The sequence below is a fragment of the Limosilactobacillus oris genome (assembly GCF_025311495.1).
Classification (GTDB): Bacteria; Bacillota; Bacilli; order Lactobacillales; family Lactobacillaceae; genus Limosilactobacillus; species Limosilactobacillus oris_A.
Genome location: NZ_CP104398.1, coordinates 685,979 through 743,649 on the forward strand (window position 1 = coordinate 685,979; position 57,671 = coordinate 743,649).

The following is a 57,671-nucleotide window of genomic DNA, read 5'->3' on the forward strand; positions in this document are numbered from 1 at the left end:
ACTCGTCATCGGCTGCCGTTCCATCAAATAGGTGCGGTGACATCCACTTTTCCAGGACGAGCCACCCGCCTAAGTTAACTCCTTTAATCTTTTCGTCCATTTTCTGTTCACCCCGATTACTTAGTGCAACGAATCATCTGAATAAATACACAGGCAATAATGGCAAAGGCAATCGCTACTGGGAAGACCAGTTGGTAACCGGCTGCAGCCACCAGCGCGCTGGTTACGATTGGTCCAGCTGTCTGGCCCAAAGTCGTCGCCACGTTAATAATCCCGAGGTCTTTTCCGGCTTCCTTCTTTGATGGCAGGACGTCCACGTTGAGCGCCTGGTCGACGGCACCGTAAACGGCGTAGCCTAACCCGGCAAATCCGGCGAACAGCATCATCGAACTTGGTGACTTCATGACCCATGGCAAGAAGTAACCAAGGGCCAGCAGGAAGGACGCAACGATTACCGGCACTTTCCGCCGACCAATCTTATCGGAAATGGCACCGGAAGCCAATGAACCAACCAGGCCCACAATCATTGTAATCACTGACATTACCGAAATTGTTGCCGCAGCGGCTTTCTTTCCTTGGCCAATGTACATTTCCAAAATATAGAGCTGGTAGTTCAAAATCATGTAGTAGCTAAAGATCAACAGGGTCCGGCCAACGAAAGCTAGCCAGAAGTCCCGGGCACCCTTCATCGGCGGCCGGAACGAGAGCATGAATTCCTTCAAACCGCCCTTGACCGGCGCCATGTCCTTAGATGACTGTTCACTCGGCCAAACGATTACCGTGGCAAGGCCGGCAATTCCCATCAAGACTCCCGCAGAAATAAAGCCGGGGATCTGAATAGTGATAAAGTAGGCACCGACCAGCGTACCGATGGACGTCCCCACGGTCGTTCCCGCGGAGTAAAAGGCCGACATCGTTGCCCGCAGGTCATCTGGAACCCGGTCAGACAGGGTTGCAATCACCGGTGCGATAATCGCGTTCAGGCCGAACATACAAATGCAATACATCAGCCCCATCAGCCAAACATTGTCAAATACCCCCGTCAAAAACAGGGTTACACCACCAACGATTCCCCCGCCAACAATCCAGGGTGTCCGGCGACCATACCGGGACCGGGTCCGGTCGGAAAGGTTACCAAAAAGCAGGTTTGAAACCAGCGACGCAATCGCAGTAACCGCATTGATAATTCCAAAGATCGTCGTAGCCTGAGCACCACCGACAACATCCTTCAGGTGCTGTGGCAGCAGGACTGCCGAAACAATCCCCAAACCACTCATCCACAGTAATGAACAAACAAAGAATGATAGTGAGAAGCGGACGCGATCAGCTTTAGAAATGTCCGCTTGTGCTTTTTGATGTGCGTTTTGCATAATCTTCCTCCTATTAAGCGCTTTCAATTTCATTCAAAAAAATTTATTGTTCTTCAATGATTTTGACCGCCCACGGCTGGAGCGTCATTTGTTCACCCGCTGCCACGGTCTTCCCGCCGAGCAGTTCCGTGCCCTTTACTGGTACGGTCACCTGCTCCTCAGCAGCGGAATAGTTAAAGATAAAGTCAATTTGCCGTTGTTCTTCGTTGATGCCAGATTTAACAATTACCGGGAAATGAGCATCGTAGTTCGGTACGAGTCCTACCTGTTGGCAAACGTGTTCGACCAGTTTAGCAATGACAGCCGGGTTGGCCCAGCAGCCGAGGTACCAGGTCATCCCCTGACCATACTGGTTTTCCGTAATGGCGGCATATTCCTTCCAATGGTTGTCATAGCCAGCAAGGACCTTCGCCCCATCAGAAATCAGCAGTTCAGCCCACTGGTCAATCGTCGGGTCAACGTCTTGAAAGATTCCAGAACGGTCCGCAAGCTGCTCGCCATTCGGGTCAACAAACATTTCGTAGTGGGCACCGATGGCCTCGCTGATAATCCCCGGCTGCTGGCAGGTGCGGACCTTGACGTGCTCATCCGTCACCCCGTCCTTGAAGGTGTACAGCACGTGTCCCCCCTGGCGAACGTAATCGTTCAGCCGCTCTAAGAACTGGTCATCGGTGACGTACAACATTGGCACGACGACCAGGTCGTACTTAGGCAGGTCGATAGTCGCCGGATTCAGGATATCCGTCCGAATGTTTTGCCGGTAAAAGGCGTCGTACAATCGCCGGAAGACGTCATTGTACTTATCCTTGCCAATCCCAAACTCCATCCAGTTGCCGCTCGTTGCTGTCAGACTCTCGTTGTCGACCACAAAGGCTACCCGGGAGTTGATTTTGAGGTTCACCAGCTTGGGTGACAGGCGTTGGAAGTCGCGACCGACCTTCTTGGCCTCGTTGTAGACCGGATTTGGTGCAAAGTCATGACTCAGCAAGCCCTTCCAGTAAGTTTCAAAGGAATTATGAATGGAGTGCCAGTGCCAATATTCAACCATGTTAGCTCCGCTCGCCACGTGACTAAAGGCGAGTTGGTAGAGCTGGCCCGGGTAGGGCGTCCAGGTCTTAAAAGCCTGGGCCTGGGTTTCCAGTACTAGGTAGTTTTGCATTTTAATGCTCCGGGCTTCATCCCCAGCAAACGATAATTCTGCCCCCGTCAGCTGCCGTTGGGACGGGTGGTAAACATCAATCCCAATCACGTCTAAGCAGTTTGCTGCCGCGAAGTGGTTGACGTCCGGCTGGATACCAAAGGAGTAGCCCCGCCATTCAAAGTCAAAGTTATGGGTAATGAATTGTCCCTCATGCTTATACTCATTGACGATCCGGGCCTGCCAGGCAAGGTAGTCGGTCACCAGCTGCCGTTGGTACTTAGCAAACTCACCGGCCAGACTGCCATTGATTGTCCCGTTCACCGACGGAAAGTCCTCCCAGGCGTTAATCCGGTTCGACCAGTAGTCAAGACCAAAGTCGTGGTTAAACTGCTCTAAGTCGCCATCATACTTTTTCTTGATGGCCTCCACAAAGCCCCGTTGAACATTCTTGCTAGAAGTTCCGTAATGCTTCGTTTCGTTATCGATCTGGTATCCAATCACGTTGTCATACTTGGCCGTCACCGCCAGCATGTGCCGAATCACCCGCTCAGCATAGTAGCGGTACACCGGACTGGTGATGTCCATGATCTGGCGGGCGCCGTAGGGCTTTCGCTGGCCATTATTTTCCACCAGGACCTCGGGGTACTTTTTAGCTAGCCAGGTTGGAAAGGCATAGGTGGGGGTTCCCACAATCACGTTCATCCCTGCCGCCTTCATTTTGTCCAAAACATAGGTGAGCTTAGTAAAGTCAAACAAGCCGTCCTGGGGTTCATAGGTACTCCAGGTACTTTCACCGATTCGGACGACATTGATTCCCGCATCCTGCATCATTGAAATATCCTTGTCGATCCGGTCATAGGGCAGGTACTCAAAGTAGTAAGCCACCCCATACAAAAGCTGTTTCATCTTAAGTAGTCCTTTCTGTCTGTCCGTTTTGAAATCGATTTCATTTGCGACGCTTTTATTATCATGTTAATGTAAGCATATTCACAGCGTCTTATTTAGGCAAAATTGTCCCTTTTCGAGGTAATGATTAATGGAACCGTATCATTCGCAAACACTGAAAAACGCCCTGCGCCTCCCCGCTCTCAGCTGGCGGCTAACCTTCTTTGGCGGCCACTCCCAGCAGGTAAAGGCGGGTTGGCATATCGGAACCGAGCGTCACCTGGCCTTTGAACTGATTCAGATTCTCGCCGGGTCCGAACGGGTTCACCTGGCCCAGGACGCCTTTGTCCTAACTACCGGGGATATCCTCATCATTCCCCCAAACCTTGACCATGATATCACCTGTCTCCAAGATATGTCTTACTTCAATTTTCACTTTGGCCTCGACGACCAGGAACTCAGCACCCGGTTGATTGAACGCGGGTTGATTTACTATCCCCGCTCCACCCAGCAAAATAAGGAGCTGGTGCCCAGCTTGACGGAACTCTGGCGGCTGATCCGCCCCGATATGCAGTACGACTTTGACACGAAGCTCAAGGTGCAAAAGTTCTTCACCGACTTTTTAATCACCCTCAACCAGCAAACCACGATTCGGGAACAGGCAACGAGTCTGACCAAGCTCAAATACGCCGGAATGATTGCCAGTGGTCTCCAGCAACAGCTGAAAAAGCAAATCTTTGACTTCAACCACCACGGTATTGACCCCCGGCTGACTGCCGCTTTAACCGTTAAAAAGGTTATTTCAGAAGCGCAGATCAGCCTCAGTTATGGTTCGGAGGTTTTCAAAGACGTTTACGGCGTCTCACCCCGTGCCTACCTTTCCGAACTAAAGCTCGTGGAAGCTAAGCACCTCCTACTGATTCCTGATTACAGCATTTTGGCAATCAGTACTGCGCTCGGCTACAACGAACAGTCGCACTTTGCCAGGCAGTTTAAGCGCTGGACTGGGATGACGCCCAACCAGTACCGCAATAATCGTTAATCCCGGTTGTGAACGCTGTAATAGGCGAATTTCCCGGCAGACTGGTGCTGGTAAGCGTCGACCGCGCCGATAAAGTTAAACAGCCCCGTAAAGCCGCCAATTTCTCCGGGCTCGCCATTGACCCCCTCATCGGAAAGGTAGGCCAAATCGTAGCGACCGCCTAACTGCTGCCATTCATCCTGGGAAGTAAAGCGGTAAGCGACTACCACTTGGCCCTCGTCATAACGGAGCCGCACCTCCACGCTCTCGTCAGGGACCGGAACCTCGTCAAGGTAATCGTCAATCCGCTGGCCCTGCTTAGCCTGGAGGACACGCAAGACCGTTTCCCGTTCATTATCTGCTTGCACTAGGCGGACATAGAACCAGTTATTAGCGTCATAGTACAAGCCAACGCCCGCTGTTTCTGAGTAATGATCGGGATGAAAGGTCACCTTTGTCTGCAGGTCATAGTGCAATGAGGTTGCCCGGGTTCCCATAATCGAAGGCGCCACCTGGGAAAAGAGGGAATTCCGACCGCTGATCAGCAGGTGCCCGTCTTGAACCGTCACCCAGTCACTGCTTTGCCCGTGGTAAGGGGTCATAAAGCGGTGGTCATAGTGGTCGGCAGCAAAGTGGTCCTCGACGTCAACGGCTTGCCGGTCCTGCTTGACTGTTCCCGGAACCGTCACCGTTTCTTTCGCCAGGTTGCTGCCATCGGCCAGTTCCAGCCAGCCCTCCTGGGTCCAACGCATCTCTTGCAAGGCGGTTTCCCGTCCCAGCGGGTTAAGTTTTTGGCCTGGTAACGGTCGCGAGGTTAAGTGTGCCATGTACCACCGACCATCAGGAGTTTCCACCAGCGAACCGTGACCGGATTTTTGTAGCTTAGAGTGCGGGTTATACATCTCAAAATGCCCCGCATCTGGATCCCCCAGCGAGAAAAGGTGGTGGGGTGACGAAGTGATGATCGGTTCACCGGTCGGATTGGGTTCGTATGGTCCAAAGATCTCCTTTGACCGGCCGATTTCCACACCGTGCGCATAGCCGGTCCCGCCTGACGCTAAGAGCAGGTAGTAGTAACCACCATGCTGATAAATCTGCGGGGCTTCGACACAGCCCCGGGTCGTAAAGCCCGTGGTTACCCGGTGCCATTCATGAACCCGGCCGCTTGGCAGATCAACTTCCGCGATCACGATGTGGCCTGGAGCCTGGTAGCCTTCCCGCGTTTCCCATTCCAACACGGCTGCGTAGTGCTTGCCATCTTCGTCATGGAAGAGCGAGGGGTCAAAGCCAATCGAGGTCAGGTATGCCGGCTTGGTCCAGGGTCCCGTGACCTGGTCCGCGGACATGATATAGCTCTCGGCATTAAACTCGCGGCCAGCCATGTTTTGAATGTGGCAGAAAGCCAGCCAGTATTTTCCGGTCTGCTTGTCGTATGACAGGTGCGGCGCCCAGATTCCCGCCGGGGTATTAGTCCCTTGGAGGTCGACCTCCTCATCGTCTAAGGCGTAGGTAAGCAGCTGCCAGTTGGCGAGGTCGCGCGAATGAAAAATTTGAATCGCTGGCTTCCAGTGAAAGGTCGAAGTAGCGATGTAATAATCTTCACCTACTCTTAAAATTGACGGATCCGGAGCCATCCCGGGAATAATTGGATTTTTAATTACGCTCATTATTTACTTCCTTTCTTTCAGCAAACAAACACTGCTATAATAGTCTTTGTAAGTTAGTGTGCTTAATAAATCAACTGTAATGATAGTATATTGTATCCGCTTTCAGGTCAACGTAATTAGACGCTTTGGTTCACTTGTGAATCCTCTTAGGTAAGAATTGTAAGGTTGGTGATTGATGATGGATAACCTGCACCACGAAAACGTGGTCGTTAATACCAGTATTGGAATCCGTTTTTGGCGGTCGGAAGTCAGTACCCGGGGGTACGTCCCCTTCCACTGGCACAGCAGCATTGAGCTTGTCTGCGTACTCCAAGGACGCCTTGACTTCACAATTAATGGGCAAACCTTCGCCATCCAAAAGGACCAGTTTATTGCAATTCCCTCAGGAGTAGTTCATGCCGTGACTAACCAGCCCAACACTGCCTATGTTTTGCAAATTCCGCTAAGGGTCATTGAGCCCTACATTGACCACCCCGAGCGGGTTAGCTTCATCAATAACCAGGTTGCCAGTCCGGCCTATGCAACGGCCTTAACACTCATCAAACGTCTCGGCACCCTATTGATTAAGCAGCCGCCCGCCTTTCGTTTCGACAGCCAGGTCGCCTTCGTATCGCTTTTAAAGGTGCTTTTTACCGAGCTTCGTGATCCAGAGCGGCAGGTCGCCAATAGCGACAGCGTTAAGCAACTGCTGATTTTCATCAATGATCACAGCACCGAACTGCTTTCCGTCGCCGCACTTGCCCGTGAATTCGGTTATAATCCGAACTACCTCTCCCGCCGCTTTAAGCAGCAAGTCGGCATTTCCCTGATCCACTATATTTACCTGGTCAAGCTCAACCACCTTTACAACGACCTCGTCAACACGGACACTGACATCAGACAATTATTCCAAAAGAACGGCCTGACCAATCCCCGGACCGCCCGCAAATTTTTCCGGGAAATGTTTGGCAAGCTCCCCAGTGAAGTTCGCCAGCAAAAAAGCGGCACGCGACCGACCGAAAAGCAACCCTAGTACCGACTGCCGGGGTTGACACTTCCACCGTCTTCCCCTGTAATTTACGACCTTATCCAGAATAAATAAGCGCCCTCCTAAGCTCGGTTCTACCGTACTCGGGAGGGCGCTCCTTGATTTTGATTTCAATAATAGGACTTATAGCACAACCCCTGCTATAATTAACCTTAAAGGATGTGATCTAATGGTAAAGTTGAATTATAAACACGTTTTACTCGCAGGCGTGAGCGCGGGGGTCATTTCCGGCCTAGTCAAGTTGGGCTGGGAAAATATTCTCCCGCCCCGGACACCAGAGCGCAATAAGGTTAACCCGCCGCAAAAGCTCTTGCAGCAGCTCGGCGTTCCCGCGGCGCTTACCCAGGCAACTTACCGCTATTCAGGTGAAGACCTACCATGGGTCAGCTACCTGGTGCACTTTGGCTTTTCAATCAGTTTTGCGACTGCCTACGCCGCCCTGCTGGATGAAAAGGTGCGGAGTTTAACCCTTGGGGAGGGAATTCCCTTTGGCCTCGCGGTTTGGGTCGCCTTCCACCTGGTGATTATGCCCGCCATGAAGACTGTTCCTAGTGTCCACGACCAGCCGTGGGAAGAACACCTTTCCGAAGCGCTGGGCCATGCCGTTTGGATGTGGACCAACCATGAGATTGCCGACGAAGTTCTTCGCCAGTTAAAGCAAAAGTAAGCAAAATTTCCACAAAACAGCAACAGGCCGCCAACGCCCGGTTTAACCGAGCATTGACAGCCTGTTTATTTTTATCCTAATCCCAGCTATTCCGCAGGGTCATCAACTGGTGGCTGAGGCCCTTCGTCTGGTCATATACCTGATGGTAAACCTTGTACAGGTCGTTGTACTTGGCGACCTGGTCGGCTTGTGGCTGGTAGGTCTTGCCGAAGTGAACGAACTTCTTCGCGCAATCCCGCAAGGAATCATACCAGCCAAGCCCTACGGCAGCCAGCATGGCAGCACCCAAACCAGGACCCTGTTCGTTGGTCAGGGCCACGACCTTCTTGTTGAAGATGTTCGCCTGAAGCTGGAGCCAGAAGTCACTCTTGGCGCCCCCACCGATGGCGACCACGGTATCAAAGTCCTGGCCGTGCTGGTCGTAGATGTTCAAAATATCCCGGAAACTGAAGGTAATGCCCTCAATTACGGCCCGGACAAAGTCGTACTTATTCTGCATACTGTCCACGCCGATGAAACTCCCCCGGATATCAGCATCGGCGTACGGGGTCCGCTCACCGACTACGTACGGGGTAAAGAGCAATCCGTTGGCCCCCAATGGTCGTTGGGAAGCCCGGTTGACCATTTCCGTGAAGTCCTCGTCTGCGGCAAAAGTGTGCTTAAACCAGTTCAGCGAGTGACCAGCCGCCAGGGTAACCCCCATTGAGTAGTAAGTGTCGGGAATAGCGTGACACTCGTACTGGAGGGCCCCGTGGTAGTTGACGTTAGCGTCCGGCTCGTACTTGAGGACCACCCCGGAAGTTCCGATACTGGACATCACCATGTTGGGCTGGAGGATGCCGGCACCAACCGCCCCGCAGGCGTTGTCACCGCCACCGCCAAAGACCTTGGTTGACGTTTTCAGGCCGGAGAACATGGAATAGTTGTCCGTTACTGTTCCCGCCTCGTCAATCGACCGGATCAATGGTGGGCAGATCGACATTGGAATATCAAAGGCGTCGCAAATCTCCTTGCTCCAGGTCCCCTCCTTGATGTCGTAGAGAACCGTCCCCGTGGCATCAGAGTAATCAATGGCCTGCTTGCCGGTCATCACGAAGCGAACGTAGTCTTTTGGCAAGAGGAAGCTCTTTGCCTTCGCCCAGATGTCGGGCTGGTTTTCCTTGACCCACAACAGCTTTGGTAGGGTAAAGCCTTCCAAGGCCCGGTTACCGGTAATGTCGATAAACTTGTCGCCGAGTTTTTCCCGGATCTCTTCACACTGTTTCGTCGTCCGGGTATCGTTCCAGAGCATTGCTGGCCGCAGAACCTGGCCGTTTTCGTCAAGCAGGACGAGGCCGTGCATCTGACCGGAGAAGGAAATCCCCTTAATTTCCTCCGCCTTGAGGCCGTCCCGGAGGATGAGCCGGTCAATGGCGATGGTAGTTCCGTATAGCCAGTCGCGGGGGTCCTGCTCACTGTATCCCGGGTGGGGCTGGTGGAGGTCATAGCCGTAGCTTTGCTGGGCAGCAATCTGGCCTTCCCTGTCCATAGCGGAAACCTTGACGGCACTGGTCCCGAGGTCAACGCCGATTACGTATTCATTCATCACATTCATTCCTTTCTGCAAAAAGGGCCGGGGCAAAGTTGATTGCCTCGGCCCTTATATTAGCTGACACTACTCATGCTGTTAATATTTTTAGTGAACATTTCTTGGATTGATAGTTAGTAATTGTTATTACATGTAATTTCGCGGTTTTGAGGTGAATTACTTAGCAAGAGTTTCAATCATGTAGTGGTTGATCGTGTCCTTGATTTCTTCCAGGTGGTCAGACTGAGTTGCGGCCCGCAGTTGTGCTTGTGGAGTATCAATAACCTTAGCTTCAAGGCTCTTGAAGTCTTCCTTGCCGTCTTCGATTTCCTTACCCAGACCTTCGTCCCAGCTAGCGTAACGGGTCTTGAGAACGTCGTCGATGAAGCCGTCTTCCTTCATGGCGGCGGCTACCCGCAGACCTGCGGCAAAGCTGTCCATGCCGACAATGTGACCGTAGAAGAGGTCTTCTGGCTTGAAGGAAGTCCGCCGTGGCTTAGCATCAAAGTTCAGACCACCACGAGGGCCGATGCTGCCGTTTTCGATAACTTCCCACATAGCAGCAGTAGTTTCGTACAGGTTGGATGGGTATTCATCAATGTCCCAGCCAATCAGCTTGTCACCCTGGTTAGCATCCAGAGAACCAAGCAGGCCAGCCTCACGGGCAACCCGGATTTCGTGCTGGTAAGTGTGGCCGGCCAGGTTAGCGTGGTTACCTTCAAGGTTGAGCTTAAAGTCCTTGTCCAGACCATATTCACGCATGAAGTTGATAGTTGTTGCGGCATCAAAGTCGTATTGGTGCGTGGTTGGTTCCTTTGGCTTTGGTTCCAGCAGCATTTGAGCATCGAAACCAATTTCGTTAGCGTAGTCCTTTGCCATGTGGAACATCTTGGCAATGTGTGATTGTTCACGCTTCATTTCGGTATTCCAAAGTGATTCGTAACCTTCACGGCCGCCCCAGAAGACGTAGTTCTCTGAGCCAACCCGCTTACCAATTTCCAGACTGTGTTTCAATTGGGCACAAGCGTAAGCGTAGATTTCGGATGATGGTGCAGTACCAGCACCGGACAGGAAGCGAGGGTTCGTGAACAGGTTGGAAGTGTTCCACAGAACCTTCATGCCAGTGTCCTTTTGGTATTCCACAATCTTGTCAACAACCTTGTCCAGGTTCTTGTTGGTTTCACGCAGAGTGTCACCTTCTGGAGCCAAGTCCCGGTCGTGGAAGCAAAGGAAGTCAACGCCTAACTTCTTGTAAAATTCAAATGCGTAATCCACCTTGGCAAGTGCTTGGTCCATTGGGTCACTGTACTTGTCATATGGACGAGTAGCAGTTCCGTCACCGAATGGGTCAACCAACCGTTGGTCAAAGGTGTGCCAGTAAGCAACTGAGAACCGTAACCAGTCCTTCATCTTCTTACCTAAGATTACTTCGTCTGGGTTGTAGTATTGATAGAACAAGCCGGACTTCAGGCTCTTGTGTGGGCCTTCATATTTAATGTCACCAATGTTTTCCCATAAATCAGCCATAATTAATAGCCTCCTGAAATGATTTAGTTTGTATAAACAACTAACTTACAAGTCTTAATATACTCCCCTATTTTTGTTTTGTAAACCCTTTCTTGATAAAATTTCTAAATTTGTTGTTGATTTCACAAGTGTAAAATGGGCTTCCGATTGGCTGACGTGGTCTTGGTGCACCCGCGGATTGGTTAGTGAGCAATAAAAAAACTGAGAAATTGCTTTCCCAGTTTTCTTTCTTAAGATAACGTGTTCGCTAGCACAAGGTGGCAACTCGCACTTCTTTCATTAGTACCGCCGCTGATTAATCCAGCGGAGGATTTCGTCGTAGATTTCCCACTTCCGACTCGTTTCATTGAGGATTTCGTGCATCAGGAACGGGTAGACGTGGAGTTCTTTATCCTTAGAGCTGATCTGGGCGTAGGCAGTCAGCGAGTCCTTGTAGCTGATCAGGCCGTCCTCGAGCCCCTGGAGGTAAAGTATGGGGTCGGTAATCTTTTGGATGTGGTCGCGAAGGAAGAGCGAGCCCTGCCAGAGGACATTGTTCATGATGCCAATCGTCAGTGTGTGGAGGACCTGGTCGTTATTGATGTACTTGTCGACCACCCGCTGGTCGCAGTCGAGCCCGCCGCTGATGGCGTTCGGGATTTCAGTTTCCGCCCCGCCCTCCAGTGGAAAGCTCAGGTTGGAGGTATTTTCTGATAAGGAGACCGGGTCGGTGACGATGAGGCCGTCCACCGTTTGCGGGTATTCGACACCGTAGAGGAGGACGGTCTCCCCGCCCATGCTGTGACCAATGACGAAGGTCGGTAGGTTCGGGTAGTTAGCCTTGACGCGGTCAACCACCTGTTTGAGGTTTTCGGAGAGGTCGTCAGGCGCCTTCATGAAGCCCCGCTTACCCCCACTCTTGCCGTGGCCGAGCTGGTCGTAACGGAAGACGTTGCAGTCATGCTGGACCAGGTAGCTGGCGATGGGGTCAAAGCGGCCGGCGTATTCTGCTAGCCCGTGGACGATAATTACGTTGGCCTGCGGGGTGGCTGCCAGGTTGGTAAGCGTGTGGAGTTGTGCGCCCGGGGTGTTGGAGTCAATCATCGCTTCTTGTTGTTCACTATAAAAACTCATTCCAAAGTCTCCATTTCTATGATTGAATTTCGAAAACGCTTTCATAAAAATTATAATGCTTTCGAGTTGAGTTCACAAGCTTTTATTGAAATAAAAGGCCTGTGCTCTGCTTTTCACAAAGTACAGGCCTGGAAATTTGTCTGATAAATTGGTGCTAGTAAAGCTGAATCCCATCGAATACCCAGAGGTCAGGGATTGCTGTAACCTTGCGGATAGTGTCAGAAACATCGCTCAATCGTGGGTTTGGAAATACGGAACCGGTAAATTTGGCATTCCTATCTGGATAGGAAATTGTTAATTGCCAAGTTCCGACGTCAGTAGCAAAGTCCATCTGGTCATCTGGCTGTTGAAATTTTTCGGCGACCATCCCCAACACAGTTTCCGCCGTGCTAGCATCAACCTGCTTTTCAATATGACGAACCTCTTCGGTGCTCGTTCCTGCTGAAAAATCAACCCGACCATCAGCAAAAATCGTCAGTACTTGGCCAACCTCCTCGCCCCGCTTTGGTGGCGAAAAGAAAGAAAAATTTTCTGAATCGAGTTGGATTTTGGTGATGTCTTGCATAGGGGCTACCTCCTCAAATCACTTCAGGTAATCTTTTAATTGTTGTAGGTCTTTCTCTGACACCCGTTGCAAATCGTCCTCAATAAATAGGTCAATTACCCCCTTAACACCCTGGTCAATTTTATCGCTGAGATAATCCTCAACAGCACGGTAAAAGGTGTAAAGAAGAATCTTGTAGTAAAGCAGTTGACTTTGCTTTTCCTCGTAAGGTAAATCCAACACCCTGTTTTCATCTGCCGCTGGTAAAGAAATTTTTGCCTTATATGACGCATATTCTGAAATCGCCTTGGCAACATCAATCACTTTTTTCCGGTCTGGCATGAAGCTTTCAACAGTACCTTCCAGCATTTGATAGCAATTAATCACCGCCTTAATTGGGGCATTCAGTGAGTCATTGTACTTCTCAGAAAACTCCCTGAGCGGTTCATAGTACCTCGGTGGGAGTGGTAGGTTGACATCTTCTAGAAGCTCGCAGTAGTCAAGAAACTCGGCCCGCTTGTCTGCATTGAAAAAGCCATGGCTTAGCGCAATTTGAAATTCCTTTTCTGGGAAATCCAGGTTCTTTTCGGCACCCTTAACAACCGCCGTCCAGTCATCATCAACCTGGACCATCAACTTAATTAGCTCCTCCCCAGATTTCTGATCGAGTACAGAATGACGGAGCACGTGGTAAGGATTCAAGAAAAGTACACTTTCATTATACTTATTCTTCAACTCCAACAAGTGCTGAGCGTCCTGACCACAAACACACTTTCCAGCCACTGGTACAGAACCATTAAAAGTACCATGGAGATCTTCGATAAATTCCCAGCCACTACTACTAAAAAGTCGTTCCATATCATTTTGCAAGTATTGAAAGCGGTAAACGATAAAAGAATTTAATGCATTTAACTTAGCTGAAGATATGGATTGCTTCCGTTCAATATTCACTGTTTTCTTAACACCTTTCTTTTCCACACTGAGTGCATATCTACGTAGCTGCGCTTCATCCCTTGAATATAAGGGCAAATCTACCCGACGAAATTCTTCAATCCGTCGTGCAAAGTTGCTGCTTGCAATCTGAGGATAATCCGGCGATTTTCTGGCTTGCTGGTATCGTTCCTCAGGAAAACGCTGCCCCACAGCATATAGCCGAATAATTGAATCTCGATAGATATCAACTTCATTTTTCCGGTCCATAATTTCTTTTTTGACCTTACCGGAAAGCCTAATCTCATCTTCAAAGCACTTTTTGCCTAAGCTGATGGACTTATTCTTACTCAGTGAAGACAGCACATAGCTATCCTTAATCGGGTGGTAGCCACAAATATCACACTTCAGCGAGTAGCCTTCATGTATCCGTCCTCGTTGGTAATGTGGGTCCGTTTCAATTCCCTCAAAAATCCAATCATCAGCCTGCATAAACTGTAAAGTGATATTAAATGAAACCCATAATAGCCGACCAAATTGACGCAAAACCTTTACTTGCTCCGGACTCATCGTTTGCACAATTCTGCTCCGCTCTTCGTCCGTATAGAAATTAATCCCTGTCATTACATAAACCCCTATCTCGTTTTTTGAAATCCCTTTCACAATTATATGGTTTCTATCACTACACTGGCAAGATATTTCTCACGATTCCGGCATTCCACACACGATAAAACTATAAATTTCTGCAAGCTTGCGTGAATTTGCAGATTTGTCGTGTGTCATTTGCCGAAATGGAGCAAAGCAAAAAGCAGTGCCTGGCATCTTGCCAAACACTGCTTTCGTCCTATTCAAGTTCCTGCTTATAAATATCTGTCCACTTACAAATTGCGTACCGTGCCGACGGAAGATCATCTTCTTGCTTTGCATCGTCAAAGTCTTCTGTGCTATCAAACAGATCTAACTGCTGACTAGAATGTTGGACTGTTCCCGTGGGACCACTCTGGTTAAGAATTGACTCAAAGGTATATTCCGTCCGCCGTACCTTGCTGGGCTGACCAGCCACTGTCTGCCATTCACTAAACACAATTGGCGCTCCCGTGTCAGTAATTCCCTCGAGGGTGTCACCCTGGGCCATGTTCGCCCGAATAATCACTTGCGCACTCTTCAGGACATGGTCGTTAACCCGTCCCTTAAAGTCATCGACAATGATTCGTGAATAGGTCTGACTAAACGTCATCATCATATTCATCACAAGCATTTCAACGTTATCCTCAAGATATTCAATTCCGTATAACGTTGATAATGCAACCAATACATTGGTATTAAAGGCACTAGCAGTATTGCTTTGCTTGGCGGCAATCTTGAGTTTCCGCTTCAAAAGTTCGGTTAAGAAGGCACCTTCACCAGCAGACGGTTCCAAAAAGGTAGCGTGCAGGTTATTAATCTTGGCCGTTATTTCTGGTTGGTCGAGCATGAAGTCTACCACTCGTTTAGGCGTAAAGACCTCACCATGGTTCTTGACCCGATCGGCAGATTTGATTATTTTTTCAGTCATAGTTCACCGTCAACCACTTAATCCATCGCCTGAACTTTGGTTTCAATGAAGTTGATTTCATCATCCGTCAAGCCATACTTCTTGTAGAGCTGCTGGTCAATCTCTGGGATTGGTTTTGACCAGTCAATATCGGAGTTTTGAGTAAAGTCTTGCATAGGAACAAGTTTCCAAGTCTTTGAGGTATTGTCCTGTGTAATTTTAAGAATTCCTAACATTACACGGGCAAATTTTGTTTTGACGTACTTCATTGCAGAAGTTGCTTCAAATTCCGTGTTAAATTGTCCAATACTGATAAACGTTTGCGTGTTCCCAACCAGAGGTTTCCCAACCAGAGGTTTCCCAACCAGAGGAGTACTTAAAGTTTCACCTAAAGAGCCACTACCATTGGCCTTGGGCACAAATACTTTCCAGGTCTCCAAATTCGTATTGTTAGAAATATATTCCTGTCTTATATATCTGAAAACTCTCTTTTTCTTTGATAGTCCTAGAATTTTGATATATTTATGATTATCTTTAGGGACCTCTTTATGGAATATATCTGGAAGTTTATCAAAAACATTTGATTTCAAATCAAATTTATGTCCTTTACTTAAACGAGAAGCTGCGGAAGGATTATCGATATGCATCTTATTAGTGAACTTATAAGTCTCGGGTGCAAAAACTATCTTACTTAATCCGTTTATTTTCTCTTTGTTAGTAACATGACCTAAGATACCTACTAAAACTTTAAACGGAATATAAATCCCGGCTGGCGCGTACAATTCTTTAATTGATCCAAATTGTTGATTCTCGTCTAGAAGGGTGATCACTACCCCCCCCTTAATATCTGTACGAGGGAACACGTCACTACTATTCGCATTGTATTGGATTACTTTTAAATGCGAATTATTTAGCATTTTTCTATTCCAATCTTTTGGTGTACTCCCCGCATTAAATAAAAATCTAGCGGGTGTAATCAATGTTACTAGACTACTGAGCTTCTCAGACAAATCATAGAATTCATTATAGATAGGTGCTCTATAGTTGTCATTATCTCCATGCGATTCGTCTTGATACGGTGGGTTCCCAATTACAACATCAAACTTCATACCACCAAATACCCCTTTAATTTTCTTTGCTTCTGCGCTTACATCTTCTTTAGCATCTTTAACGATGTTTGGCACATACTCAACGTTCATATCAAAGTCCTGGTAGCCAGCAAGGGTCCGTTGCGCAATTGTCTTGGCCATCGGTGTCTTAGCAATTAAAAATAAGTTTTCACGCAAAATCCGCTGCCAAATAAATAACTGGTCGTCCAAGCCAAATTTTCCAGCGGTCTTTTCATTTAGCTTCTGGAATGCTTGCCAGTACAAGGACATCCCCGCATAAAGTGGGTATAACCCCGTCTTGGAGTTAATTTCTAAGATGTGCGTGTCGTCCTTAAAGACTTGGTCCGTATATTCGGTCTGAACCCAGTGGTTAGCACTGACGCCATCTTTAGTCGAATATTGGTAGGAATCATCAAAGAAGGACAGGCCACCAATAGTTTTCCCGAGGTGCATATTGACAACCCGCCACGGTGTCAGAACCGTTTCCTTGTCTGGGTTCCTAAACGTGCCAAAAATCCCAGCAAGTTCTTCAGCCCGTTCAATCGGGTCTAGTTTATCCAATGCTTTGACCTTCCGACGAATAATGCGCCCCGCCTCAATGAAGACATCCTGGTCATAGTACTTGCTAAATTTACGGAAGAGGTCCTTAGTGACGCCCTTCGGCATGAATTCTTTCCAAGACTCATCATCGACGTTTTCAATGAACTTATTAATGTTCACGTCATCGGACAGCTCGATATCCATCCCATAAATCATCATTGGAATCCGGATCGAAATGGACCGCAGAATTGAAATCATCGTCTTCCGTTGCTTCTTCAGTTCCTTCATCTTCTCGATGGCGGCTTCTTCCTCTGGCGTCCGGTCTTTCTTCCGCTTCTTTTTCTTACCGTTCAGTGCATCATTGTATTCTTCATCAGTGAGCCCCTGGTGGTTAATATCGACTTTCACTGGCTTCTTCTCAGATGGAGTTGTCCCGACAATTGCCTTAAGATCATTAAATTCTTTCAGATCAACATCTTTCAGCATCAGCAACTCATCACTGTACAGGGAGTCATCATCAAAACCAGTCCGGACTGCTTTTTCGGCGTAAACTCGCTTAATTTGTGCCAGCATAGTGTCAACACTGTAACGTTTCATTCCGTTCCCGTTCATTCCAATGATTGGGAGGAAGTTCATCAGCTCTTTCATCTGGTCCTTCTGAGCACTACTGGTTCGCTTACCAACCCCAGTTCGCAGTTGGGTTGATTCGGCCATAACCGTCAAAGCCCGGTCAGGAGCAAAGTCGAAGATATAGCAATTGGTCTTCTTCCCGAAAGTTGGCGACGAGTACGGCGTCTGCGCACGGAAAGCCGCTTGCAGGTATTGCATGGCACTGTTGGTGTTAGACAGGAATACAACACCCGTCCACGGCTTGACCGTTACACCGGTTGTGAGCTTACGAACCGTCAAAGTAATCGTCTTGGTAGCAGCCGGGTCATCCCCGATTGCCTCATTAACCCGGTCCACATCACTTTCTGAAGTTATCCCGGTATCGTCCCCGGCAACATTCTTCACCACGTTGACAATCTGGTAGCCACTTGCCTCGCCCAGAACCGGATCCTTCTTAAGGAGCGCCTCCATCGCGCCAGCTTCCTTTACACCGGGCATAATCCAGAGTGTGTGGCGGAGATTATCCCGGAACTCTTTCTTTGAGAATGGGTAATTGGTCCGGCTATCCGGCGAAGTAATGTTTGCGAGGAATTGTTTTACCTTATCCTCATACACAAATTTCCCCTGGCTATTGACACGGAAGAATTCCTTGAAGTTAAAGGAGTGCGTACCATCCCCTATAAACTGTGGCTCATCAAAGTTCTTGTTCATTTCAAAGGTGAACATATTAACCTTAGGCAGGCTTGCATACGGGTTTGGTTCACTCGGATGGTCAATTCCCCATTGAAGTTTTGCCTGTTGCTCCTGAGTGTAATCCCAGGTGTAAACTTGGTCTTCATCGTACTGGTCAAGAATATTAAATGGCGTTCCTGAGAGTTCGAGTACTTTCGTATCATCACTAGAGACAAGCTGCGTAACGTTCTGGGCTAACTCCGTCTGGGTCCCTTCATGAGCCTCATCAATAATTACCAGGTCCCAGTGAGTATCAAATAGTTCCCGGTTCTTGTCGCCAGCCTTCCCACCGGCCTCTTCAGAGCCACGTAAGTCCTGAAGAGAAGCAAAGTAAACGAATGGCTGGTCAGAGTCTTCAAGTTCATTGAAGGTGGCACCCTGTTTTTTAGAACCGTACAGGTAACCAACTTCAGGCATCCCAATCTTCTTAAAATCTTCAAACCAACCTTCATCTACGACCGGCCGGTGAGTCATGATTAGCACATGTTCAAATTTTTCATCCTTGACCAGTTGCAAGGCTGAGAGCGTTTTACCAAAGCGCATTTTGGCATTCCACAACATCTTGTTATGCTTCTTAAATGCCTTCTTTGCTTTTTCGACAGCCTCTTTTTGCTCCGGCCGGAGAACAATTTTGACTTTCGGCTGACCCTGCCGTTTCAAATCAATGGTCGACTGTTGGTTTTTAACGGCCTTGATGGCTGCTTTTGCTGTCGGAAGGTCGGTGTGGAACCACTCCTGTCCCTGTAAAATATCACTGTGCTTAACACCAGAACGTTCAAGAACCCGGTGAACGTCAGTATCCGTGAACCACATGTCGTCTGATTTCCGGTATGCCAGCTCGACCCACTCAAGATTTAGCGGAAGCCCGGATGTGGTCATATACTGCTTAATCCGTTTTTCGGCGTCCTCACGCATCTCAGGGCTGTTATCACTATTATCACGGGCCAAGTCACCAGCCTGAGCTTTCCCAATCTTGAGGTTGCCCACGTATTCTGCAAAGTGCCCATTCGAGGTATCAGCACTTTGAACGTAGATGATATTACGGTCTGATGCCGGCGGACGCACCGTCGTTGAGTACAAGAAGTCATCCAGTTTTGGCTCCTTAAAAGCCGTCACATCTACCTTCTCATCATAAAAAGTATTGACGAACCAGACCAATAAGATATAAAGATGCTTAATTGTGTCAAGCGCCTCTTCCTGACTAATCAGGGTTGCAGTTGCCAGTTCATGAGCAGCTCTGTTTCCAGGCTTCTTGATTGCGTAAAAGAGGTCAATTGCATAGGAATCAATAATATTTTTCTGCTTCAAGTCATGCAAAACATTACTAAAGGTACTGTGCACCCCAACCTTTACAAACTTCTGGTCAGCAATATCGCGTGCCAGGTTTTCGGCGACGGTCCGCGTCAGCGTCAATACCGGATTATAAAACCCTTGCGTGTAGATAGCTTCAGCTTGCATTGCACTTTCAAAGTACTGCGCCGTTAACGGTTCATCCATTAAAAATGAGAAGTTACTTTTCATATCGTCTAATCCCCAAGTAATTTAAATAATTCTTCCGTATGTAAACGGTTAGCTACGGTATTTATTATAATCTTGCAGGCCATTAATTAACAACTGGCAAATTGGCGAGCTAATTTTGCCGTACAGGGAAGCCAGCGGTTTTATCATCTGTCATTGATGCCAAAAAAGGCATCCCCCATTTGGAAGATGCCTTCGTTTATATTAATTTTAGAGTGTGAAATCACTTACACCGTTAGTCAGCTGTTCGTCTTGAGCCCGTCCATTTTCGTGAACCGTAACGGTCAAGTCACCGCTCAGGCCGGTCGTCTTAACCGTGAACTGGTTCCCCTGCCGAGTAACGATAACTTCAGCCGCATCCTCACCGTGCTTATCAACCACTTGAACCTTGGTCGTCCCCTCGTGCATATCAAAGAGCTGGATATTAACGTCCTTGGTGTAGTCATAATCAGCGTGCTCAGGGTGGTCGCGCGTAACCAAAATTGTGTTGTCACGGACTAGCACTGGCAAGTGGAGCTCATCATAGTGCTTCGTCAGCCACTGGCCGCCCGCAGGCACTTCATAGTGTTCGCCGTCCTGGACGATACTGGTCCATTTCCCTGCTGGCAGGTAGAAATGCACGTTTCCTTCTGGGTTGAAGACTGGGGCAACCAGAATCTGGCTACCAAACATGTACTGGTTGGCAATGGTGCGGGTATTGTAGTCATCACCAAATTCGAACCACATTGGCCGCATCAGTGGGTTCCCGTAGTGGGCACTGTGGGCCGCCTGGGTATACAGGTATGGCATCAGTGAAAGCTTCAGATTAACGTACTTCCGGCTGTTTTCAACCGCTTCGTCGTCGAAGTTCCATGGAACCCGGTAGACGTCACTACCGTGGTACCGACTATGCGAGGATAGCAGACCAAACTGAGTCCAACGCTTGTAAAGATCAGCAGTTGGGGTGTCCGGCCCGTCTTCAAACCCGCCAATGTCGTGACTCCAGAAGCCAAAGCCGGAGCTCAGGAATGACAGCCCACCGTGAAGGGTGTCAGACATGGACTTGAAGGTGGACAGGCAGTCACCGCCCCAGTGAACCGGGAACTTCTGTGAGCCGACCGTTGCGGACCGGGCAAAGACAACCGCTTCGTCGCGGCCCTTAACTTCAGCAATCACATCAAACGTGGCCTTGTTGTACTGGTAAGTGTAGTAGTTGTGTTCACGCTTCGGGTCAGAGCCGTCGAAGTAAACAGCGTCGTCCATTGGGATCCGCTCACCAAAGTCGGTCTTGAAGCAGTCAACCCCCATGTCGAGCAGCTTCTTCAGCTTGCCCTGGTACCACTTAACGGCATCCGGGTTGGTAAAGTCAATGAAGCCGTTCCCTGCTTGCCAGAGGTCCCACTGCCAAACATTGCCATCGGTCCGCTTAACCAGGTAGCCGTGTTCCTTACCTTCCTTGAACATCTGGCTCTTCTGGGCAATGTATGGGTTGATCCATACACAGACCTTAATGCCCTTGTTGTGGATTTCCTTAATCAGCTTTTCAGGGTCCGGGAATTCGTCATTGTTCCAAGTCAGGTTACTCCACTCGAAGTCGCGTTGCCAGAAGCAGTCGAAGTGGAAGACGTCCAACGGAATATGACGTTCTTCCATCCCGTTGATAAACTTCATCACAGTCTGTTCACTGTAATCGGTCAAAAAGGAAGTGGTCAGCCACAAACCGAAGGACCAGGAAGGCGGCAGTTGAACTTTACCAGTTAATTCGGTGTACTTGTGTAAAATTTCCTGTGGCGTTGGCCCGTAGATGACGAAGTATTCGAGTGATTGGCCTTCAATACTGAATTGAACCCGATCAACATTTTCGGAAGCAATTTCGAAATCCACCGGTTCCGGCTGGTTGACAAAGACACCGTAGCCATCATCAGTGATATAGAACGGAACGTTCTTGTAGGCCTGGTCAGAGCCAGTTCCCCCATCCTTGTTAATCGTCCGGACTTCCTGACCGTTCTTTACAAAGTTGCCGAAGCGTTCACCCAAGCCGTAAACGTGGGTGTCGACGCCGAGGGACAATTGTTCGCGCATGTAGTGCTTGCCGTTGTCCCGGTTCGTAATTTCACCCTGGGCGCGGTGACGGGAGGCCGTAATTTCCTTCCCATCGGCGTTGAAGGTCATCGCAAATTCTTGCCGCAGTGGCACGTTAACTTGAAGGCGCCCACTCTGCAATGAGGCTGCCTGGTCGTCAACGTGGATATCAACATCCGGGTGCTGGTCGGTCAGCTCAAAGGATGGTTCCTTCTGGTTCTGGTCAAAGTGCGTTAGCTTGACCCCGATTACATCCTCGGCGGGTGAGCTGAGCTTAATCGTGGTCATCCCGATGTTTAATTCATCCCCCCGGCCGTTAATCCGCTTGTAGGGAGCAAAAACATTCAGTTCCTTGTCTTCCTGTTCTGCCGTAAAGGCTTCTTCGGGATGATTAATTTGATATTCCTTCTTGTCTAACCAATAACCATTTGTAAACTTCATGGTAAACTTCCTTTCCTAGTCTTTGGCTGCTGAGCGTTGGCTGATTTCCTTGTTCATCTGTTCAATCTTTTCATCAGTCAAGCGGTAGAATGCAAAGACAATCATGGCCAAAATCGTAACAATAATTGGAATGATTGTCGTGGTCATCCGGATTCCAAACAAGCTGTGTGCCGTTTGCTGGTGGTTAGCAACGAAGCCGTAAGCGGCTAATACATAACCCGGAATAACCCCACCGAGGGCCATCCCAAACTTGAAGAAGAAACCAACGATTGCATTGACGATCCCGTTCTCCCGCTTACCGGTCTTCCATTCACCGTAAGTAATAACTTGTGGAACCAGGGCCCACTGGAAACCAGTCGACAAGGTTACACCAGCAGCTTCAATCGCCCGACCGATAAAGGTCCAGGTAATGTTAGTAGCAGGAACCATGAACATAATCAGGAAACCAATGACAATTACTAAGAGGCTCCCCTGCATCAATACTTGGGTCCCCAGCTTCCGGTTCAGCCATGGGGTAATCGGAACAGTCAAGAAAGCTGGCAGTGTCCCGAGCAGGTTGTACCACTGCATCAAGCCAGCATTGTGGGCATTGTAAGTCATGTAGTAAGCCCCGACAGAGTTAACAACAGACATCAGACCAAATGTAATAATGAAGAAGATTGCTAATACCCGGAGTGGCTGGTTAATCTTAAGCTGGTGGAAAAGGTCCTTCACTGAGACCGACGCTTCAGTATCGGCTGGCATGTGAATCCGTTCAGTCGACTGGCTGAAACAGAAGACCAGCACTAATGCCCCGGCAATTCCGTAAACGACCATCGTCAGGAACCAGCCCATCTTGGATGCTGCACCGGAGTAGTAACCACCAGAGAAGAGCTTAACGCAAACTGGAACACCGAAACTGACGGTCAGCGATCCCATGTTGGCAAGGAACATCCGAATTGATGACATGGAAACCAATTCCTTGTTGTTCCGGGTCATCGCCGCGTTCAATGAACCATACGGAATGTTGACAGTGGTATAAATCACCGAAAGGCCGACGTAGGTAACGTAAGCATAAACCAGTTTCCCCATTTGGCTAAAGTCCGGCACATAGAAGCAGAGCATTGCCAACACCGCGAGTGGCAAGCCCATGTAGAGCAAGTAGCCACGGTACTTACCAAACCGGGTCGTATGCTTATCGATAAAGGTACCAACAATTGGATCGTTGATTGCATCGATCAAACGAACAATTAAGAACATCGTTGCTGCATCAGCTGCCGGCAAACCATACACGTTTGTATAGAAGAACAACAAATACGTTGAAATAGTAGTGTAGATAAGGTTTTGGGCGAAATCACCAGTGGCCCAGCCAAATTTTTGCCGCCAGGGCAGTTTAATATCCGTGGCGTTAAGTGCTTGGTTTTGCACAATAATCACATCCTCAAATGATATAAGTATTTCGTAAGTTAGTTTTGTTTCACAACAAACTAAAAATACCACCATTTTCGTCGTTTGTAAACGCTTTATTTTAAATAATTTACAACCAGGGTCCGGTTTCTCCCGCCTGATTGTAGTACAATCAAATTATTACCCAGCACTTCGCCGTCCTGGCGAGTTGCTATGATGGATACTGGAGGAACATACATTGTCATCTACTAACCGTGACCTCAACCGGCTCACCAACCTGAAGCTCGTCAAACAACAACTTTTTAACCATCCCGCAATTTCCCGGGCGGCCGTTGCCCGGAATACGGGATTAACTCGGTCAACAACCTCCTCGTTGTTCGCCGAACTCGATCGGCAAGGATTCGTTCGTCACCTCGGGCGCGGGCAAGCGACGGAAAACGGCGGCCGCAAACCGGAACTCTACACTATCAACACCCATTACGGCTACATTGCCTGCTTTAACCTGACTTACGATAGTCTTTACGTTATGTTTCTCTATGCTGACGGCCAGGAAATTAGTTTTCAGCAGATTGCTTTAACTAACCACGAGCTCTTGCAGGTAATGGAAATCATTAATCAGCAGTTAGCCACAACCGCAGCGCACAACGATACCGAGCACGGTTTGCTAGGCATCAGCTTCTCCATTCATGCCGTGGTCGAAGACGATCAAATTGTTCATTCTCCTTACTACCCCCTCCACGGAATCAACCTCCAGAAGTATTATCAGGATCGTTATCACGTCCCAGTTAAAATTGGCAACGAAGCAAACCTGGCCGCAATATACGAACGGGACTACGGGAAGCAGAATAGTGCTGACAACTTTCTGGTCCTCAGTATTCACCGGGGACCAGGGATCGGCGTCATTGCCAACCGTGAACTCTTCACTGGCTACCGGGGCATGGTGGGAGAGCTCGGCAGCGTTAAGATTCCAAACCGGCAGGGGCGGGTCACAGAGCTTGGTGACGTCTTCTCCAGCGACCACTTTCTCGCCCGCCTAGGCCAAGCTACTGGCACCACCATTAACAATTTCACCGCTGCTCAGCAGGCAGTTCGACAGCATGGTGACGCTACTAAAGCGGTCCTGACTGATTTTGCGACCGTTACTGGCCAGTTGATTTTCAACCTTCAAATGCTGTATGGACCAGAAAAAATCTTAATCAATTCCCCCCTCGTTGAAAATATTCCAGAGCTAGGCGCCTTAATTCAGGCGGCGACTATCCAATGTGGCTGTCAGGTGCCCGTAATTATCATCAAGGGTGCACAATATGTGTCGCTACTCGGCGCCGGTGCCCTCTTAATTCGCCAGGTTCTTGGCTTAGAAGACGTTGCCCTCCAGTTCCAATGGTTCCGTAAAATCGGCTAGGAAAAGCGCAGTTTACGCATCATTTTCCATAGCACAATCCGTAAAAATGGCCTTCAAAGATCGGTAAAACCCGAATCTCTGAAGGCCATTATGTTCTCTTTCTTATATTATTAACTAGAAAAGTTTTTGTTCCGTTTCCACCGCACTGCTGAATGGTCCTGCAGTGACCTTCACCCCGTCACGGTGGTTGCCAAAGTAGTCACTATCGAAGGTGATTGGGGTTCCATCAGGATTTTCGTACTTTTCTTCTGGTTCAAAGGCCATTGGAATCGTCGCTGTAGAAATCACGCCATCAGCCTTTTCAGGAACAAAATCGTACAGGTTGGTCTTTAGGTAGAGGCCATCCTCCCGCTTCTCAAGTGCTAGTTTGACCTGGTCAGCGGTGTCGACAAACGGATTCTCCTCCTTCGCCGTAGCTTGGGCGCCATTCAAGTAGACATTCCCCGCTGACCAAACTGGCAAATGGCTGTAATAGTGGTCGCTGTTTGGCGCGTAAATCCCACAGTAGCCGTCAAACTGCTTATCCCATTCCGCAAAGGTCGGGTAGTCACTAAATGGTTTGGTGCCGACTTCGAAGTTGTAGTCATCCCAGTCATCTGGCTCGTCCTTCTTCATCTCCGCCAGCTTCTGCATTTCTGGACGCAGTTGCTGTTGAACGAAGATGTTGTTGTAGAACTTATTATCACCATGCTGGATGGTCATGAAGCCCATGACCTTGGTACCATGAATTTCGTGGTAAGGCGTAAAACGGTTCGATGGCAGGTTAACTGAGTTATTGTCGGTCCCCCGACCAGTAGCGGTAAAGCTCCCGGCAATCAGGTTATGCACCATGGCAACCCCTTGTGCAGCAAAGCGGATTGAGCGCTCAGACAGGAAGAGGTTGTTGTCAATCAGGGTTGGCCCAAAGGAGACTTCAATCCAAATGTCTTCGCCCAAGCCGCTCAGGACGTCATCGATGTTGTCCTGGTCAACTTTAAAGTCATTTGGCAGGCTGTTGTGGTCAAAAAGGTTTTGGGTGACCCGAGTTCCCTGCGCCTGCCAGTCCAGCCACAGGCCCCGTGTACAGTGGTGAATGTGGTTGTGCCGGTAAGTAACGTCGATGGCGGCGTGCATCTTGATGCCACCAATTTCGGCCCCAGCCAGGTTTTGGCGGACATTAATATCGTGGATATCGTTATCTTCAATCAAGGAGCAGATACCACCGAGGTGCCCAACGATTCCAGTCTGCCCACAATCATGAATGTGGTTATGCCGGATAATATGGGAGCCCACATGCTCCTTATCCCAGCCCTCGTAGGAAGCCTGGCAAATAGCGTCCCGCTCAGTCTGGGTACCGTCCTTGTACTTCCACTTGAGCCACTTATTATCATTGTTCGGTTGGAGGTACTTGCCAAGGGAAATACCAGAACACTTGGAGTGCGAAACATCACAGTCTTCTACAATCCAACCCTTAGACCAGTGCGGGCCGATCATCCCCTCCTGGTAAGCTGTCGGCGGTGCCCATTGGGTTGCCGCCTTAGTAACGCCGAAGCCAGACAGCGTAATGTAGCCAATTCCCTCTTGCTGAGGGTAGAAGCAATTCTCACGAACATTGATTTCCACGTTCTCTTTATTCGGGTCCGCCCCCTGGAAGTTGGCGTAAATCACCGTTTCATTTTGTTCCTCGTCCTGTTCCGTGAACCAGGTCAACAGCGTGTCTTCAGGGTACCAGGACTTCATATTCTTGACTGGTGACTTAACCTCGTCCAAGCTATTAACTTCGTAAAGGGCCTTATCGTTCAGGTACACTTCCCCCGTGTGGGCAACGATCCGGGCATCAAACCAATCTCCTAGGACCCGGGTAGTATACGGATTATAGTTACCAAAAATGCTATTTGGAATCCGCACTTGCCAAACATCGCCAGCCAGTGCCTCCCAAGTGGCAACCCGTTCGGCACCGGTAATTACTGCGCCCAGTGGTTCAGTTGACCGGTAAATAATCCGCTGTTCCGCGGTCCCAGCGTGCTTGGGATCAACGTTTTCCCGATAGGTTCCTGGCGCAACTAGGACCTCATCCCCCGGCATGGCAAGATTGGCTGCTGACTGGATGGCCTTGAAAGGGCGCTCCTGGGAACCGTCCCCGTTGATAGGCGCATTAATATCTACATAAATTTTCATCCTAATAACCTTCTTTCATTTACTTACTAACAGCTGTATTTCGCTGGTCCTCAATTTCGTGGTTAATCTTATCTACCTCCGGATCTGACAGTGGGTATTTGCTCATGATCCACATTGCAATCAAGGCGAGAACGATTGGTACCCAGATCATCGAAATCGAAATTCCTGTTAGGGCTGAGGCAGGCTGACTAGCCTTATTACCGTCAAAGTGACAAAAGGCGTTGATGTATCCCGGAATGATTCCACCGAGCGCCAAACCAATCTTGAAGAATAGTCCCATGATGGAGTTGATGATTCCGGCGACCCGTTTCTTAGAATGCCATTCACCATAGGAGATAACTTCTGGCACCAGTGACCACATGTAACCAGTTGCCGCCGTAATTCCCCACTGCATGATAAACCGGCCAATATATCCCAAAGCAATGCTGTTCTTGAAGGCTGGGAATGACCAGACCCACAAAATCAATTGACCAATGATAAAGAGAATCAGGAAGAGGTAGAAGAAGCCCTTCTTGCCAATCTTACGCCGGACAATCGGCCAGAGAAAGACGAGGAAAATCCCCGGAATTGACCCAATCAGGTTAATTGAAGCCATCCATTCAGAATGACCAATATTATACTGAACGAAGAATGGCCAAACGGTATTTCCAAAGAACATGAAAGTAAAGCCGATGAGGAAGAACCACCCCAGAATCTGTAATGGCTTGTTTTGAATCAGTTCATTCCACAGGTCGGAAAACTTAACCGAAGCCGTTTCTTCCTGGGTCGGCAGGACCCGTTCTTTAATTCCGAAGTAGGTACAGAGGAGCATGATGAACCCGATGATCATGTAGACCGAAATCACCTTAAAGTAAGCTCCAGCTGCCTGCGGTGAAGCATAGTTACCCAAATTTAGTTTAATGCCAAAAAAGCCAATGTCTTTAAGCTGCTTGGCAGGCGATGCCAACTGCACAAACAGCGGCAAGAAGGTGTAAACCAAGAGGTTCCCGATGTTGGCTTCCGTCATCCGGACGGTCGTTAAGGTCGATACTTCGTCATTATCACGGGTCAACGAAGCATTCAGCGACCCGTATGGGATATTAACAAAGGAGTAGATTAACGCCGTTGCAAGGTAGGAGAAGAAAGCATACAGGACGTTTCCCCGTACCGCAGGAATCGGCAGGAAGAGCAGAGCACAGCAAATCGTCAGCGGGATCCCAAAGTAAATTAGGAACGGACGGTACTTGCCGCCATGCTTAAAGTGGCTCTTATCGACAACCGTTCCAACCCAGGGGTCCCAAAAAACGTTGACCCACCGAACAATCAAGAAGATTGTCGCCCCGGCTGCGGCCGAAATTCCAAAAACCGTCGTCAGGTAGAAGAGCAGCATGGAACCAATTGTTCCGAAAATTAAGTTTTGTGCTAAATCACCGGCACCATAACAAATTCGCTCACGCCACGAAAGTTTAGCAAACTCATTTACTGCTTGCTTAGAAGTATTGTCCATTGAAGATTCGTCCTTTCAAATCAAAACTAAAAAAAGCAATTAAAGTAAGTTAGCTGAATAAGAGCGGATAATTTTCAATCCACGATCATTGTATTCGCTTTCAAGGATGAAAAATAGGTCATAAACTGACAGCTATTTGTCAATTTATGACCTTTTATTAATTAACTATTCGAAATAACCTGTCCGGTTTTTAGAAGTAACAGACCGCTTCCGCCGGGTCTGCTTACGGTATTCGCTCGGTGTAGCGCCCGACCACTTCTTAAACTGTTTGCTGAAAATTGAAATATTGCCCGCCCCAACTAAGCTGGCGATTTCATCGATTGAATTGTGGGAGTTTTCCAGAAGGCGTTGCGCTTTTTGATAACGCTCCCGATTAATGTAATACAAGGGCGTAATCCCATAAACCTTCTTAAAGACCCGGTGACCGTAGCCGCTGCTAATTCCCAAGTGATAACAAATTTCCTCAAAGTTGAATGATGGATTTTCGTCGTCATTATTGACCCGGTTTTCAATACTGACAACCAGGTCCCGGGCCACTTTGGCTTCTTTGTCTGAGTATGGCAGCCGGTGGTGGTCCTTAACCCGGTCAATCTCCTGGTCAACGTCCCGAAGGAAGTTAAGGAGTGTAATTTCAATTGCAACCCGGTTGGCAAAATTATTAACCTGTTCCCGGTTACTGCTGAGCTGGGCAATTGCTGCCAAAGTATCGGTACAGATTCGTGCCAGTACTGATCCGGCGGGAATCCGCTGATTGGCAACCAGCCCAATCAACCGGGACCGCACGAGCATATCCTCAAAGTCAAAATGCAGGCAGCTATACGTCATCGGCGTTTGAGTACTCTGGTTGCTATTTGTATGGTAGGTTTCTGGTGCAATAATAATCGCGTCACCCGGACCTAGTTCGATGGTGGGGCCACCTTTAATTTCCGTCAATTGACACCCCTTGCTAATGGTCATCAGTTCAAATACCTGGTGTCGTTGCTCAAAAAAATGCCAGCCCCCAGCAACCGTATGACGGTGTCCGCCAAACATATATAAGCCCGATTCAATTGTCGGAAAAGAAATAAACTGTTGCACCCTTGTCACCCCTCAATTAACAACTAATCCTAATTAGTCTTTTTATTACCAAAATTTGTCTATTTATAACTATCTCTTGAACAAAAACATTTGTAAAAACGCTTCCAATTTCGTCTTTTTATGTTATTATAATAGACGTTAGTTGGTTAATCAAACCAACGCAATTATAAACAACTAACTCACTCTGTTAACTTACATTTATTCTTGTTTTTATATAAGGGGTTAAAATCATGAAACATAAACTATCTGCAGGGTGGATTTATTTCTTTGCCGCTTTGGGTGGCTTACTTTTCGGTTACGATACGGGATCCATTTCTGGTGCCATCCTATTTATTGAAAAGCAATTATCCTTGAATTCTTGGCAACAAGGTTCCGTCGTTTCCGCTGTATTGCTGGGTGCCATTCTGGGTGCCGTTACCATTGGACCTTTCTCAGACCACTTTGGTCGGCGGAAACTCCTGATGGTTACTTCAATTATCTTCTTCGTTGGGGCCTTAGGTTCCGGAGTTGCTCCTGAATTCTGGACCCTGATTATTTCCCGGGTAATTCTGGGGCTCGGTGTTGGTTCTGCTTCAGCACTGATTCCGACCTACCTGGCCGAATTAGCACCAGTTGCTAAACGGGGAATGATGTCCGGGCTCTTCCAGCTAATGGTTATGACCGGGTTACTGTTCGCCTACCTGTTCAACTACTGGTTGCAAGGCATTTACACCGGTTGGCGGTGGATGCTTGGCGTGGCTGCCGTACCAGCTGCCGTTCTCTTTGTCGGGGCAATTATTCTGCCTGAATCGCCACGTTACCTGGTACGGAACGACAAGGAAAATGTTGCCCGTGAAGTTCTGATGGCAATGAACCAAAACGACGCCAACGTAGTTAATGATGATATTGCCAAGATTCAAAAGCAGGCCGCCATTAAGTCTGGTGGTTGGAGCGAACTGTTTGGTTTGATGGTTCGGCCAGCCCTGCTTGCCGCTGTCGGCCTGGCAATTTTCCAACAGGTCATGGGTTGTAACACGGTGCTCTACTACGCCCCAACCATCTTTACTGATGCAGGCTTCGGTGTGCACTTCGCACTGCTCTCCCACATTTGGATTGGGATTTTCAACGTCATCATTACTGTGATTGGGATCTGGCTGATGAACCGGGTTAGCCGGCGGAAGATGTTAATCGTCGGTGGTTGGCTGATGGCTATTACCCTATTCATCATGTGCTGGGGACTGATGCACTCCAGCGATTCCAAGTTTGCCGCTGACGTTGCCGTAATTTCCATGGTAATCTACATCGCTTCGTTCTCTGGTACCTGGGGCCCAATCATGTGGACAATGATTGGTGAAATGTTCCCACTGAACATCCGTGGTTTAGGAAACTCCTTCTCCGCTGGTGTCAACTGGACTGCGAACATGATTGTTTCCCTGACCTTCCCACCTCTTCTGAGCTTCTTTGGTAAGGGTACTCTGTTCATCGGTTACGGTGTCTTCTGTCTGCTCGCCATCTGGTTTGTCCACACCAAGGTCTTCGAAACCCAAGGCAAGTCCCTGGAAAGTATCGAACAATGGCTGCGTGACCAGGCTGCCAAGAAAAAAGCTGCTAAGAACGATTAATAATTAAATTAAGCGTTGACGATAACTTTCGCCAACGCTTTTGTATACATTAAAACGTCCCGCACAATGCGAGACGTTTTGCGTTACTCTACATTTTTTACTTCGTTCGGCCAGCGCAGGCGAAGCTGATAATGGTCAAGCTGGAGTGCCCGATGAATTGCTAGTGAGCTGGCTCCCAACAGCGAAGTCATCCGGGAGCCCACAATCTTTTTAATCGGTGAGAAGGCTCCCATCTCCACTAATTTAGTCCGAATCTGTTCATACAGCTCTGGAATATCCTCAAAGAGGGTCGAGTTAAAGTAGACCTCCTGCGGGCCAAAGGAAACAATCGCATTATACGATGCTTCCGCGATTAATTCCGCCGCGTGGTCAAAGATCTGCAGGACCTGGCTATCATAGTGGTAGAGGCGGACCAGCTCAGCGCTGCTAATCTTGTCTATCCCCTTGACTGCTTTTACTTGACCAATAATTGCGTCCTCGGAACACAGTGATTCCATCTTTACCAGCTTTTTACTCCCGGTAGCAAAACGGTCAATCATCAGGGTCCGGCCGATTTCCCCAGCCATCCCGCGATTTCCCCGGTAAAGCTGGCCGTTGGCAATTACACCAACCCCGATTCCCCGGTGAATACTGATAGTAATGAGGTCGCGAATATTATCAGCTACACAAAAGTCATTCTCAAACACCGCTGATAGGTTCGCCTCGTTCTCTAGGACGACCGGTACGCCAAACTCCTTCTCGAAGTACCCCTGCAGGTCAATTCCGTCGAGGTCTAAGAACGGGGAATCCAGCACCTTGTTATGGTACACAATCCCATGAATTGAAAAGGCGATTGCTAGCAGGCCGCGGTTGGTCTGGTCAAACTCCTGCATCTGTTGAATTTCTTTTTTAATCATCTGCATAATCGTCAGAATATCGAAACGCTCGATTGGCTGTCGATTATAGCGGATAATTTCCCCATTAATGTAGTTAAACATCGAGGCCATATAGGCAGTCCCGATGTTGAAACTCGCCACGAAACCATAGTTAGGGTTCAAGCGAACCAGGTTAGGCTTCCGTCCCCCACTACTCGTTGACTCGCCCTGACGCACTTCCTGAATCAAGCCAGCATCATCTAACTCGGTATAGATTGAGGAAACGGTCGACTTGTTCAGCTTTAGTTGACGGGCGATTTCCGCCCGCGAAGTTTCTTGGTTGTTAAATAGTTGTTGTAATACTAATTTTCGATTGTTTATTCGCGATAAATTGCGATGGTCAATTGTCATGTTATCCCTACTTCATCCATTAATATCCAATGCCCTTATTATAACACGTTTGCTAGTCATGCTTACGCAACAGCCATAATTCTAAATAGCACCATAAGATAATTAATAGGACACAGTAGGCTGTAGCAAGCCACGCAATTGCTTTTACTAGGAGCCAACCAGTCAGCGCCGTAATAATTTGAAAACAGATGGTCAAAACAATCCAGGCGACTAAACGGTGCTGGACTCGCTGCTGTTGTTGATAAATTTTTTCTTTATCCATAAAAAAGAACTGGGGATTACTCTCCAGTTCCTCCTTAATCCTAGTTGTTCTTTTCCATTTCAGCGCGGAGCTGCTTGCCGACTTCTTCGTAACCCGGCTTGCCCAGCAGGCCAAACATGTTGGTCTTGTAGGCTTCCACCCCTGGTTGGTTGAATGGGTTGATCCCGTTCAGGTAACCGGAAATCCCCATGGCCACCTCAAAGAAGTAGATCAGGTAGCCCAGCGTGTATTCATTTTCTTCTGGGATGTGAACGGTCATTACTGGTACGCCACCAGCCGTGTGGGCAGCCACTACAGCTTCGTAGGCCTTGGTGTTGGCGAAGTCCATCGTCTTCCCTTCCAGGTAGCCGAGGCCGTCAAGGTTATCTTCTTCGCTTGGGATCTCCACGTCGAAGTTTGGCTTGTCGAGCTTCACAACGGTTTCCATCAGGAAGCGGCGTCCTTCTTGGATGTATTGACCAAGTGAGTGGAGGTCAGTCGTGAAGTTAGCACTGGATGGGTAAATGCCCTTCTGGTCCTTCCCTTCGGATTCACCGGCCAGCTGCTTCCACCATTCGGCGAACATCCGCATGTTGGGCTCGTAGTTTTCCAGGAGTTCAGTCTCGTAGCCCTTCCGGTAGAGGATGTTCCGGTAGGCGGCGTACTGGTAAGCCTCGTTCTTGGACAGGTCTGGGTTAACGTAGTCCTGTTCCGCCTGGGCCGCACCAGCCATCAGTTGGTCAATGTCGGCACCAGAAGCGGCGATTGGCAGGAGGCCAACCGGGCAGAGGACGGAGTAACGGCCACCGACCCCATCAGGAATGACGAAGGATTCGTAACCGTTGGCGTCGGCCTCGGTCTTCAACGCCCCCTTGGCCTTGTCGGTCGTGGCGTAAATCCGCTTGTTAGCTTCTTCCAGACCGTACTTTTCAATCAGCTTCTTCTTGAAAATCCGGAAGGCAATGGACGGTTCGGTCGTCGTCCCGGACTTGGAAACGACATTGACGGAGAAGTCCTTGTCACCAATCAGTTCCAGCAGGTCGTGAACGTAGGTCGAGCTGAGGGAGTTCCCGGCAAAGATGACCAGTGGGTACTTCCGGTCTTTGGCGTCCTGCGCCTGATAAAAAGTGTTGTGGAGGAAGTCGATTGCCATCTGAGCACCGAGGTAGGAGCCCCCGATTCCGATGACAACTAAGATGTCGGAGTCGGACTGGATCTTCTTGGCGGCTTGCTTGATCCGCTCAAATTCATCCTTATCGTACTCGCTTGGAAGGTGGAGCCAGTCGCGGTAGGCGGCCCCGGCACCGGTCCCGTTGCGGAGTTCATCATCTGCGGCCTTGACCATTGCCTGCATCTCGCCGAGTTCGTTGTCATGAACAAATTGTTTCAAAGCACTGCTATCGAATTTTACCTGTGTCATTATAAGCGCTTCTTTCTAAAATAAATTATTTTACTTAATCATAATAGCGGATAATGTAGTCGGTTTCAATCGGAAAGGACAAATCTGTTTAGTGCTCGTAGAAGCCCCTAAACACTGCCATAATAGTATTTAGAACAGTAAAGGAGTGAATTAAGATGGAAGAAAATACCAAGAGAATGCTGGCGGGCAAGCCCTATTGCCCAGCCACTGCGGAGTTAGACGCGTTCGCCCAGTTCGCTCACCGCCTGTGCCGTGACTACACATTGACTACGGATGAAGATACCGTCGAACGAACAGCCATTATCGAAAAACTATTCCCCAACCATGGTGCTAGCACCTATATTCAGGGTCCCATGTTTGTCGACTATGGTCGGTTTACAACCCTTGGTGATAATTTCTACGCCAATGCCAATTTAACGCTTCTCGACACCTGTCCCGTCACCATTGGCGATAACGTCATGTGCGGCCCGAACGTCTCCATTATTACCGCCATGCACCCGCTCCGTTACCAGCAGCGTAACCCACGCCAGCTTCCAGACGGCCGCTTTGCTGACTACGAGTACGGCAAACCCGTTACGATTGGCAGCAATTGCTGGCTAGCCGCCAACGTCACAATCTGCCCAGGGGTCACGATTGGCGACGGCTGTGTCATCGGCGCAGGCGCCGTCGTTACACAAGATATGCCGGCCAACTCGCTGGCACTCGGTGTTCCTGCCAAGGCAGTCCGTCAAATCACTGAAGACGATAACCTAGACAGTCTCCCATATTAGAGCGTCTCACCGCCACTGATGTGCACAGCTAGCGCGTTCTAGTATTATCACCTTTAAAACAGCTAAGAGGCTAAGTTAATGCTCAGCCTCGTTTTTTATTTCTATTTATTTCCCGGGAAATTATTTAGTGGGCAAATGCCGTCAAGATACTCCCAGCGACAATTAAGATAATTCCGGCAATTGTAAAGGCCATTTCACGGCTGGTCTTGTGTTCATGTAATACTAATACTCCCCCTATAGTGGCGATTACCACGTTCATTTGGGTAAAGACAAAGGCCACGTTGACCCCGAGCGCCCGGCCAGCAAAGATATAGGCTAGGGCAGCGATACCCCAGGAAAGGCCCCCGAAGATATTCAAGTACTGTTCCTTTTGCTTGAAGGCCTTCGCATTGCCAGAAACAAAGGTGTAAATCACAGCACCAATCAAAATCCCAATCATTTCTGGCAGAAAGATTCCCAACGACTTTTCGTCTTTAAGCCACGGAATCTTTGGAAAGGCGGAGTAAACCCAGTAACCAAAGGTTGTGCACAGCAGGAAGAAGAAGTTCTTAACCGTTACCCGCTTACCAGAGCTTTCGTCGGTCACGGAGGTCATCAGGGCACCAATGATTACGACAAGCAAAGCACCAAAACCAATCAGGCGGGCCATCGTAGAATGCCACTCACCAAAGATGATGACCCCAATCAGGGAATTCCCAATCAGTTGGAACACAGTCGATAGCGGGATAGTATTAGAAACGCCCATCCGTTTGAAGGACACGAACTGACCAATCTGACCAGTCGACCAGAGCGCCCCACAAATAACGGAAATCCAGAAGCCGCGGGCACTAACAACTACGGCACCAGGGTTACCCGATAGCTGTGCAGTCAGAAAAGCAATTAAACCAATGATTGTGGCCCCGGCACCAATTCCAAAGGTCTGGTTAATCGTCGAGCCACCAACTTTACCGGTAATCAGGGGCATAATCCCCCAACCGACAGCCGGCACCAATGCAAGTAGATAAGTTAACACCATAACAATTCTCTCCTATCAATCAATCTACAAGATGATAATCTATCACACTGGAAACGCTTGCACAAGTCCGGAAATTTCGGTCTACCGGTTAAAGTGCTGGTACTAATAGCAAGTAAAGCCTTTTATAAAAAATTGGTCTTATTGGAGCACACCTTTAATTTTCATCTTTCGCCTGCTGATTGCGCAGGGCGGTTTGACTATCGGGGAAGAAAACTGTAAAGGTGCTCCCCTTGCCCAATTCACTCTTTACCGTGATTTTACCGCTATGGAGCTGGACCAACTGGTGAACGATTGCCAGGCCCAGCCCGGACTCCCCGTATTTGGTATTCATCCGTGACTTGTCGGCCTTATAGTAGCGTTCCCAGATGTTGTCCTGCTGGTCAGCCGTCATCCCGATACCGTTATCCTGAACGACAAACTGCGTCCCGTGTCCTCGCTGTTGACCGCTAATCTTAATCACACCATTTTCCGTGAACTGAATTGCGTTTTGGATAATATTAAACATAATTTGCACGAAGCGGTCGTAATCGGCATACACCAAGAGACCGTCTGGCACTGACAATTCCAGTTGGTCGCCTTGCGCACGGGCCTTCTTTCCTAACTGCTCCTTGAGGTTTTGGAGAACCGCAGATGCGTCAAACAGCTTTCGTTCCATCGAAATTTGGTTTGTCCGAATCTTTTCGTAATTCAAATTGTCGTTGACCAGGCGGATCAACCGCTTGGTCTCATTCTGCATCAATTCGATGCTATGCTGCTTATCTTCTTCTGGAATCACGTCATATTGAAGCCCCTCGAGGATTCCGTTAATCGTCGTCAACGGAGTCCGCATTTCATGAGCGGCATTGGCCATAAACTGACGCCGCCGCTCCTCCTGGGAGTGGATTTCTTCGTGCGAACTCTGCAGCGAGGCCGTCATCTGGTTAAAGCTCCGCCCCAAGTCCCCAATTTCATCATTACCCAAAATCCGCAGACGGACATCGTAATTGCCTTTAGCAACCTGGTGGGTCAGCTCACGCAGCCGTTTGATCCGAACGGTAATTGACCGGGAAAAGAAGTAGCTGACCAGCAACGTCATCAAGCCGGCGAAGAGGAGCGCCACTAACAAGTTCAGCTTGATCTGGTGCATATTCCGTTCAATCGGTGACACAAAGGTCGCAATCGCTACTACGGCTACTAGCTTGTTCTTGTTACGGTAAGGGCGGATAATTTCGGTCATCCGGGGCATATTAGTCGCCGCAACCTGCTTGGAAAGCCGGGGAGTAGTCATCTTAACGTAGATAGTCTCCCCCTTTTCCAGCTTTGCCCACTTAGCAGCCGTAATGGTTGGGGTAAAGCCGTTGCTGGCAAAGAGTTGTTCCTGGTCCCGTCCATAGATGGCAAAATGAACGTCCTGATGGCTCAGCAAGCGAGCATCCGAATGCAGGGCAGGAGTTACAAAACCGGCAAAGGAGTGGTCAACCGGGTCGTAACGAATTGAATCCTCGACCAAACTATCGGCATCCTGCCGGAGCTGCCGCCAGGTATCCTGGTACATCGACTGGTTAGTCACCTTAATAAAGGAAATACTTAAAATCACCATCAAAATCACGATGATGGTGAAAAAGCTGAGCATCAGCCGGTACATTAACTTCATTTTAGTCAGCTTCGTCATCAAACTTATAGCCTACTCCCCATACCGTCTTAATTACCTGTGGTCCCAAGTCTTCCAGCTTCTGCCGGAGCTTCTTGATATGGGCATCGACAGTCCGTTCATCCCCATAGTATTCATAGTCCCAGACAAGCTGGAGGAGCTGCTCCCGGGTAAACACCTGCCGTGGCTTGGAAGCCAGCGTCTTGAGAAGGTCGAATTCCTTTGGTGTCAGGTCATCGATTTGCTGGTCGTAGAGAAAGACTTCCCGGGTCTTAGTGTTCATCCGGAAGTTCTTGGTTTTAACATCAAAATCACGGTCAGCAGCCCCCGGCTGTTCTGCCGGCTGCTTGGCAAGCTGGCTCCGGCGATAGAGTGCCTTAATGCGGGCAATCAGTGTAATCGCGCTAAAGGGCTTGGTAACGTAGTCATCAGCGCCGATTTCCAGGCCAAGCACCTGGTCACTCTCGGTATCCCGGGCGGTCAGCATGATCAGCGGTACCGTCGGCGAAACCCGCCGAATATCCGCAGCCACCTGCATCCCATCCTTCTTGGGTAAATTAAGGTCCAGCAAGATGACATCCCACTTGTCCGGGGCAGCGTTAAACTTTTCCTCCGCTTCCACCCCGTCATAGGCAAACTCATACTGCCAATTTTGCTTTTTTAAGAACATTGCCATCATTTCACAGACGGAATGGTTGTCTTCAATCATCAGGATATTCACAATGATCCTCCTTTAACTCTATTTAAGTGAAATATTCAGGCGCCGCCGCAGGGGTTTAGCAAACAGGAGCGCAATCAATGCCCCAATCAGCCCCTGGATGGTATTAGGGATAACCCCCAGTGTCCCGGTCGCCCAATTGTACAGGAACGAGTCGGCAAAGAAGTAGCAGACCACCATCACAATAATTCCAACTGCAAGGCCCAGGAAGCGGCCCCAACACCCTGGCAGCCAACGCATTATCAGGCCGGTCAGCAAGCCCTCTAGTCCGTGGGCAATAAACGAAAACGGAGCATACTGGGCAAAGCCGGAAATCAGGTCTAAGAAGAGGCCGGCAAAGCCCCCAATCGTACCTCCATACCAGGGACCGAGCAGCATGGCCCCAATAAAAATGGCGGCATCACAAAGGTTCACGTTCCCCCGCGTCCACGGTAACGGAATTAAAAAGAGGCGGCCGAAGACGATTGCCAGCGCCAAGAGCATTGCTGCCAAAGTCATTTTTTTAGTTTGTACTTGTTTTTGCATTGCTATTTCTCCCTCGTTAAATAAGTCACTAACTTCTTGAGCTGCATTCCCAGCAGACGCTCTCCCATGGGTACGGCCGCGGTCTCCTTGACTGCGACGGCGAGGGCCTGGGTAGCCTGGTCAACGGCAGTGTGCAACCTACTGCCCCGCGTTAAGTAGCCGTAAAGGAGTGCCGCAAAGCAGTCACCGGTTCCGTAAAAATGTCCCGGGAAATAATCGGCCCCACTAAAAAGCAGCTGGTCACCGTGGACCAGCCAGGAGCCGATTTGGCCATCCTGGTGGATCCCGGTAACGACCAGCTGACCGGTAATGCCGGCCTGGTGGAGCAGTTTCGCCATGTGCAGGCATTCTTCCGGGTTGGGCTCACTGATACTTTGCCCGGTCATCAAGCACAGTTCGGTCCAATTAGGGGTCAGCACGGTCGCATCCCGGCACAGGTCACAGAGGGCCGCGGGGTACGTAGCCGGCAAGCCCGGATAAAGGCGGCCTTGGTCCGCCATCACCGGGTCGACCACAAGCTGGTTGGGGACCAAATCGTGGATGATCTGGCGGACAGTGTGAACTTCCTGGGCGCTACCGAGGTAACCAACCAGGGCCCCCTGGAAGGGTAACTGAAGCTGGGACCAATGCTGGGCAGTCGCCTGTTGCCAGTTGGTCGTGTCCAAGGCGACTGGGGTGGCAAAGCCCTCAGTCTGGGTGGACAGGACCGTAGCGGGCAGGAGAGCGGTCGTAATCCCCATTGCTTGAAGAATTGTCGTTGCGGCCACTAGTGAAATCTGACCGAGCGCTGAAAAATCCTCAATGATAATACTTGCTTTAGTTTCGACGACGTCCCGCCCCCTTAGTTAATCTTCCATCATTATATACTTCTCCCGTGAAAATTTGAAAGGAGATTAGACAATTTGCCCCTTGAACAGCGGTAGCAAAAAACAAGCCAGCCGTACCGCCACTAGCAGGAAAGGAAAATTGCCCGTGGATTGGTCCCAAGGGCTTCGCAACCAACTTCGGGAGAAAAATAAAAAGCTGATTGTCAACGTTTAACACCATTGACAATCAGCAAAATCCTTAAAAATGGAGATGACGGAACCCAAAGTAAGATGAGTATGATCTTAATGAATCCACAGAACCACCGCACTATTGATATCATTCAGTCTCGTAATTCGCGTTTTATGCGTAATTATTTTCTTTCTCACTACTCTAAAAAGACGCAGCGGTCGGTTAAGATTGTCGTTGTTGATCTGTTTGAACCTTATCGTAACTTAATTCATGACTTATTTCCCAAGGCAATAATCATCGCTGATCATTTTCACGTCGTTGCACAAGCTTACCGGGCCCTTCAAAGTGTCCGGATCAAAGTAATGAAAGCATATGGTCCCAGTACTCATGAATGCCGAGTCCTGAAACATTACTGGAAGCTATTAATGGTTAAGAGAGACCAACTTGATTACCTACACTACTATTCACGACGTAACTTTCACTATTCCTGGTTATCCAATCAAGAAGTCGTCGAACGACTGCTTGCTTTTTCCCCAGACCTGGAAGCTGCTTACGAATACTATCAAGACCTAATAGCCTCAATTAGTCACCATAGTTAGGCCTTATTAGATCAGTTAATTAAGCAAACTAATTTACCAAGGGCTATGAAACGAGTTAAGCGAACCCTCGCTAAGCACCGACAAGAGATTATTACCAGCTTTCACACCCGACTAACCAACGGGCCAATCGAAGGCACCAATAATAAAATTAAAGTAATCAAACAGACCGCATATGGCTATCGCAACTTCTTCCATTTCCGGATTAGGATTCTCGTTTCGTTGAAGACTTCTAATCTCATGATTCGGGAATTATCAAAAAAAGAAAACTAGACCAATAGCTAAAGTTGCTTAGTCTAGTTCTCTATATTCTCTTCATCCTTACCGATTAACAAAGAGTCTAATTTACCAACAAAAAAAGGACTGCTTACAATAAATACTAAGTAGTCCTTTTCATAGTTTAGACGAATCGAATACAGCACTTAAATATTGGGAAAGAAAATTATGTTATCTAGTTGCGTTTCTTCTTCAATCCGCCTAAACCAAGCATTGCCAGTAAGCCAGCTAAACCTAATCCAGCTACAGCCGCATCATTCTTAGTATTACCTGTTTGTGGTAATGCTTGCTTGTTGTTTTGACTGTTGTCACCATTACCGTTGTTAGTAACATTAGTGTTTACGGTCTTGTTGCCATTACCGTTTTGGGTACCATTATTGATACCGTTGTTATTACCTGGGTTAGTATTGTGGTTACCATTATCACCAGGGTTAGTGTTATGGTTGCGGTCATCGCCAGGAGTGGTATTGTTCCTATCGTAACCAACGTAAACAGTAGTACCGTCAACTGGGTTGCCATCCTTATCTAATGCAGAAGTAGATGGAACAGCAGAAGCATTTACCTTTTGACCGTCATTGCCAATCTTGTAGTAAGAAGTGTAACCATCAACTGGTGTAATGTTTTTAGAAGCAAATTTGTCCGCACTCAAAGCTTCCCACTTACCATATGTAGCAGGATCGCCATTACCGTAGATAGTCATTGTCCGACCAAAGTCTAGACTCTGAGCCTCAGTTGTTTGTTGACCAGATACTGAAGTAGTCACAATATCACGGGTAACCGTCTTGAACATTTCCTTATATTCAGGGTTCGTTGGATCAACCTTGGTTGGATCAAGTGACTTATTAACGAAGACTTTAGCAGTTGCCGTGTTGCTTGAACCATCTTTATAGGTTACTGTTACTGGAATATCATATTCAGTAGCATCATCTGGAGCAGTAAATGTAATAGCACCAGAGGTATTATCGATAGTTACAGTTACTGGGTTCTTACTATTCTTATCATTAATGGTCATATTAGTTGTGCCATCTTTAAATGCGTAAGTATGACCAGGAACATCTGTAACTGCTTCACTATCCTTAGTGAAGCTAGGAGAACCAGTATTTACAGAACTATTAGCCGCAACAGTTGTGTCTGTGTAAGCTGGAATGTATTGATCAGCGTTACTCTTATCGTAACCAACGTAAACAGTAGTACCGGCAACTGGGTTGCCATCCTTATCTAATGCAGAAGCAGATGGAACAGCAGAAGCATATACCTTTTGACCGTCATTGCCAATCTTGTAGTAAGAAGTGTAACCATCAACTGGTGTAATGTTTTTAGAAGCAAATTTGTCCGCACTCAAAGCTTCCCACTTACCATATGTAGCAGGATCGCCATTACCGTAGATAGTCATTGTCCGACCAAAGTCTAGACTCTGAGTCTTAGTTGTTTGTTGACCAGATACTGAAGTAGTCACAATATCACGGGTAACCGTCTTGAACATTTCCTTATATTCAGGGTTCGTTGGATCAACCTTGGTTGGATCAAGTGACTTATTAACGAAGACTTTAGCAGTTGCCGTGTTGCTTGAACCATCTTTATAGGTTACTGTTACTGGAATATCATATTCAGTAGCATCATCTGGAGCAGTAAATGTAATAGCACCAGAGGTATTATCGATAGTTACAGTTACTGGGTTCTTACTATTCTTATCATTAATGGTCATATTAGTTGTGCCATCTTTAAATGCGTAAGTATGACCAGGAACATCTGTAACTGCTTCACTATCCTTAGTGAAGCTAGGAGAACCAGTATTTACAGAACTATTAGCCGCAACAGTTGTGTCTGTGTAAGCTGGAATGTATTGATTAGCGTAATTCTTGATGTGGACCGGAACATACCAGAACGTACCACTGCCGTCTTGATAGTCAATATCTACCATAATAGTGAAGTCATCAGTAGTGACATCCTTTGCTACAGTTACGGTTACTTTACCAGTCTTTGAATCAACAGAGGCAGTGAGACCCTTTGGAGGATTAAAAGGAGCTCCGTGTGTGTCACCAGTAAGTTTGTAACCAGTAATTGTCCCATCTGGCATCATATAAGGCATCATTGGCGTTTGGGTCTTAGTAACTGGGGTATCAGTTGTTGGACGCTCAAAATACATCGGAAGGTAGGTTACTTGGTACTTGTCACTATCAGTACTATCATCACTATCACCAATAGCATAAAGACTTAGTGCATTGTTATAATAACTCGTTGCACCGCTCTGAGCTGTCTGAGCTGATGGGTTATTATTGCTTTGTACTTTCGTAGGTGTAACTGCTGGATCACTAGTAGTTGGTGTGGTTTGATCGTCGGCTGAAGCACTCATTCCCATAGATGGGTTATTATTGCTTTGTACTTTCGTAGGTGTAACTGCTGGATCACTAGTAGTTGGTGTGGTTTGATCGTCGGCTGAAGCACTCATTCCCATAAATGTGAAACCAATCAAAACCGAAGCAACTCCAATGGTTAATTTCTTAATCGTAAACCGTTGTTTCTTCGGTTCTTGTTGCCGAACTTGTTCTTTCCAATTATTCCTCGATAACATAATACACCCTCCTAATATTATTTATTCTACGCCCTCAATATAATACAACTCCTTGAAACTTTCAAACTTATTTTATTTCTTAAGCTAATTCACCAAGAAATTATAGAATAAAGTAAACATATCAATAATTTCTAATTTCACATTCTAATAATATATGAGACAATTCTGCTCAAAGAATGGCGACTTTGTTACAACACATAATCTAATATGTAAAATGGTCCGCAAGTTCATCGAACTTTTTCAAAGCACTTTTAAAAGATGATTTTAATTATTAATCTATTAAAAAAAGCCATCACAAATAGTGATGACTAACTGTATTTCGAAAACAATAATTTTATACAACAATTCATACAACATTTAAATATAACTTAACGAGTTTATTTGAATCTCGGAAAATTACAAATGCTGATATATCAACGATTTGTAGCTAATTGAGTTTCAACATACCCCTACTATGGAGATGACGGGAGTCGAACCCGTGTCCAAGCATATCGCCATTTCAACCTCTACGTTCGTATCTCAACTATTTAAGATTCACTAGCCAAAACGCCGTTGATCAGGGCCACCATGACTAGCCAGCTTGATTAATCTCTTCTCACTGCTTCAAACGGGAACAGGGAGCGTAGTCCACTAAGATATGAAACCTACATTCGCATCATGGACGAACCCGAAGTAGATTTACGCGTGCTACTTGTTAGGCAGCAACTGCGTAAGAGTTTGAATTATTGTTTGCAGTTATAATTTAAAACTGAGCGTTTTTACGAAGACGCAACCTTCGAAACGCAGTTGAAACTCGACCTATACCTGTCGAATCCAAAAAACATCCCCAGCACGTTATGTATCATAACATACTCGGCCACCCCGTGCATCAATTTTGCCCTGAATATCACTAAAGAGGCTGGAAAATAACTCAATCTCTTTAATATTTTAAAGTTAGTAATGCCTCAGCCCAGTAGCTGGCTGGCAGTTCAAGCGCTGATAAATCAGCGTTTGACCAACCCCAAATAGGCTAGTTTCGCACCGTAGCCATCCTTGCGGAGGTTCGAAGACAAACGCTCCAAATCAGCTTGCTAGCCGATTTGGGGCGTTTTTTCTCACTCTCTTATCACTTCAAAATTTACCGAAATGCTCGTCGGCCGTTTACCACCAACCGTTAGCCATCCAGTGAGCCTGGGCGGCCTGCCAGGAGCCGTAACGGTTTTGCATATACTGTTGGGCGACTTCTTCTTGGTGCTGCGGCGAGAGATCGCCACCGAGGTAAGCCAGGTCTAATTGGTAACGACCATAGTGAACCCCGTTTTGCGCGGTATAGCTGCCACCAGATTCCCGCTGGGCGATCCATTCCTTGGCAGCCTGTTCACTGCTGCTGAGGTTAGCGGACTGGCTCGTCTTCTGTGCCTTGTCCTTGTCTTCATTGCTGTTTTGGCTAGTAGCATTCTGATCGTTATCATTCAACGGCGCAATCTCACCGTTGCCCTTAATCAGGAGCTTTTGGCCGACGTGCAGCTGGTTAATATCGCTAAGGTTGTTGTCCTTAGCAATCTCATTAATTAAGCTGTTGTCCTTGGCGAATTTGTAAGAAATACTTGAAAGGGTATCACCACTTTGAACGGTGTAAACCATGTCGGCGTTAGCGACCACAGCAGTCGTGCTAACTCCTAATGCAACCACCCCAAGAGTAGTAAAGACTTTAACTAAGTTTTTCTTAGTATTCATAATGTAAAACAACCATCCTTTATTAATCTGATTATTCGTTCAACGCTCTCTATACTACACGGCGAACTTTACCATCTTGTAACAGCTTCTTTTCTCTTTCCCCTTTTTCGGCATGAACTTGTTAATCTACTGTAATCTTATGTTCGACCCGCTTATCGGCAGCCAGCACCCCTTACTGCCCGTTAGGATTGCGTCCTTTGCAAGTGTGCTAACTACTGAACAAAGCCCCATAAAAAAAGCGAATTTACAAGGAATTCTTAATAAATTCCCGTAAATTCGTTTCTTTTACGCCTGCTAAACTGGCTTTTTATTACAATTGTGTTGCAAAATACCGCTCACAATACTTGGCAACTCCGTCATTATTGTTGCTATCGGTAATTGCCGTTGCGGCCTCTTTTACCTGGGGCAGGCCGTTTTCCATGACGATTCCCTGGGCCGCCGCCCGAATCATTTCCAGATCATTGTCCGCGTCCCCGAAGCTCATCAGGTTGCTGAAGTCCTCACCAAAGTGACTCAGCAGGGCCTTGAGCCCCACCGCCTTATTAACGCCCAGTGGCAGGAACTCCATAATCATCGGCTGCGATTGCACCGCATGGTATTTCTGCTTCAGGCTGGCCGGCAGGTGCTTGATGATTGGTGCCAACTCCTCTGGCGTGATTGCCATTACGGCCTTGCTGTATACCTTTTCCGGCAGGTGACGGCTGGCGATACTTTCAAACTTGATGTTCTTTAGGACCGTCCGGTAAATCGAACCGGGAAAATCATTCAGCTCATATACCCGGTCGAAATCCAAAACATTCAGCGGGATTTCGTTTGTTTCCACGAAGCCCAGCAACGGCTGGAGATCCTGCTTCGCCATTCCCCGCTCAAACAGGTGCTCCTTTGTAAGGTTGTTGATTACCAGGCCACCATTAAAGGTAATCGTATAATCCTCTGCCGCAGTCAGCCCGAGCTGCTCAATATAGGGCCAGATGGCGTTAATCGGCCGCCCGGTACACAATACAACGCGGATCCCCTGTTCATGCAGCTTCTTGAGCACTGCCTCATTTCGTGCTGAAATCTCCTTCCGGCTGTTCAGAAGGGTGTTATCCAAGTCCAAGGCAATCATCTTAATCATTTGCTCGTTGCTCCTTACCTTCATCCAATTCCCCTTGTACGATCTGCTTGTTAAATTCAGCTAGAAGGTCCAACAGTTGCTTGCCGCGGTCACTGCCAAACACACTGACCCACCTGCTGAACCGTTGCTGGACCTTTGTGCTGATTCTCTCTTCAACCTGTTTACCCAGCGGCGTGGCCGTCAAAGACTGCCGCCGCCGGTCACGCGGGTCGGGCTTTTGGCGCACATACTCATTCGCCATCAAAACCCGTAGTTGGCGCGAAACTGCGCTCCTGGTCACCTGGCGCTGTTCGGCAATCTCCATCAGCTTAATCCCCGGCTGTTTGCTAATCGTCCGTAAAATCATGTACTGCTCAAACGACAATGAGTACTCAGCAGACGGTTGAGAAATAAAGTTGCCGAGGCCCTTCAACCCGGTCAGGTAAACATCTACCGCCTGGTCCAATAACTGGTCGTCATCTACCAATTAAGCCACCCCTATTTATTATTCAAAATCGCTTTGGCAATCATCCGGGTATAGTGGACGTTCCCCTGTTCATCCATGTGAACATTGTCGGCGGCAAACCAGTCAGCGTGGTTATTGCTCTCCTGGTACCAATCGATGACGTGAACGTTCTTATGCTGCTTAGCGGCCGCTTTAATCTGCCGGTTAACGGTTTGCTGCCACGGCCGTGTTGGGACATGGGCAGTAATCCAGAAGACCTGGTGGTCAGAACCAATCCCCGACAGGATTTGGTTAACTGTCTCCTTGGTCATCGCGCCGTTAGTTCCCAGGTTGAGAACCACGATTTTGTTAAGGTGGCCCTGGGCTTTGAGCTGGTCAATCACAGCTGGCGTATCAGCTCCCTGCCGGCCGACCTGGGCGTCAACGTATGCTTGCGGCATCAGCTTCTGAATGCTGCTAGCGGCATCCGCCATCACCGAGTCTCCAACTGCCGTAATCTTAACGTTCTGCAGTTTTTTGACCTGGTCACTGGTCAGGTTATATTCCTTCTCCAGCTTCGTTGGTTGGGCCGTGGAGGCCTTCTTGCCCTCCGCAATCTGCTTGTTGTTTTGCGCCGCCAGCTGGTGGTTGCGTTCAATCCGCTCTTGAACCACGTTCTTTGCTGGCTGGTGATCCGGCTGACTAAAGCCGAACAGCGCAATTCCGAGTGTCAAAATACTAAATGCCAATTTGATTCCTCCTTGCCAAGTGACGGACCGTAAATTCCGCAAATCCTGGCGGACATTTGTCCAATCATAGTGGGCTAACGGCCGTTCCAGCAGCTGGTAAGACAGCTCGCTGATAATGGCAATAATCAGCAGTTCGATCACCGCGTTAATCAGCGGGTGCAAACCCACGTGGACCCACCGCTCATAGAAAATCATTACCGGGTACTGGTAGACGTAAATCCCATAGGACCGTTTGCCGACCCAGGAAAAGAACCGGTTCGTCAGCCAGCCATTCAGTGAAGCGCCCGGATGTAAAATCATTGCCACGAGAACCATCCCAACGATACTGTAAAAGAACATCCCTCCGCGGTAGGTGGCCGGGTTCTGGCCGTTCAGCGTGAAGAAGCCAATCACCGTAAGGACAATTGCGGCAATCCCGATTCCATTGAGTTTTTCCACATCCGAGCGGATCAGGTTGCGCGGCAGCTTATCCAGCGGCCACGTCAAGCCGAGCCAGGCCCCCAACAATAGGGAAAAGGCCCGCGTATCCGTCCCGTAGTACACCCGGTTAATGTTTTGCGGGTCATAGAGGATCGCCATTTCGACCGCTGATAAAATTGCCAAGAGCAGGACCAGCCACTTGACTGTCCGCCGCTTGAGCAGGTGCAGCATCCACACGAGAATAATTGGCCACAGCAGGTAAAACTGGGCCTCCACGCCGAGGGTCCAGAGGTGGGTAAATGGTGACGCGCCCCCAAACTGGTCAAAGTAGGACTGACCATTCTTAATTTCCCACCAGTTATAAACCCAAAGCAAGTTGGTAATGACCGTCGCCTTGATATGGTGCAGCAGGGGACGGGCAAACAAAGTGATATACGCCGTGGTCAGTACCAGCATCGCAATCATTACCGGATACAGGCGCTTAAACCGCCGCTTGTAAAAACTTCGAATATCGAAGGACCCGTCACGATCAAAGTGCTTCGTGACTTGATATGTAACAAAATAACCCGAAACCAATAGAAAAAGAGGAACCCCCAGATAGCCCCCCTGAAGTACATTCGGTAATAGGTGGTAGATAATTACCCCTAGTACCGCTAAAGTACGCAGGCCATCAATACCTGTAATATATTGACTGCGCCTCCGCATCGCTGCTCTCATCTTCCACAAACCTCCACTTTTCTCTTACTCCTCATAAAATTATACTGGCTTACCCAGCGACTGTATAGCCTTTTTTCCGATTAAAAACGGCGAATGAAGTAGAATGAGCTAACCCGGTTCATTGTTTCCCCGCTAGCTATCTCCTGCGCTGCTGTATTTTTTTAAAAACAGTAAGGGGCTGTGACATAAGTCCTATTACTTTAATAAAAAATGAACAGCGCAGTACACAAATGGGCTCCAGTGCTCGGCAAAGCCGAACTCTGAAACCCTCTTTGTGCTTTCTAAAGACTAGCTGCGCGTCGACGGGGGCATGAAGACGAAGTCATAAATGACTTCTGTCACGCTCCCCACCACTTCATCTCCGTTGAGCCTGTAAACCTAACCGCAGGCTGAACACAAGTACTGAAAGCCATCAGCGGTTCTCTGGTCGCTGGTTAATGATTTCCTAGCCGACGTGGTTTTCCTTGAGAATATCTTCCACGACCTGGTCCATTTCTGGAGTTCGCTTCCACTCCTCCCAGTGGTCCATCGACTCATCCTGCATCTGGTAGTGGCTATTGACATAGTCCTCATACTTAATCACGTTCCGGGAATGGGGAATATTAAGCTGGAGGATTCGAACCTGCTTAATAAAGCCCCGTTCGGCCGCCAGTTCGGCCCGGCCATTATGAACCATGTTGCCGATCTCATAGTAGCTCGTCCCATCATTGCGAGTAATTTCTTCAATCAGTGTTAATACTTGCTGTTGTTTTTCCAAGACGTCCTTCTCCCTTCTCTTAACCATTATAGGGACTTTAAAACGAAAAATCACCGTCAAAATGACGGTGATTGGCATAAGAGAGAAAGAGAATTGATTAGAAGGTAAATACTTAATACCTTGCAACTATTATGATAGCGGTTACACGGTAATAAGTCAACAGTAAATCCTAAAAATGTCAATTTAAGAACCGTTTTTAAACCAATAAAGAGCCGGAGAGCGCTGTCAAACAGCACCTTCACCGACTCTCTTAAGTTTTTATTGAACAGTAACGGACTTGGCAAGGTTCCGGGGCTTATCTACGTCCAGTCCCTTCCCCAGGCTAGTGTAGTAAGCCAGCAACTGCGCCGGGATGACGCTCAGCAACGGCGTCAGCACCTCATCAACATCCGGCAGGACGATGGTGTCATCTTCCTGGGCCAGGTGGCGAACAACGATCGTAATCGTGCTTGCACCCCGCGCCTTGGTTTCATCCAGGTTGCTCCGGGTCAAGCCCGCGGTCCGGTCCTGGGTAATAATCCCGATTACCGGAGTCTGGTCTTCAATCAAGGCAATCGTCCCGTGCTTGAGCTCACCGGAAGCAAAACCTTCTGCCTGAACGTAGGAAATTTCCTTGAGCTTGAGGGCAGCTTCCAGGGAAACGGTCCAGTCAATTCCCCGGCCAATGTAGAAGGCATTCCGTGGCTTTGACAGGTAGCGGGCCGCCACCTCTTCCAGCGTCTTCTTGCTATCGGTAATGGATTGCATCCCGTTAGCAACTAAGCCCAGCTGGTGCTTAACATCAAAGTCCTTCGCCGCCTGCTTAGCAAGGTATTCACCAAGGGCCTTGGCGAGGATGGCTTCCACGGCGATTTGTGCCGTGTAGGCCTTAGTAGAAGCCACCGCAATCTCAGGACCAGCGTAGAGCAGTTCCGTAAAGGTCGCCTCCCGGGAGAGGGTTGACTTATCCACATTCGTAATGGTCAGGCTCGGCCAGTTATTCTTATTGACGTTTACCAAGACCTGACGGCTATCCGCGGTTTCCCCACTTTGGCTGAGGAAGATGAAGAACGGCTTCTTTGACAGCAGCGGCTGTTCGTAGGCAAATTCAGATGAGATATGAACGGTCGTTGGGACCCCGCAGAGACGTTCAAAAATCCGGGCGCCAACTAAACCAGCGTGGTAGCTGGTTCCAGCACCAATGATGTAGAGGTGGTCCGCCTCCGCCATTGCCTTCAGCAACTCCGTGTCGATGTGAGGCTGGTCATCATCGCCAAAGTATTCCTGAACCAGCTTCCGCATTACGGCAGGCTGTTCATCAATTTCCTTCAGCATGTAGTATGGGTAAGTCCCCTTATCAGCCGCGTTTTCATCCATGTCCACGGTGAAGGTATCCCGCTGCTTTTCGTTCCCGGAGAAGTCCTTGATGGTAACATGATCCGGCTTAACAATCACTAGCTCGTGGTCTTCAATTTCCATGAACCGGTTGGTCTGCTTGATCATCGACATCGCGTCAGAGCCGACCATGTTGTAGCCATCAGCCAGGCCAACCAGCAACGGGCTCTTGTTCTTAGCCACGTACAGGGTATCCGGCTGTTCCCGGTCCATCAGGACAAAGGCATAGGAAGAATCATCACTGATCAGGCGCAGCACCTTCAACAGGGCCGCTTCCGTCGTCATCTGATCCTGCACGACAAACTTGTCAACCAGTTGAACCACCACTTCGGTATCAGTCTGACTGGCAAAGTGGACGTCCGCCAAATACTCCTTCTTTAGTTGAGCATAGTTTTCAATCACCCCGTTGTGGACGAGGTAGAAACGGTCATCTTGAGAGTATTGCGGGTGCGCGTTAGCCTCGTTTGGCTCCCCGTGGGTTGCCCAGCGGGTGTGACCAATCCCGGCCAAGCCATGGACGTCATCCGTCAGTGCTGCCTCCAGATTGCTAATCCGTCCCGGGCGCTTGACCAAGTAGTCATGGCCATTTTGGTCGTTGACGTAGACCCCAGCGGAATCGTAACCACGATATTCCAGCCGTTTCAACCCTTCGATCAAGATTGATAAACTGTTGTCAGTACCTGTAACTCCAACAATTCCACACATATTAATTCCATCCTTTTTTAGTTAGCATTTAATTCGTTGAATTGGTATAGATATCTCCGAAATAGCTACCTTTCGCGTAACTGTATTGTATAGTACAAGTTTTAAAAATATTTGTCAATCGGTTGCACTTAATTGGTCTAGCTCCGCTGAAATTCCCTAATCCGCCCCATACCGGGACACAATGAGCTTTAAAATAGCAAAGAGGCTGGAAGAAATTTCTTACCAGTCTCTTGCTAGTTTTAACTATTATTCAACTTCCAGTTCTGCTCGGGCAACGTCGCCGATCTTTTCCACGTACTGGTGAACCAGTTCTTTAGTCGGCGCTTCCGCCATAATCCGCAGCAGCGGCTCAGTTCCGCTTGGCCGGACCAGGACCCGCCCGTTGCCAGCCATCGCCGTCTCAACTTCATCAATGACTGCCCGCAGCTTGTCATTTTGCATGGCAGCGCCCTTGTCGGCCACCTTGATGTTCAACAGTTCCTGTGGATAAGTGGTAACGTCACTCGCCAATTCAGCCAGGGTCTTCCCGCTTTCCTTCACTACCGAGAGGAGCTGAAGGGCGGTCAGCATCCCATCACCAGTTGTGTTGTGATCAAGGAAGATAATGTGGCCCGACTGCTCGCCACCGAGGTTGTAGCCGCTCTTTAACATTTCTTCAACGACGTAGCGGTCGCCAACCTTAGTCTTAACGCTCTTCATCCCGTGCGCTTCCAACGCCTTGTACATTCCCAGATTGCTCATTACGGTAGTTACGACCGTATCCTTCTTCAACAGCCCTTTGCTATCCATGTATTTCCCACAAATGTACATAATTTTGTCGCCATCAACGATGTTACCAGCAGCATCAACGGCGATGCAACGGTCCCCATCACCATCAAAGGCAATTCCGAGGTCCGCCTGGTTTTCCACCACAGATTCTTGCAGGCCCTCAGGATGGGTCGACCCGCAGTGCAGGTTGGTGTTCAGGCCATCCGGCTGGGCATTGATGGGAACGAAGTCAACGTTCATGTCCGCAAAGAGGTTCGGCACAAACCCGCTCGTGGCCCCGTTAGCAGCGTCCACGACCACTTTGAGGCCGCTCAAATCGGTCGAAACGGTCTGTTCCAGGAAGGAAGTGTACTTCAATGCCCCCTCATGGTAGTCGGCCACCATCCCCAAGCCTTCATCAGACGGCCGTGGCAGGGTGTCTTCCGGGGCGTCAAGCAGCTGTTCAATCTCGTATTCCAGTTCATCAGACAGCTTAAAGCCGTCCCCACCAAAATACTTAATCCCGTTGTACTTAATCGGGTTGTGGCTAGCGGTGATCATGACTCCCGCGTCCGCGTCCTGAGCCCGGACCAGGTATGCTACTCCCGGAGTCGTGACCACACCGAGCCGGAGGACTTCAATTCCAACGGATAGCAGGCCGGCGACCAGGGCATTTTCCAGCATTTGACCAGAAATCCGGGTGTCCCGTGCCACTAGGACTTGGGGCTGCTTCCGGTCTGAATGACGGGTCAAGACGTAACCTCCCGCCCGGCCAACCCGAAAGGCCAGTTCGGGGCTCAAGTCTTTATTTGCCACCCCACGAACACCATCTGTACCAAAATATTTAAGTTTCATCATTTTTCTCCTTTAATCGTTTGTTGAATACGAACTGCTGTCGGCATCGCTGTCAGCAGTCTGATTATTCCCCCGGCTAGTCGAAGCTGAATTGCTCGACCGGGAGTCGCTTGTGCTATCGCTGCTCGATGCTGAATCATTGCCCCGGCTAACCGGAATCGTGACGCCAGTTACCTTCGGCATGATGACCACGTTCAGCGTCTGGCCGTTCTTATCAACCGCCTGCAGGGTCACCTGCCGTTGGAAGGTTCCCTTAGCGTCATTTGGAACTGCCACGAAAGCAATTACCCGGCTGACCCGGTTGACCTCTTCCCGCGAGCCAGTTACCTGGACCACGTCAGTATCAATCCGTGGGCGGCCAACCGTATAGCCATTTTCGAGGTCGTGGTTGCTCAACCGGACGTCCACTCGCATATTGATTGTCTTGCGGGGCTGGATATTAACCTTAATATACCGTGGCTCGGTCACCGCGTGCAAGTCTGAATTAAGGCCGCTGGTCTTCACCGCCACCCGGTGCTCTCCTGGTGCAAGGTCATTCAAGTCAGCATACACCCGAAAATTCTGGGTATTGCTCGTCGTCGTGACTAAGGCGGACGGCCCGCTGACCTTAACCTTCACGTACTGGGGGTAGCCGGTCACAACGTAGCGGTCGTTATCAACCGTAATGTTGAGCGGCATTCGAATGCTAGCTGTCCGGTCGGACATCAAGGCACTGTTTTCATTGCTATCCCGGGTGTTTTGCCGGAGGAAACCGTTTTTGCTCCCGTTCACGTAAATAAACAGGAAAATCGCCAGAATCAGCGAGAGCAAACGCAGCACCCACCGTCGGCTAAAGATTCCATCATTATTTCTGTTCATGACGGCCACCTCCCCGACGTCCAAACTTAGCATAGAGCTTAGTCAGCAAATTATCCCTGTGCTGGGGCTCGTGCTTGTAGAGCTGGGCCCGCAGGAACTTCAGGTAGTCACTCTGCGACATATTGCGAATCAATTCATTATCCTTGGTGATGGAAATTTCACCCGTTTCCTCAGAAATTACAATCGTGAGGGCGTCCGTCACCTCGCTGATTCCGACCGCGGCCCGGTGCCGGGTTCCCAGTTCCTTGGGAATCAGCTTGCTGTCCGAGAGGGGAAGGTAGGCGGCCGCGACGGCAATCCGGTTATCCTTGATGATGACCGCCCCGTCGTGCAGCGGTGTATTAGGGATAAAGGTGTTGATCAGCAAGGCCCCAGAAATATCGGCGTCCAGCGGAATCCCGGTTTCAATATATTCTTCCAGACCGGTATTCATCTGGATACTGATCAGCGCTCCAATCCGCCGCTTTGACATATACTGGATTGCCTGGTCCAGCTGCTTGATCAACTCTTCTTCCGTTTCGTTAGTCGTCTGGTGAGCGGTAAAGAACGACCCGCGTCCTAAGTGCTCAAGTCCCCGCCGAATTTCTGGCTGGAAGATAATCACAATCGCAATTACCCCCCAGTTAATGACCTGATCCATCAGCCAGGAAACGGTACTCAGCCCGACATACCAGCTGACTACCTTTACCAGGATAATTATCAGAATCCCGCGGAAGAGCTGGACCGCCCGGGTCCCCCGAATTAAGATCAGCAATTCATAAATCAAAAACCAGATTACGAGGATATCAATCAGGCGAATTAAGTTTTGCCACGTCAGAAGTGAAACAATAAACTGCATAGCATCTTCACCATCCTCTAAATTCACGTTCATATTATATCATTTTAAGGGATAAAAATCTGTTATCCTGGAAGTATCAACTTAGCAAAGGGAGCATCCTTATGAAACAGTCCACTTTCTGCTGGCTTATCCGGCTTTATTTCTGGTCCTTGATTATCTTATTAGCAGTCTTCGTCAAACCACCCTATGATTTCATGGCTTTCAACACCTTTCTGGGCTACCTGCCAATTGAAATCGGGATGCTGCTGCGCCGGTTCAATGACTGCCGCGCGTTGGCCTTCTGGGTGCTTTTAGTCATCTGGCTCCTCTTTTATCCTAACGCACCCTATGTTTCGACGGATCTTTTCCACCTCTCCTGGCTCCATCCCCACACTAACGTCACCGGGATTCTCAAAACCGACCCGGTCATGTGGCTGATTTTTGCCATGATGCTGGTCTGCGCGCTTTCCTGTCTGATTCTCGGCACCATCAGCCTCGACCATACCACCCGCCAGCTCACCCAATTGACCAGCCCGCACCATCCCCGTCTCCAATACTGCTGGCTCGTCCTCTTCATGCTGACCGCCAGCACAGGCATTTACATCGGCCGCTTTTTGCGGCTCCACTCCATCTACCTTCTGTTTACCCCCTCCTGGTTTTTCAAGCAACTCTGGGGGATCTGGTCCTGGCCGACGGTGGAATTTATTTTAATCCTGACGGGAATGCAGCTGATTGTCTACTGGCTCCTCAAACTTACCCAGCAGGCCAGCAAAATGATCTAACCCCCGACATATTTTAAGCTAAATGACCCCCAGAACCGGGCAAAAGCCAGGTCCTGGGGGTCATTTTTGCTAGCGACCGGTTGCCATAACGGTTAGCCAGCGCACTTGATTGTTATCTAATTGCGGCCAATAATCCGGACTTCAGTCTGCAGGCTCACGCCGAATTTTTCCTTGACCGTTTGCTGGACGTGGTGGATCACCGCCACGTAATCACTCGCAGTTCCGTGGTCAATATTAACAATAAAGCCAGCGTGCTTGGTCGATACCTGAGCACCACCTGCCGTATACCCTTGCAGGCCCGCGTCGTGAATCAGCTTACCGGCAAAGTAGCCCGTGGGCCGTTTGAAAACACTCCCGCAGGATGGCAGGTCCAGGGGCTGTTTAGCAGCGCGCCGGGCGTTCAATTCATCCATCTTTGCGGCGATTTCATCGTGGTCACCGGGTTGGAGACTAAAGGTGGCGTCGAGCACGACCCCATGGTTATCCTGCACACTGCTGTGCCGGTAGCCAAAGTCTAATTCTTCATTAGTCAGCCGTTTAATCGTGCCGTCGGGCAGCAGCACGGTGGCACTCTCTACAACTTCCTTGGTTTCACCACCGTAGGCCCCAGCATTCATAAAGATGGCTCCACCGATGCTGCCAGGAATCCCTGCCGCAAATTCTAGCCCAGTCAGGCTGTGGTCCCGGGCCGCAATTGTGGTCTCGATGTAGGCGGCGCCGGCCTCGGCAGTGACCCGGTTGCCCGTCACACTGATCTTATTCATCCGCGTCAAAATCAGTGTCAGGCCCTCGATTCCGCCATCACGAACAATTAAATTACTGGCGTTGCCAAGCACGGTCAGCGGCAGCTGGTGGTCATTAGCGTAAGCCACCAGTGTCTGGACCTCTTCCACATTTTTAGGGAAGGCCAGCCAATCAGCCGGACCACCAGTGTGGGTATACGTGTAGTGCATTAACGGTTCGTCCTGCTTGATTTCAATCTCCGGGAACTCTGTCATCATATTAGCCATTATTATTCCTCATCCTAGTTCATAAATTTGCTTACCCTGATATTGTATCATTTAATTGCAAAAGCAGGCGGCCATTTGTACAATTAAGCTATTAACGGTCTACTAAGGAGGCAGAATTGAATGAATTTTATTGCAATGGACTTTGAGACGGCCAGCGCGAAACGGTACAGTGCCTGTTCACTTGCCCTGACCATTGTCCGTGACAATCAAATTGCCGATGAGTTCTACACCCTCATCAACCCCCAAACCCCATTCTTCTGGCGTAACGTCCAAATTCACGGCATCCACGAACGCGATGTCGCTGACGCTCCCACCTTCCCTGAGGTTTGGGAACACATCAAGGGCTTCTACACCCCCGAAAAGCTGGTAATTGCCCATAACAACCGCTTTGATAACGGGGTCCTCAAGAGTACCCTCGAGCACTACGGAATTGAGCCGCCAGCCTACCAAACATTGGACACAGTTGTCAGCAGCCGGCGGCTTTTACCAGGTTTGAGCAACTATAAGCTCAACACAGTCTGCGATGCCCTCAACATTGACTTGCATCACCACCATAACGCACTCGATGACGCGCAGGCCTGTGCCAATATCCTGCTGTACCAGGGACAGCACTTTGGCAGCCAGCGCCTGCGGCCGTTCATCAAGATGGTTGGCTAGAATAATAAAGGAGAATGATTACGATGGCAGAAATTCCATTACATGGCGGGGCCTTAACGATTACCCAGCTCAACGCCATTTTTACTACGATTCCGGTCGAATTCGACTTCATTGACGAAAACGACATTGTCCGTTGGTCATCGGCAAACCGGCACCGGTTATTCAAACGAACCGATGATGACCTCGGCAAGCACGTCTTGGAGGTTCACCCCGGCCACAGCCAGGGACGGGTGAAGCAGGTTTTGCATGAAATGCACAGTGGTGACCGTGATTCCATCAAGGTCCTGATCCACTACCACAAGCGTCCCATTAGCATCGCCTTCTACGCCCTGCACGACGACCAGGGCAAGTACATCGGCTGCGTTGAAGTCACCCAGCCGGTCGACGACATGCAGGAACGGGGTTCCCTCTTGCGGAACATCAAGCAGATGTTTAACCGCCACTAGCCCCTCAGCCTCCAGGGCGGTCACGTGATGTTGTTAAACCATTCGTACCTACCACGAGGGCCTGAGAATTAACTCAGTCTCTTTCCTGTTCTAAAGATAAAAATGCAACAACGCAGTGGCTGGCAGTTCACACGCTGATCAATCAGCATTTGACCAACCTAAATAGGCTAGCTGCGCGTCCAAAGACAAACACCCAAAATCAGCTTGCTAGCCGATCCTGGGTGTTTTTTCTCACTCTCTCGTTTTCCTAATTTTGGTATTCCATTTCTAAGACTTTCCGCTGGCCGTCCCGGTGTTGCCCGGTTTGCCGGAAGCCGAGTTTTTGGTAGAGGCGGATTGCCGGAACGTTTTCAGCAAATACTGTCAGCACCAGCCGCTGGAGGC

The 57,671-nt window shown here is 48.8% G+C and carries 44 protein-coding genes, 1 other RNA gene and 1 pseudogene (2 of these 46 running past the window's edge); 10 read left to right on the top strand and 36 right to left on the bottom strand.

The genetic code is table 11. The features are described 5' to 3' along the window. The 3 genes in view from N4599_RS03670 to N4599_RS03680 are tightly spaced (at most 43 nt apart) and all read right to left on the bottom strand, a layout consistent with a single transcriptional unit that may run on beyond the window. A protein-coding gene (locus N4599_RS03670) for a glycoside hydrolase family 5 protein (protein ID WP_191363957.1) crosses the window boundary here: on the bottom strand, positions 1-100 show its start. Its footprint begins 1,067 nt before the window's first position; the window shows 100 of its 1,167 coding nt (coding positions 1-100); its start codon is at positions 98-100; its stop codon lies beyond the left edge, outside the window. 16 nt (positions 101-116) lie between these two features. Then, the gene (locus N4599_RS03675; protein ID WP_062812923.1) at positions 117-1,370 is read right to left on the bottom strand and encodes an MFS transporter; all 1,254 of its coding nucleotides are present in this window, start codon (positions 1,368-1,370) and stop codon (positions 117-119) included. Between the two features lie 43 nt (positions 1,371-1,413). Then, positions 1,414-3,417, bottom strand: a complete 2,004-nt coding sequence (locus tag N4599_RS03680; RefSeq protein ID WP_260902066.1) for a beta-galactosidase — start codon at positions 3,415-3,417, stop codon at positions 1,414-1,416. A 130-nt stretch (positions 3,418-3,547) separates the two neighbouring features. Here N4599_RS03680 and N4599_RS03685 point away from each other — a divergent pair, with 130 nt between their 5' ends. Beyond that, on the top strand, positions 3,548-4,438 hold the full coding sequence (locus N4599_RS03685) for a helix-turn-helix domain-containing protein (RefSeq protein WP_062812921.1): 891 nt from the start codon (positions 3,548-3,550) through the stop codon (positions 4,436-4,438). Here N4599_RS03685 and N4599_RS03690 read toward each other — a convergent pair. Further along, the gene (locus N4599_RS03690) at positions 4,435-6,084 is read right to left on the bottom strand and encodes a glycoside hydrolase family 43 protein (protein ID WP_062812920.1); all 1,650 of its coding nucleotides are present in this window, start codon (positions 6,082-6,084) and stop codon (positions 4,435-4,437) included. The genes N4599_RS03685 and N4599_RS03690 overlap by 4 nt on opposite strands. A gap of 175 nt (positions 6,085-6,259) precedes the next feature. Between N4599_RS03690 and N4599_RS03695 the strand changes: the two genes are divergently transcribed. Both N4599_RS03695 and N4599_RS03700 read left to right on the top strand, forming a co-directional pair. Then, the gene (locus tag N4599_RS03695; protein ID WP_191363953.1) at positions 6,260-7,096 is read left to right on the top strand and encodes a helix-turn-helix domain-containing protein; all 837 of its coding nucleotides are present in this window, start codon (positions 6,260-6,262) and stop codon (positions 7,094-7,096) included. A 184-nt stretch (positions 7,097-7,280) separates the two neighbouring features. Continuing rightward, entirely contained in the window at positions 7,281-7,778 is a 498-nt protein-coding gene (locus N4599_RS03700; protein WP_260902070.1) for a DUF1440 domain-containing protein, read from the top strand. A 76-nt stretch (positions 7,779-7,854) separates the two neighbouring features. Here the strand turns inward: N4599_RS03700 and xylB are convergent, their stop codons facing one another. The 9 genes from xylB to N4599_RS03745 form a co-directional block, all read right to left on the bottom strand. Next, positions 7,855-9,363 carry a xylulokinase gene (xylB, locus tag N4599_RS03705; RefSeq protein WP_260902072.1) on the bottom strand — a complete coding sequence of 503 codons (1,509 nt, stop codon included), beginning with the start codon at positions 9,361-9,363 and terminating at the stop codon, positions 7,855-7,857. Between the two features lie 159 nt (positions 9,364-9,522). Continuing rightward, the gene (gene xylA, locus N4599_RS03710; RefSeq protein ID WP_003715908.1) at positions 9,523-10,872 is read right to left on the bottom strand and encodes a xylose isomerase; all 1,350 of its coding nucleotides are present in this window, start codon (positions 10,870-10,872) and stop codon (positions 9,523-9,525) included. Between the two features lie 279 nt (positions 10,873-11,151). Beyond that, the gene (locus N4599_RS03715; protein ID WP_191363951.1) at positions 11,152-11,985 is read right to left on the bottom strand and encodes an alpha/beta hydrolase; all 834 of its coding nucleotides are present in this window, start codon (positions 11,983-11,985) and stop codon (positions 11,152-11,154) included. Positions 11,986-12,139: 154 nt separating this feature from the next. Further along, the gene (locus N4599_RS03720; protein ID WP_194176936.1) at positions 12,140-12,550 is read right to left on the bottom strand and encodes a hypothetical protein; all 411 of its coding nucleotides are present in this window, start codon (positions 12,548-12,550) and stop codon (positions 12,140-12,142) included. A gap of 18 nt (positions 12,551-12,568) precedes the next feature. Next, on the bottom strand, positions 12,569-14,083 hold the full coding sequence (locus N4599_RS03725) for a hypothetical protein (RefSeq protein WP_260902075.1): 1,515 nt from the start codon (positions 14,081-14,083) through the stop codon (positions 12,569-12,571). A gap of 220 nt (positions 14,084-14,303) precedes the next feature. Continuing rightward, positions 14,304-15,014: a DNA methyltransferase family protein gene (locus N4599_RS03730; RefSeq protein WP_260902078.1), complete on the bottom strand. Its 711-nt coding sequence runs from the start codon at positions 15,012-15,014 to the stop codon at positions 14,304-14,306. A gap of 17 nt (positions 15,015-15,031) precedes the next feature. Further along, a complete protein-coding gene (locus N4599_RS03735) occupies positions 15,032-19,504 on the bottom strand; it encodes an Eco57I restriction-modification methylase domain-containing protein (RefSeq protein ID WP_260902080.1) in 4,473 nt (1,490 codons plus the stop codon). Positions 19,505-19,711: 207 nt separating this feature from the next. Further along, complete coding sequence (gene yicI, locus N4599_RS03740; RefSeq protein ID WP_260902083.1) at positions 19,712-22,003, bottom strand: alpha-xylosidase; 2,292 nt, start codon at positions 22,001-22,003, stop codon at positions 19,712-19,714. A 15-nt stretch (positions 22,004-22,018) separates the two neighbouring features. Then, on the bottom strand, positions 22,019-23,410 hold the full coding sequence (locus tag N4599_RS03745) for a glycoside-pentoside-hexuronide (GPH):cation symporter (protein WP_260902086.1): 1,392 nt from the start codon (positions 23,408-23,410) through the stop codon (positions 22,019-22,021). A 217-nt stretch (positions 23,411-23,627) separates the two neighbouring features. On the opposite strand from N4599_RS03745, the gene N4599_RS03750 reads away from it, so the two are divergent. Beyond that, positions 23,628-24,791, top strand: a complete 1,164-nt coding sequence (locus N4599_RS03750) for an ROK family transcriptional regulator (protein ID WP_260902088.1) — start codon at positions 23,628-23,630, stop codon at positions 24,789-24,791. 114 nt (positions 24,792-24,905) lie between these two features. On the opposite strand, the gene N4599_RS03755 is transcribed toward N4599_RS03750, so the two are convergent. From N4599_RS03755 to N4599_RS03765, 3 genes are all read right to left on the bottom strand, one after another. Beyond that, positions 24,906-26,948 (bottom strand): right-handed parallel beta-helix repeat-containing protein, encoded by a 2,043-nt coding sequence (locus tag N4599_RS03755; protein ID WP_260902090.1) that lies wholly within the window; start codon positions 26,946-26,948, stop codon positions 24,906-24,908. 19 nt (positions 26,949-26,967) lie between these two features. Continuing rightward, positions 26,968-28,434 (bottom strand): MFS transporter, encoded by a 1,467-nt coding sequence (locus N4599_RS03760; RefSeq protein WP_003712749.1) that lies wholly within the window; start codon positions 28,432-28,434, stop codon positions 26,968-26,970. A gap of 165 nt (positions 28,435-28,599) precedes the next feature. Then, positions 28,600-29,511, bottom strand: a complete 912-nt coding sequence (locus tag N4599_RS03765; protein ID WP_260902092.1) for an AraC family transcriptional regulator — start codon at positions 29,509-29,511, stop codon at positions 28,600-28,602. A gap of 230 nt (positions 29,512-29,741) precedes the next feature. Here N4599_RS03765 and N4599_RS03770 point away from each other — a divergent pair, with 230 nt between their 5' ends. Continuing rightward, positions 29,742-31,112 carry a sugar porter family MFS transporter gene (locus tag N4599_RS03770; protein WP_191363945.1) on the top strand — a complete coding sequence of 457 codons (1,371 nt, stop codon included), beginning with the start codon at positions 29,742-29,744 and terminating at the stop codon, positions 31,110-31,112. A gap of 83 nt (positions 31,113-31,195) precedes the next feature. Here N4599_RS03770 and N4599_RS03775 read toward each other — a convergent pair whose 3' ends face one another. Further along, entirely contained in the window at positions 31,196-32,377 is a 1,182-nt protein-coding gene (locus N4599_RS03775; RefSeq protein WP_260902094.1) for an ROK family transcriptional regulator, read from the bottom strand. A gap of 302 nt (positions 32,378-32,679) precedes the next feature. After that, positions 32,680-34,038: a glucose-6-phosphate isomerase gene (locus N4599_RS03780; protein WP_260902096.1), complete on the bottom strand. Its 1,359-nt coding sequence runs from the start codon at positions 34,036-34,038 to the stop codon at positions 32,680-32,682. Positions 34,039-34,193: 155 nt separating this feature from the next. Between N4599_RS03780 and N4599_RS03785 the strand changes: the two genes are divergently transcribed. Continuing rightward, complete coding sequence (locus tag N4599_RS03785) at positions 34,194-34,808, top strand: sugar O-acetyltransferase (protein ID WP_260902098.1); 615 nt, start codon at positions 34,194-34,196, stop codon at positions 34,806-34,808. 124 nt (positions 34,809-34,932) lie between these two features. Here N4599_RS03785 and N4599_RS03790 read toward each other — a convergent pair whose 3' ends face one another. From N4599_RS03790 to N4599_RS03810, 5 genes are all read right to left on the bottom strand, one after another. Further along, on the bottom strand, positions 34,933-35,823 hold the full coding sequence (locus N4599_RS03790) for a GRP family sugar transporter (protein ID WP_191364255.1): 891 nt from the start codon (positions 35,821-35,823) through the stop codon (positions 34,933-34,935). Positions 35,824-35,977: 154 nt separating this feature from the next. Continuing rightward, the gene (locus tag N4599_RS03795) at positions 35,978-37,456 is read right to left on the bottom strand and encodes a sensor histidine kinase (protein ID WP_062814015.1); all 1,479 of its coding nucleotides are present in this window, start codon (positions 37,454-37,456) and stop codon (positions 35,978-35,980) included. Between the two features lies 1 nt (position 37,457). Then, positions 37,458-38,174: a response regulator transcription factor gene (locus N4599_RS03800; RefSeq protein ID WP_062814016.1), complete on the bottom strand. Its 717-nt coding sequence runs from the start codon at positions 38,172-38,174 to the stop codon at positions 37,458-37,460. Between the two features lie 18 nt (positions 38,175-38,192). Next, a complete protein-coding gene (locus N4599_RS03805) occupies positions 38,193-38,696 on the bottom strand; it encodes an ECF transporter S component (protein ID WP_062814017.1) in 504 nt (167 codons plus the stop codon). A 2-nt stretch (positions 38,697-38,698) separates the two neighbouring features. After that, positions 38,699-39,463, bottom strand: a complete 765-nt coding sequence (locus N4599_RS03810; RefSeq protein WP_062814018.1) for a PfkB family carbohydrate kinase — start codon at positions 39,461-39,463, stop codon at positions 38,699-38,701. Positions 39,464-39,808: 345 nt separating this feature from the next. Between N4599_RS03810 and N4599_RS03815 the strand changes: the two are divergent. Then, a pseudogene (locus N4599_RS03815) lies at positions 39,809-40,561 on the top strand (ISL3 family transposase). A gap of 178 nt (positions 40,562-40,739) precedes the next feature. Here N4599_RS03815 and N4599_RS03820 read toward each other — a convergent pair. The 11 genes from N4599_RS03820 to cdaA form a co-directional block, all read right to left on the bottom strand. Further along, entirely contained in the window at positions 40,740-43,136 is a 2,397-nt protein-coding gene (locus N4599_RS03820; protein WP_260902102.1) for a Rib/alpha-like domain-containing protein, read from the bottom strand. Positions 43,137-43,588: 452 nt separating this feature from the next. Further along, positions 43,589-43,964: a transfer-messenger RNA gene (gene ssrA, locus N4599_RS03825) on the bottom strand. A gap of 312 nt (positions 43,965-44,276) precedes the next feature. Next, positions 44,277-44,852 (bottom strand): aggregation-promoting factor, encoded by a 576-nt coding sequence (gene apf, locus N4599_RS03830; protein ID WP_260902104.1) that lies wholly within the window; start codon positions 44,850-44,852, stop codon positions 44,277-44,279. A gap of 310 nt (positions 44,853-45,162) precedes the next feature. Continuing rightward, positions 45,163-45,969: a Cof-type HAD-IIB family hydrolase gene (locus tag N4599_RS03835; protein ID WP_260902106.1), complete on the bottom strand. Its 807-nt coding sequence runs from the start codon at positions 45,967-45,969 to the stop codon at positions 45,163-45,165. Further along, positions 45,962-46,435 carry a MarR family winged helix-turn-helix transcriptional regulator gene (locus N4599_RS03840; RefSeq protein ID WP_003714135.1) on the bottom strand — a complete coding sequence of 158 codons (474 nt, stop codon included), beginning with the start codon at positions 46,433-46,435 and terminating at the stop codon, positions 45,962-45,964. Before N4599_RS03840 ends, N4599_RS03835 begins: the two co-directional genes overlap by 8 nt. An 11-nt stretch (positions 46,436-46,446) precedes the next feature. Next, positions 46,447-48,279: an acyltransferase family protein gene (locus N4599_RS03845; RefSeq protein ID WP_062814022.1), complete on the bottom strand. Its 1,833-nt coding sequence runs from the start codon at positions 48,277-48,279 to the stop codon at positions 46,447-46,449. Positions 48,280-48,724: 445 nt separating this feature from the next. Then, entirely contained in the window at positions 48,725-49,036 is a 312-nt protein-coding gene (locus tag N4599_RS03850; RefSeq protein ID WP_003714130.1) for a hypothetical protein, read from the bottom strand. Between the two features lie 258 nt (positions 49,037-49,294). Then, positions 49,295-51,115: a glutamine--fructose-6-phosphate transaminase (isomerizing) gene (glmS, locus tag N4599_RS03855; protein ID WP_062814023.1), complete on the bottom strand. Its 1,821-nt coding sequence runs from the start codon at positions 51,113-51,115 to the stop codon at positions 49,295-49,297. Positions 51,116-51,361: 246 nt separating this feature from the next. Beyond that, a complete protein-coding gene (glmM, locus tag N4599_RS03860) occupies positions 51,362-52,717 on the bottom strand; it encodes a phosphoglucosamine mutase (RefSeq protein WP_191363249.1) in 1,356 nt (451 codons plus the stop codon). Between the two features lie 12 nt (positions 52,718-52,729). Then, positions 52,730-53,575: a CdaR family protein gene (locus N4599_RS03865; RefSeq protein WP_191363248.1), complete on the bottom strand. Its 846-nt coding sequence runs from the start codon at positions 53,573-53,575 to the stop codon at positions 52,730-52,732. Continuing rightward, entirely contained in the window at positions 53,562-54,413 is an 852-nt protein-coding gene (gene cdaA, locus N4599_RS03870; RefSeq protein WP_191363247.1) for a diadenylate cyclase CdaA, read from the bottom strand. Before cdaA ends, N4599_RS03865 begins: the two co-directional genes overlap by 14 nt. A gap of 101 nt (positions 54,414-54,514) precedes the next feature. Here cdaA and N4599_RS03875 point away from each other — a divergent pair, with 101 nt between their 5' ends. Continuing rightward, positions 54,515-55,174, top strand: a complete 660-nt coding sequence (locus tag N4599_RS03875) for a DUF1361 domain-containing protein (RefSeq protein WP_191363246.1) — start codon at positions 54,515-54,517, stop codon at positions 55,172-55,174. Between the two features lie 116 nt (positions 55,175-55,290). On the opposite strand, the gene murB is transcribed toward N4599_RS03875, so the two are convergent. Next, entirely contained in the window at positions 55,291-56,184 is an 894-nt protein-coding gene (murB, locus tag N4599_RS03880) for a UDP-N-acetylmuramate dehydrogenase (protein WP_260902114.1), read from the bottom strand. Positions 56,185-56,304: 120 nt separating this feature from the next. Here murB and N4599_RS03885 point away from each other — a divergent pair, with 120 nt between their 5' ends. Beyond that, positions 56,305-56,841, top strand: a complete 537-nt coding sequence (locus N4599_RS03885) for a 3'-5' exonuclease (protein ID WP_003714093.1) — start codon at positions 56,305-56,307, stop codon at positions 56,839-56,841. A 23-nt stretch (positions 56,842-56,864) separates the two neighbouring features. After that, entirely contained in the window at positions 56,865-57,287 is a 423-nt protein-coding gene (locus tag N4599_RS03890) for a PAS domain-containing protein (protein WP_191363243.1), read from the top strand. 247 nt (positions 57,288-57,534) lie between these two features. Here the strand turns inward: N4599_RS03890 and N4599_RS03895 are convergent, their stop codons facing one another. Continuing rightward, positions 57,535-57,671, bottom strand: partial view of a GNAT family N-acetyltransferase gene (locus N4599_RS03895; RefSeq protein ID WP_003714136.1) — the final stretch only. 349 nt of this gene lie beyond the right edge of the window; only the last 137 of its 486 coding nucleotides appear in the window; its start codon lies off the right edge, out of view; the stop codon is at positions 57,535-57,537.

Bases quoted from the DNA above. Each gene is read 5' to 3' on its own strand.
- N4599_RS03675 (WP_062812923.1), bottom strand. From the start codon at position 1,370: ATGCAAAACGCACATCAAAAAGCACAAGCGGACATTTCTAAAGCTGAT.
- N4599_RS03680 (WP_260902066.1), bottom strand. From the start codon at position 3,417: ATGAAACAGCTTTTGTATGGGGTGGCTTACTACTTTGAGTACCTGCCC.
- N4599_RS03685 (WP_062812921.1), top strand. From the start codon at position 3,548: ATGGAACCGTATCATTCGCAAACACTGAAAAACGCCCTGCGCCTCCCC.
- N4599_RS03690 (WP_062812920.1), bottom strand. From the start codon at position 6,084: ATGAGCGTAATTAAAAATCCAATTATTCCCGGGATGGCTCCGGATCCG.
- N4599_RS03695 (WP_191363953.1), top strand. From the start codon at position 6,260: ATGATGGATAACCTGCACCACGAAAACGTGGTCGTTAATACCAGTATT.
- N4599_RS03700 (WP_260902070.1), top strand. From the start codon at position 7,281: ATGGTAAAGTTGAATTATAAACACGTTTTACTCGCAGGCGTGAGCGCG.
- xylB (WP_260902072.1), bottom strand. From the start codon at position 9,363: ATGAATGAATACGTAATCGGCGTTGACCTCGGGACCAGTGCCGTCAAG.
- xylA (WP_003715908.1), bottom strand. From the start codon at position 10,872: ATGGCTGATTTATGGGAAAACATTGGTGACATTAAATATGAAGGCCCA.
- N4599_RS03715 (WP_191363951.1), bottom strand. From the start codon at position 11,985: ATGAGTTTTTATAGTGAACAACAAGAAGCGATGATTGACTCCAACACC.
- N4599_RS03720 (WP_194176936.1), bottom strand. From the start codon at position 12,550: ATGCAAGACATCACCAAAATCCAACTCGATTCAGAAAATTTTTCTTTC.
- N4599_RS03725 (WP_260902075.1), bottom strand. From the start codon at position 14,083: ATGACAGGGATTAATTTCTATACGGACGAAGAGCGGAGCAGAATTGTG.
- N4599_RS03730 (WP_260902078.1), bottom strand. From the start codon at position 15,014: ATGACTGAAAAAATAATCAAATCTGCCGATCGGGTCAAGAACCATGGT.
- N4599_RS03735 (WP_260902080.1), bottom strand. From the start codon at position 19,504: ATGAAAAGTAACTTCTCATTTTTAATGGATGAACCGTTAACGGCGCAG.
- yicI (WP_260902083.1), bottom strand. From the start codon at position 22,003: ATGAAGTTTACAAATGGTTATTGGTTAGACAAGAAGGAATATCAAATT.
- N4599_RS03755 (WP_260902090.1), bottom strand. From the start codon at position 26,948: ATGAAAATTTATGTAGATATTAATGCGCCTATCAACGGGGACGGTTCC.
- N4599_RS03760 (WP_003712749.1), bottom strand. From the start codon at position 28,434: ATGGACAATACTTCTAAGCAAGCAGTAAATGAGTTTGCTAAACTTTCG.
- N4599_RS03770 (WP_191363945.1), top strand. From the start codon at position 29,742: ATGAAACATAAACTATCTGCAGGGTGGATTTATTTCTTTGCCGCTTTG.
- N4599_RS03775 (WP_260902094.1), bottom strand. From the start codon at position 32,377: ATGACAATTGACCATCGCAATTTATCGCGAATAAACAATCGAAAATTA.
- N4599_RS03780 (WP_260902096.1), bottom strand. From the start codon at position 34,038: ATGACACAGGTAAAATTCGATAGCAGTGCTTTGAAACAATTTGTTCAT.
- N4599_RS03785 (WP_260902098.1), top strand. From the start codon at position 34,194: ATGGAAGAAAATACCAAGAGAATGCTGGCGGGCAAGCCCTATTGCCCA.
- N4599_RS03790 (WP_191364255.1), bottom strand. From the start codon at position 35,823: ATGGTGTTAACTTATCTACTTGCATTGGTGCCGGCTGTCGGTTGGGGG.
- N4599_RS03795 (WP_062814015.1), bottom strand. From the start codon at position 37,456: ATGAAGTTAATGTACCGGCTGATGCTCAGCTTTTTCACCATCATCGTG.
- N4599_RS03805 (WP_062814017.1), bottom strand. From the start codon at position 38,696: ATGCAAAAACAAGTACAAACTAAAAAAATGACTTTGGCAGCAATGCTC.
- N4599_RS03820 (WP_260902102.1), bottom strand. From the start codon at position 43,136: ATGTTATCGAGGAATAATTGGAAAGAACAAGTTCGGCAACAAGAACCG.
- apf (WP_260902104.1), bottom strand. From the start codon at position 44,852: ATGAATACTAAGAAAAACTTAGTTAAAGTCTTTACTACTCTTGGGGTG.
- N4599_RS03835 (WP_260902106.1), bottom strand. From the start codon at position 45,969: ATGATTAAGATGATTGCCTTGGACTTGGATAACACCCTTCTGAACAGC.
- N4599_RS03845 (WP_062814022.1), bottom strand. From the start codon at position 48,279: ATGAGAGCAGCGATGCGGAGGCGCAGTCAATATATTACAGGTATTGAT.
- glmS (WP_062814023.1), bottom strand. From the start codon at position 51,115: ATGTGTGGAATTGTTGGAGTTACAGGTACTGACAACAGTTTATCAATC.
- glmM (WP_191363249.1), bottom strand. From the start codon at position 52,717: ATGAAACTTAAATATTTTGGTACAGATGGTGTTCGTGGGGTGGCAAAT.
- N4599_RS03865 (WP_191363248.1), bottom strand. From the start codon at position 53,575: ATGAACAGAAATAATGATGGAATCTTTAGCCGACGGTGGGTGCTGCGT.
- cdaA (WP_191363247.1), bottom strand. From the start codon at position 54,413: ATGCAGTTTATTGTTTCACTTCTGACGTGGCAAAACTTAATTCGCCTG.
- N4599_RS03875 (WP_191363246.1), top strand. From the start codon at position 54,515: ATGAAACAGTCCACTTTCTGCTGGCTTATCCGGCTTTATTTCTGGTCC.
- murB (WP_260902114.1), bottom strand. From the start codon at position 56,184: ATGGCTAATATGATGACAGAGTTCCCGGAGATTGAAATCAAGCAGGAC.
- N4599_RS03885 (WP_003714093.1), top strand. From the start codon at position 56,305: ATGAATTTTATTGCAATGGACTTTGAGACGGCCAGCGCGAAACGGTAC.
- N4599_RS03890 (WP_191363243.1), top strand. From the start codon at position 56,865: ATGGCAGAAATTCCATTACATGGCGGGGCCTTAACGATTACCCAGCTC.